The 57,671-nt window shown below is 52.5% G+C and carries 38 protein-coding genes and 1 tRNA gene (1 of these 39 running past the window's edge); 22 read left to right on the top strand and 17 right to left on the bottom strand.

Annotated elements, in window-relative coordinates:
* The 10 genes from ABQ298_00285 to ABQ298_00240 all read left to right on the top strand — a co-directional run.
* Positions 1-1,427 carry the 3' portion of a glycosyltransferase gene (locus tag ABQ298_00285; GenBank protein MEQ9822802.1) on the top strand. It extends 1,285 nt beyond the left edge of the window, so the window shows 1,427 of its 2,712 coding nt (coding positions 1,286-2,712); the start codon falls outside the window, past its left edge; the stop codon is at positions 1,425-1,427.
* A gap of 104 nt (positions 1,428-1,531) precedes the next feature.
* Entirely contained in the window at positions 1,532-3,013 is a 1,482-nt protein-coding gene (locus ABQ298_00280) for an ABC transporter ATP-binding protein (protein MEQ9822801.1), read from the top strand.
* Between the two features lies 1 nt (position 3,014).
* The gene (locus tag ABQ298_00275; GenBank protein ID MEQ9822800.1) at positions 3,015-3,842 is read left to right on the top strand and encodes an alpha-1,2-fucosyltransferase; all 828 of its coding nucleotides are present in this window, start codon (positions 3,015-3,017) and stop codon (positions 3,840-3,842) included.
* 534 nt (positions 3,843-4,376) lie between these two features.
* On the top strand, positions 4,377-6,317 hold the full coding sequence (locus ABQ298_00270) for a glycosyltransferase family A protein (GenBank protein MEQ9822799.1): 1,941 nt from the start codon (positions 4,377-4,379) through the stop codon (positions 6,315-6,317).
* 35 nt (positions 6,318-6,352) lie between these two features.
* Positions 6,353-8,713 carry a glycosyltransferase gene (locus tag ABQ298_00265; protein ID MEQ9822798.1) on the top strand — a complete coding sequence of 787 codons (2,361 nt, stop codon included), beginning with the start codon at positions 6,353-6,355 and terminating at the stop codon, positions 8,711-8,713.
* A gap of 212 nt (positions 8,714-8,925) precedes the next feature.
* The gene (locus ABQ298_00260) at positions 8,926-11,313 is read left to right on the top strand and encodes a hypothetical protein (GenBank protein ID MEQ9822797.1); all 2,388 of its coding nucleotides are present in this window, start codon (positions 8,926-8,928) and stop codon (positions 11,311-11,313) included.
* A gap of 189 nt (positions 11,314-11,502) precedes the next feature.
* Positions 11,503-11,578, top strand: a tRNA-Lys gene (locus tag ABQ298_00255).
* A gap of 198 nt (positions 11,579-11,776) precedes the next feature.
* Positions 11,777-12,277 carry a hypothetical protein gene (locus ABQ298_00250; GenBank protein MEQ9822796.1) on the top strand — a complete coding sequence of 167 codons (501 nt, stop codon included), beginning with the start codon at positions 11,777-11,779 and terminating at the stop codon, positions 12,275-12,277.
* Complete coding sequence (locus ABQ298_00245; GenBank protein MEQ9822795.1) at positions 12,270-12,854, top strand: sigma-70 family RNA polymerase sigma factor; 585 nt, start codon at positions 12,270-12,272, stop codon at positions 12,852-12,854. The genes ABQ298_00250 and ABQ298_00245 overlap by 8 nt, the downstream gene beginning before the upstream one ends.
* Complete coding sequence (locus ABQ298_00240; protein ID MEQ9822794.1) at positions 12,851-13,714, top strand: hypothetical protein; 864 nt, start codon at positions 12,851-12,853, stop codon at positions 13,712-13,714. The genes ABQ298_00245 and ABQ298_00240 overlap by 4 nt, the downstream gene beginning before the upstream one ends.
* A 64-nt stretch (positions 13,715-13,778) precedes the next feature.
* On the opposite strand, the gene ABQ298_00235 is transcribed toward ABQ298_00240, so the two are convergent.
* A complete protein-coding gene (locus ABQ298_00235; GenBank protein MEQ9822793.1) occupies positions 13,779-14,489 on the bottom strand; it encodes an HAD-IA family hydrolase in 711 nt (236 codons plus the stop codon).
* A 126-nt stretch (positions 14,490-14,615) separates the two neighbouring features.
* Positions 14,616-17,339 carry a pyruvate, phosphate dikinase gene (gene ppdK, locus ABQ298_00230; protein MEQ9822792.1) on the bottom strand — a complete coding sequence of 908 codons (2,724 nt, stop codon included), beginning with the start codon at positions 17,337-17,339 and terminating at the stop codon, positions 14,616-14,618.
* Positions 17,340-17,492: 153 nt separating this feature from the next.
* Between ppdK and tatC the strand changes: the two genes are divergently transcribed.
* Entirely contained in the window at positions 17,493-18,305 is an 813-nt protein-coding gene (gene tatC, locus ABQ298_00225; GenBank protein MEQ9822791.1) for a twin-arginine translocase subunit TatC, read from the top strand.
* Between the two features lie 188 nt (positions 18,306-18,493).
* Here tatC and ABQ298_00220 read toward each other — a convergent pair whose 3' ends face one another.
* From ABQ298_00220 to ABQ298_00210, 3 genes are all read right to left on the bottom strand, one after another.
* Positions 18,494-18,757, bottom strand: coding sequence for a hypothetical protein (locus ABQ298_00220; protein MEQ9822790.1), 264 nt, complete (start codon positions 18,755-18,757; stop codon positions 18,494-18,496).
* Between the two features lie 136 nt (positions 18,758-18,893).
* The gene (locus ABQ298_00215) at positions 18,894-19,844 is read right to left on the bottom strand and encodes a hypothetical protein (protein ID MEQ9822789.1); all 951 of its coding nucleotides are present in this window, start codon (positions 19,842-19,844) and stop codon (positions 18,894-18,896) included.
* A gap of 99 nt (positions 19,845-19,943) precedes the next feature.
* Positions 19,944-20,351 (bottom strand): phosphoribosyl-AMP cyclohydrolase, encoded by a 408-nt coding sequence (locus tag ABQ298_00210; GenBank protein ID MEQ9822788.1) that lies wholly within the window; start codon positions 20,349-20,351, stop codon positions 19,944-19,946.
* 182 nt (positions 20,352-20,533) lie between these two features.
* Between ABQ298_00210 and ABQ298_00205 the strand changes: the two genes are divergently transcribed.
* The gene (locus tag ABQ298_00205; protein ID MEQ9822787.1) at positions 20,534-21,544 is read left to right on the top strand and encodes a DUF4114 domain-containing protein; all 1,011 of its coding nucleotides are present in this window, start codon (positions 20,534-20,536) and stop codon (positions 21,542-21,544) included.
* A gap of 6 nt (positions 21,545-21,550) precedes the next feature.
* Positions 21,551-22,891 (top strand): hypothetical protein, encoded by a 1,341-nt coding sequence (locus ABQ298_00200; protein ID MEQ9822786.1) that lies wholly within the window; start codon positions 21,551-21,553, stop codon positions 22,889-22,891.
* A gap of 262 nt (positions 22,892-23,153) precedes the next feature.
* On the opposite strand, the gene ABQ298_00195 is transcribed toward ABQ298_00200, so the two are convergent.
* Positions 23,154-23,510, bottom strand: coding sequence for a hypothetical protein (locus tag ABQ298_00195; GenBank protein ID MEQ9822785.1), 357 nt, complete (start codon positions 23,508-23,510; stop codon positions 23,154-23,156).
* 314 nt (positions 23,511-23,824) lie between these two features.
* Here ABQ298_00195 and ABQ298_00190 point away from each other — a divergent pair, with 314 nt between their 5' ends.
* Positions 23,825-25,732, top strand: coding sequence for a S8 family serine peptidase (locus ABQ298_00190; GenBank protein ID MEQ9822784.1), 1,908 nt, complete (start codon positions 23,825-23,827; stop codon positions 25,730-25,732).
* 123 nt (positions 25,733-25,855) lie between these two features.
* Here the strand turns inward: ABQ298_00190 and ABQ298_00185 are convergent, their stop codons facing one another.
* Both ABQ298_00185 and ABQ298_00180 read right to left on the bottom strand, forming a co-directional pair.
* The gene (locus ABQ298_00185; GenBank protein MEQ9822783.1) at positions 25,856-27,088 is read right to left on the bottom strand and encodes a glycosyl hydrolase family 8; all 1,233 of its coding nucleotides are present in this window, start codon (positions 27,086-27,088) and stop codon (positions 25,856-25,858) included.
* A gap of 226 nt (positions 27,089-27,314) precedes the next feature.
* Positions 27,315-28,820: an MFS transporter gene (locus tag ABQ298_00180; GenBank protein ID MEQ9822782.1), complete on the bottom strand. Its 1,506-nt coding sequence runs from the start codon at positions 28,818-28,820 to the stop codon at positions 27,315-27,317.
* Positions 28,821-29,486: 666 nt separating this feature from the next.
* Here ABQ298_00180 and ABQ298_00175 point away from each other — a divergent pair.
* The 4 genes from ABQ298_00175 to ABQ298_00160 all read left to right on the top strand — a co-directional run bounded on the left by ABQ298_00175 (position 29,487) and on the right by ABQ298_00160 (position 38,024).
* A complete protein-coding gene (locus tag ABQ298_00175) occupies positions 29,487-32,945 on the top strand; it encodes a TonB-dependent receptor plug domain-containing protein (protein MEQ9822781.1) in 3,459 nt (1,152 codons plus the stop codon).
* 240 nt (positions 32,946-33,185) lie between these two features.
* On the top strand, positions 33,186-34,232 hold the full coding sequence (locus tag ABQ298_00170) for a LacI family DNA-binding transcriptional regulator (GenBank protein MEQ9822780.1): 1,047 nt from the start codon (positions 33,186-33,188) through the stop codon (positions 34,230-34,232).
* A gap of 51 nt (positions 34,233-34,283) precedes the next feature.
* A complete protein-coding gene (locus tag ABQ298_00165) occupies positions 34,284-35,867 on the top strand; it encodes a glycoside hydrolase family 43 protein (protein ID MEQ9822779.1) in 1,584 nt (527 codons plus the stop codon).
* A gap of 141 nt (positions 35,868-36,008) precedes the next feature.
* Positions 36,009-38,024 (top strand): sialate O-acetylesterase, encoded by a 2,016-nt coding sequence (locus tag ABQ298_00160; protein MEQ9822778.1) that lies wholly within the window; start codon positions 36,009-36,011, stop codon positions 38,022-38,024.
* 403 nt (positions 38,025-38,427) lie between these two features.
* Here the strand turns inward: ABQ298_00160 and ABQ298_00155 are convergent, their stop codons facing one another.
* Positions 38,428-39,192 (bottom strand): SDR family oxidoreductase, encoded by a 765-nt coding sequence (locus ABQ298_00155; GenBank protein ID MEQ9822777.1) that lies wholly within the window; start codon positions 39,190-39,192, stop codon positions 38,428-38,430.
* Between the two features lie 17 nt (positions 39,193-39,209).
* Complete coding sequence (locus ABQ298_00150; GenBank protein ID MEQ9822776.1) at positions 39,210-40,283, bottom strand: mannonate dehydratase; 1,074 nt, start codon at positions 40,281-40,283, stop codon at positions 39,210-39,212.
* Positions 40,284-40,582: 299 nt separating this feature from the next.
* Here ABQ298_00150 and ABQ298_00145 point away from each other — a divergent pair, with 299 nt between their 5' ends.
* Positions 40,583-41,344: a GDSL-type esterase/lipase family protein gene (locus tag ABQ298_00145; protein MEQ9822775.1), complete on the top strand. Its 762-nt coding sequence runs from the start codon at positions 40,583-40,585 to the stop codon at positions 41,342-41,344.
* A gap of 35 nt (positions 41,345-41,379) precedes the next feature.
* Positions 41,380-42,456 carry a GDSL-type esterase/lipase family protein gene (locus tag ABQ298_00140; GenBank protein ID MEQ9822774.1) on the top strand — a complete coding sequence of 359 codons (1,077 nt, stop codon included), beginning with the start codon at positions 41,380-41,382 and terminating at the stop codon, positions 42,454-42,456.
* A gap of 30 nt (positions 42,457-42,486) precedes the next feature.
* Here ABQ298_00140 and ABQ298_00135 read toward each other — a convergent pair whose 3' ends face one another.
* The 6 genes from ABQ298_00135 to ABQ298_00110 form a co-directional block, all read right to left on the bottom strand.
* Positions 42,487-45,732: an efflux RND transporter permease subunit gene (locus tag ABQ298_00135; GenBank protein ID MEQ9822773.1), complete on the bottom strand. Its 3,246-nt coding sequence runs from the start codon at positions 45,730-45,732 to the stop codon at positions 42,487-42,489.
* Positions 45,733-45,780: 48 nt separating this feature from the next.
* Positions 45,781-47,007, bottom strand: a complete 1,227-nt coding sequence (locus ABQ298_00130; GenBank protein MEQ9822772.1) for an efflux RND transporter periplasmic adaptor subunit — start codon at positions 47,005-47,007, stop codon at positions 45,781-45,783.
* A 49-nt stretch (positions 47,008-47,056) separates the two neighbouring features.
* Positions 47,057-48,493: an efflux transporter outer membrane subunit gene (locus tag ABQ298_00125; protein ID MEQ9822771.1), complete on the bottom strand. Its 1,437-nt coding sequence runs from the start codon at positions 48,491-48,493 to the stop codon at positions 47,057-47,059.
* Positions 48,494-48,950: 457 nt separating this feature from the next.
* Positions 48,951-49,310 (bottom strand): DUF6794 domain-containing protein, encoded by a 360-nt coding sequence (locus ABQ298_00120; GenBank protein MEQ9822770.1) that lies wholly within the window; start codon positions 49,308-49,310, stop codon positions 48,951-48,953.
* On the bottom strand, positions 49,307-49,582 hold the full coding sequence (locus tag ABQ298_00115) for a hypothetical protein (protein MEQ9822769.1): 276 nt from the start codon (positions 49,580-49,582) through the stop codon (positions 49,307-49,309). The genes ABQ298_00120 and ABQ298_00115 overlap by 4 nt, the downstream gene beginning before the upstream one ends.
* Before the next feature lie 357 nt (positions 49,583-49,939).
* Positions 49,940-51,973 (bottom strand): alpha-L-arabinofuranosidase C-terminal domain-containing protein, encoded by a 2,034-nt coding sequence (locus tag ABQ298_00110; protein MEQ9822768.1) that lies wholly within the window; start codon positions 51,971-51,973, stop codon positions 49,940-49,942.
* Positions 51,974-52,615: 642 nt separating this feature from the next.
* Here ABQ298_00110 and raiA point away from each other — a divergent pair.
* Together raiA and hrpA are read left to right on the top strand one after the other, a co-directional pair.
* Positions 52,616-53,023, top strand: a complete 408-nt coding sequence (gene raiA / locus ABQ298_00105) for a ribosome-associated translation inhibitor RaiA (GenBank protein MEQ9822767.1) — start codon at positions 52,616-52,618, stop codon at positions 53,021-53,023.
* 559 nt (positions 53,024-53,582) lie between these two features.
* Positions 53,583-57,365 carry an ATP-dependent RNA helicase HrpA gene (gene hrpA / locus ABQ298_00100; GenBank protein MEQ9822766.1) on the top strand — a complete coding sequence of 1,261 codons (3,783 nt, stop codon included), beginning with the start codon at positions 53,583-53,585 and terminating at the stop codon, positions 57,363-57,365.
* Positions 57,366-57,392: 27 nt separating this feature from the next.
* On the opposite strand, the gene ABQ298_00095 is transcribed toward hrpA, so the two are convergent.
* Positions 57,393-57,671, bottom strand: a 279-nt coding sequence (locus ABQ298_00095; GenBank protein MEQ9822765.1) for an MBL fold metallo-hydrolase, incomplete at its 5' end; no start/stop codon positions are given.

Genomic DNA, 57,671 nt, shown 5'->3' with positions numbered 1-57,671 from the left:
TTCGTGAGAAAAACGGCCACATCTCTGCGGCGACCAACTCGGCACTGGAAGTTGCGGAAGGGGAGTTTTGCGCGCTGCTGGATCATGATGACCTGTTGCCACCACATGCCCTGTATCACGTGGTTTGCACCCTGAACGCGTGCCCGGAAGCAGATCTGCTCTACAGTGATGAGGATAAAGTGGATGCGGAGGGCAAGCGCTTTGATCCCTATTTCAAATCGGACTGGAACCCGGATTTGTTTCTGTCGCACAACTGCATCTCGCACCTCGGAGTTTACCGGACCCGCATCCTGCGCGAGATCGAAGGTTTTCGCGAGGATCTCTATGGTTCGCAGGACTGGGATATGGCACTTCGCTTTCTGCTGAAGACATCGCCAGATCGCATCGTGCACATCCCACGCATACTCTATCACTGGCGCTATCTGGATACCTCGACCTCAAAGACGATTGACAGCAAACCCTATGCAGTGACTGCCGGCAAGCGCGCGATCGAGGCCTACCTTGAGGAACGCGGCGTGCACGGCGAAGTGATGGAGGGCATGTGGCCGGGTGCATACCGGGTGAAGTATGAACTGCCAAAGGCAACCAAAGCATCGATCCTGATCCCGACCCGCAATCAGGCGGAGGTGACGCGTCGCTGTATTGAGAGTCTGTTGCGGCACACCCAGGCCCCTGAGTTCGAAATCCTGTTGGTGGATAACCAGTCGGATGAAGCCGATGCGCTGGAGTGGTTTGCGTCGCTTGCATCGGAGGATCGGGTGCGGGTGTTGCGCTATGATCAGCCCTTCAACTTCTCTGCGATTAACAATCTGGCGGCGACTGAGGCCACAGGCGACGTCCTGGTATTGCTCAACAACGACGTGGAGATTCTAGACGATACCTGGCTGGAAGAACTCTGCTCACAAGCGATGCGCCCTGAGGTCGGTGCAGTGGGCGGCTGGTTGCTCTACCCGGACCATCGCGTGCAGCATGCCGGCATCCTGCTCGGGGTGTGTGGCATTGCGGTGGAGGCCTTCAAATTTCAGCTCGAGTGGAACATCGGGCACATGGGGCGCGCGCACCTCAATCAGAACTACTCTGCTGTAACGGGGGCCTGCCTTGCGACGCGTCGGGAGGTGTGGCAGCAATTGGGAGGCATGAATGCAAATGAACTTGCGGTAGCCTACAACGATGTGGACTACTGTCTGCGTGCTCGGCGCGAGTTGGGACTTGCAACGGTCTGGACCCCTTATGCCAAGCTGATTCATCACGAATCGGTTTCGCGTGGTTATGAAATCACTCCTGAACAACAGAAGCGCATGGATAGCGAAGCGGACTACATGCGCCAACACTGGGGTGAACTTTTGAAAGCGGACCCCTTCTACAATCCCAATCTGTCCAACTTTGATCCCCAATTCAACCTTGCCTGGCCCCCACGAGTGAAGTGATCATCGGTGAATGGACTTGCGGACAAAAGGAATCCAAGTAGGAATGAGCTGGTTGCGATTCTTTCAAAGAATGCAGAAGATGCCTAATTTTTCGAAGTAACGGAATGTCAGAATCAGAAAAAGAAATTGTGGTATCTGCCGCTGGATTAGGGAAATCCTATCGAATTTGGAAAGACCCCTCAGCACGCCTCAAGGCACCATTGGTGCAGGGATTACGGAAATTCCTGGGGCGTGGGAGTGACCTTGTTGGAGGCAAAGGCATATCAGCGCCAATCGGACGAATTTTTAACAAGACGACCTATTATCATGACTTTTGTGCGCTTAAAGGCGTAGATCTCACGTTATATCGAGGTGACAGCATAGGGATTATTGGTCGCAATGGTTCGGGCAAAAGCACCTTGTTGCAGCTCATTGCGGGAACATTGACTCCGTCAGAAGGAAACGTGTCGACAAAAGGGAGACTGGCGGCTCTCTTGGAACTGGGTGCAGGATTCAACGATGAGTTTACAGGTCGCGAAAATGTGTATCTAAACGGTGCGATTCTCGGACTTTCCCGACTTGAGATTGATGAGCGTTTTGATCGCATTTGCGAATTTGCTAACATCGGAGAATTCATCGATCAACCGATCAAAACTTACTCGAGCGGAATGCGGGTGCGGCTTGCATTTGCGGTGCAGGCTGAAGTGGATCCAGATATCCTGATTGTCGATGAGGCACTTGCAGTGGGAGATATTCGCTTTACGATGAAGTGTATTCGGCGAATGAGGCAGTTGATTGAGGAACGGAATACTACGTTGCTTTTTGTATCGCACGATTTGTCCAGCATTGTGAACTTTTGCAAGGAAGTGATTTGGATTCACGATGGTGAAATTATTCGAAGGGGTGATCCGCGGACTATCACTGTGGAATACTCCAATTTTATGCATTATGGTGAATTCGTGCGAAAGAGTTCGGGAAACGGATTGTTGAAGAACGAGTCGGAAGTGGATGAAGCAGGAAGTTCAAATGCCGGAGTTGCCGAATCTCCTCCCGCTGTATCTACGCCTTCACCTGTGATCACGGATTCTATGGAATTGCCTGACTCAATGAACTGGGTTGATCTTTCGGAGATGGTGCATGATGGAAATGGTGATGCAGTGTTCCTTAAAGCAGCCCTGTACTGTCCCGATCACCCTGATAACAACACTCTCTTTCGAGGAGGGGAATCGATTGAAATTTATTTGCTCGTTGAAGTGCTTAAGACTCAGGAATCTCCCATCATCTGTTGTGATATTTACGACATGAAGGGAAATCTCATCTATGGAGTCAATTCTTGTTTTGTGGATGGGAAACTCGAACCCATGCTTGAGGGAAATCATTATGTGTATCGTTTTGAAACCAATTTAAGAAAATTAAGAAATGGAGACTATGTAGTGCTGTTTGGGCTTTCGAATGGCACATATACCGAGCATGTACATGTTTATGGAGTTCCTGAAGCACTGACCTTTGAGGTGAAATCAACGGACCTCAGTCAGCGCCACCACATGGTATCATTCGATGGTGGTGCAATATCGGTTTCTGCTGCAACTCCCCTGACCCCAGCCTGAGATGATCGTTGTTCAGTTAAAGGGTGGAACGGGAAACCAAATGTTTCAATATGCCTGTGGACGCGCTCTGGCGCATCGAACCCAAAGTGAGTTACAGTTTGATCTTAGCTTTCTTGAAAGCAAGGAACACGATGAGCTGCATGTGCGACGGGAGTTTTCGCTGGATATTTTCGGAATTACGGGGCCGATCTATGAGGGTAATATTCATCGGGACCTCACTTGGATTTCGGAACAAAAGTTTACCTACGATCCAGAGATATTGCCGAATCACGGCAATGTGTTATTGGATGGATATTGGCAAAGTGAAAAGTATTTTGCTGCCATTGCAGAGCATATTTGGAAGCAATTTTCGGTTCGAGATCTGTCCCGATTGAACCCAAAACTGGTTCGAACCTTTCGAGACCCGAGTTCCATATGTGTGAATGTGCGTCGTGGTGATTTTGTGAATAACGAGCGGTCTCGTCGTTTTCATGGTGTTCTGGGGTCAGACTACATGGAACAGGGAGTGGAATTCCTTGCTGAATCAGTTAAAAATCCAAAGATATTCGTTTTTTCGGATGATGTTGACTGGTGTAGGGAAGAGCTGCGGTTTCCCTATCCAACCGAAGTGATCGGGCATGAGCATGCAGGGCCAAAGTTTAGGGATTACCTTCACTATATGTCTTTGTTTAATTCTTACGTCATTCCGAACAGTTCGTTTGCGTGGTGGGCCGTCTGGCTGAGTAGCTTTGGTCGAAGGGATTGCAGGGTTGTTGCGCCAAAACGGTGGTTTTTGGATGAGTCGTATTGTTTTGATGACCTGATTCCACCAACTTGGCATCGGATCTGATCGTATTAGATGGAAATGTTCCCAGCAGATTTGTTGAAGCCCAAATGCAGGTTCAGGATTATCCTCTTCGCTGAAAACACGCCAGCGCAGCTTGATCTGTGTTTGCAAAGTCTTCAGCGCTCGCTGGGACAGGATTTTTCAAAAGATTGTTGCGACCTGATGATTCTGCACCGTGTCAGAGGCAACCGTGAGTATGACCAGCTTGCTTGTGTCGTGCAGGATTTTCCGAATGCGAAGTTGCAACGCATTCACTGTTTGGTGAGTGATCTTTGGCAATATTTGCAAGATGTAGAATTTGTTTTGATGCTGTCGGATGCGTGTGTTTTCACCCGGACTTGGTCGATTCGACATGTTCTGAGGCATCTGCAGGAGTATTCGGGGGATACTCTGGGATTCCATTTAGGCCTTGGACTTGGTGCAGCAAATACTGTGTCGTTCGATGAAATCCAACAAGGGAAACAGCAAAATTCTAAAGATGGGATTGTGCGCTCATGCTGGACGACAGCGCATGGTGATGTTGCAGAACCGCTTGACTTGAGTGCATCCATTTTTTCAGCTGCCCGGATTGCGAATCTGCTCAATCGTCAAGATGATGCAATCGATTCGAAGGATCTGCAACGACTGCTTGAGGGACACCTGGAAATACTGAAAGAGGTGTATCCGATGCTGAGCTATTTTGGAGAAGCGGTGGTCCATCTCGAATATCCAAACAGCCTTGAGTTACCCGAAGGAAAGCGGATTCTCGCAAGCCGGCGGGCATTGTTGCAGGGAGTCAGCAATGGATTTCGATTGGATCTTGACCCATTTTGGGTGGGCAGAGGTGCCGGTTCTTCTTCACATAACACATGGTTTTGGAGAGCCTCAGGAATCTGGAAACGAAGCTCGCTTTCCGCATCCGACAGGCAGCGTGTACCGCTAATTAGCGTCATAATTCCATGTTACAACTACGGTAAATATCTACTCGATGCGGTCGAATCTATTCTGAACCAAACGCTTTCGGGGGTTGAACTCATCGTTGTCGATGGAGGATCGAACGATGCGCATACTCGTGAGGTTTTGGAACAACTGTCTGAGGAAGGTGTGCAGGTTTTCATCCGTTCCGAGCGCAGCCTGGTTGGCAGTAATCGGAATTTTGGTATCGAGCGCAGCAATGCACCCTTTGTGTGTTGCCTGGATGCTGATGACGTGCTGGATGAGCACTACCTTGAAAAAACCCTCTTTCGTCTGTTGTGGGACAATGCGGATGTTGCGGGAACGGGTGCGCGATGTTTGGGGGCGTCGAACCAGTTGATGGGAGTCAAACCTGTTCTTGAGAACCGTGAGATTCTGTCCCATAACGGAATCATGTCTGCCTCAGTGTTTCGAAAGGAACTTTGGGAGAAAGTTGGTGGGTATGAGGACTTTGGTCTTGGTGATGCTTACATCTACGAAGATTGGCATTTTTGGTGCAAATGTGCATTAGCTGGAGCTAGATTTCTGAACCTGCCGCGAGAGTTTCTCATCGGGTATCGAGTCCACAGTAGCTCGAGTCTGAGCCGACAACAAGGTAGAGTACGTTCGCACGATGAACAATCTGGGGTGATACAACAGTCACTCCAACACCGTTCGTTCGACTACGTTCAATGCCCGGATGTGTTGGGTTCAGAGGAAAGTTTGGCAACATGGGTCGCTCGTCAGGTGCGGAGTTCGCATGCTCCCGGTTCTGTATCCCCGTTGGTTGTGCTGATCGAGCAATGGAAACCGGAGATGATAGAACGTATTCGAAAGATACTGAAACCTTACCGTCGCTGTGGACATGAACTGATTTGGGTGCAGACAGGAAACGGGATGCAATCGGATTCACTGGAAATCCATGGATTGCATGCGCATGAGCAATTCTGGGAGTTGTCCCGCTTTCTCGAAGATTTGGACCAGAAGTTGGGATTCTTGTGTTACCTGATCGAATCGCGTTCCATTCCGCTCGTATGGAGTGTGGATTCCTCATTCAAGTGTGCTTTGGTGAAGGAGTGTGAAGCACGCGATTGGAACACGGTTGTCGTGGATTCACCGATTGAAGACGCATCCGACATCGAAGTTGCGAAGCAAACCGTGGAGACCAAGGAAGAACGATATCGATTGCAGTTGATGGGATCGCGACATCCCGAATCAGAGGGAAATGAAGTTTGGATTCTTGATCTTCTGACACATGAGATGAACAGTCTTTTGGCACGGTCCCTTGAGGTATTGTTACCTTCAGGATGGAAAATGGTAGAAAGTGAAGGATCACCACGAGGATTTGCACTCGTAGGAACCGGTGCGACCCCACTCGATATTTGTCTGCCTCATGGCACAGCCATTCGGTTTTTGGAACACCGCTTCAGTGGTCAGGTGACAATTTCGAACCTGGAAACGGGCGAGAATCTCATGTTAGACCTTTACGCTGGACAACCCGACATTCGTAACGTGAGGTTGTCCCAAAATGACGGAAATCGCTGATCTGGAACTCGGCGATTGTCAATGATTTTGAACAAATGAATATTGTCTACGTTAGCCGTGAGTTTGGACCCATTACGGGTGGCGGAATTGGAACCTACGTCGCAAATGCTTGTCGAGCGATGCTGGAAAGGGGGCACAAGGTATTCCTCCTTACGGATTGTGTGAATGCTTCCAATCACCACAAACTTCCAGAAAATCTCCATGTTGTTGAGACGCTTCCAATGCCCGCCGAAAAACAAGGGGGTTGTTTTTCGGCGAACCACGAATACAGCCATCGGGTGTTTTTCACACTTCAGGAACTCTGCAGAAACGAAACGATTAATGTGGTAGAGTTTCCTGAGTATTGTGGCGAGGGATTCGTGTGCATCCGCAGTAAACGGTTGATGAGGACGTTTGCAGATCAACACCTGGTCGTGAAGTGTCACACACCGCTCTCCTTGCTTGAAACCATCAATGAAGACAGAGAGTTTGCGGCTTGGGTGGTGTGTGATATGGAGATGGAGGACTATTGCGTTCGAAATGCAGATAAAGTGACCTCTCCCTCTCAGTCATTGGCGGACTATTTTTCGGATCGGGTAGGGAGGAATGATATTTCTATTTGTCCGTATCCACTCTACCTCGATTTTTCGGAACCGACTCTTCCGATGGCGAAACGGGATCTGAAAACGATTCGTTTTTTCGGTTCGATTCAGGTTCGAAAGGGTGTTGACGTTTTTGTCAGAGCTGCTGTGGAGGTGCTGGAAAAGCGTCCTGATCTGCAGTTTGAGCTGGTTGGCGTGGAACGAAATGCGCATTTTTTTAACCGAACCTATACAGAAGTGCTGCAAAGCACGATCCCCGAAAAGATGTTGAATCGAATTCAGTTTCGAGGGGGAGTTCCCTATGATCAGGTTGATCGCTTGTTATCGGAAACAGGCATTATTGTATTGCCATCTCGTTGGGAGAATTGGGCAAATGCATGTCTTGAGTCGATGTCAAAAGGATGTGTTGTGCTTGCGTCACGCTCTGGAGGAATGTCGGAGATGATTGAGACAGATCACAGCGGTATGGTCATTGACCCAAAGAATGCAAGTGCACTTGCTGGACTCTTGCTTGAGCTGTTGGAAGACGAATCGCGTTTGCAGCGCATATCAAATGCAGCAGTGGCTCGTGCTCGAGAACTTACACATCCAACGACTACTGCCCTTCGAATGGAAGCAAACTACACTGCAGTGAAAGAGAGATCGTTTTCAGATCAAAATGATAAGCCTCTTGTTTCTGTGGTCATTCCATTTTTCAACCAAGCAACTACGTTGAGTGAAACACTCGAAAGTGTTCGTTCGAGCAACTATCCAGAATTGGAAATTGTTGTTGTCAACGATGGATCAACGAGTCCTGCCGCAAAGCGTTGCTTTGATTCTCTTGAAGGGGTGGTGAAGGTCGAGCAATGCAACAGGGGGTTGAGTGCTGCCCGGAATGCGGGCATTCGCGCGAGCAAAGGGAAATATGTATTACCGCTGGATTCGGATGATCTGCTTCATCCCGAATATTTGAATAAGGCGGTTACGGCTCTTGAGAGTTGCCCGGACCTGGGCTATGTGAGTTGTTACACGAGAAACTTTGGAGCCTTCGATACTCCTTACTATCCGATTGGATATGTGAGCAAGCTGATGCCGTATCTGAATACAAGTGGAAAGTGCACAAATCTATATCGTCGAGAGCTGTTTAATATTACGGAAGGTTACGACGAGTGTATGAATTCATACGAAGATTGGGATTTTTTGTTAACGCTTGAAGATGCTGGAGTTGAGGGTGATATCCTGCCAGAAGAACTATTTTATTACCGGCGAAATTTTGCATCCATGGTATTTTCGACGGCGAATCCGATTCGTGCGAATTTGATTCAGTACATGATGTTGAAACATCGAAAAAGTTGGGCTTCTCACAGCGAGATGATCGCACTGTTGCTGGTTCGATTGTGGAAGGAAGCTGAGATGCGCGAAGAATCTTCGAATACAGAGGAATTCCGTGTTTATTTTGGCGGAGATGACGGTCTCTCTGAAAAGGGTTCGAAAGAGATGCATTACATAAAATTTGGACGAGTTCAAATCGAGTGTACGTTGCCGTTCGACCCCAAAACGCACACGGTTCGATTCGATTTTGCTGTCAGCGAGATGCGCATCCTGATTCATCGAGTGTGGATCAAAGATCTGCTTTCTGAGCGCTTGCTGCTTGAATTCGATTCAGAAAAAAGTTGGGAAGGCCTGGATGTTGCAGGAACGGCAATGATCGAAAGTGGTGATGATGCTGGTTCTCTTTGCATTCGATCAACAGGGGTGGATCCTCAGGTTATCGTGCAAAGTAACTTGCTGTTGGGAGCAGAATTGCAGGTTGGATTCGAATTTGAAATCGTGTAGCTCGTGAAATCCACTCAAGCTGAGGATGGTTGAAATCTACGCGCGAACGCTTCGGGTGTTCGTGTGAACGAAGAACATTAGTTCCAACATTACCTGCAATTGTAAAAAGGGGTTGTTGCGGATGGGATTTCCACTAGGGTTGATACTGTTGCGTTAACGTCATGATGGGTTATTTGAGTTATTGATGCCCGAAACCCTTTGCCACCCTCGTTATGAAGCTTGCATTTGTTGCTCCCGATTCACCCCGATTCCTGGATCAGGCCTACCTTCACCATCTCCAATGGGTGTGGGAGCAGTTGCTCGAAGAAGGGCATGAAATTACAGTATTTTCGATCGTGATGCAGGGGGAAAGCACCATTGCACCGAGTCTTGGGATTGATGTGGTGCAAGTGCCTATGCCCGAGCAAGAAGTGCAGTGTGCCTATCTGTGCCATGGTCAGGTCTGGTCCGATGCACTTGCGCAAAGGGTGCTTCAGTATCTGGAGAATGAATCGCTCGATGCAATTGAAATTCCTCTGTTCGGGGGGCTGGCGTTCAGTCTGGTACGCATCAAGCGCTTATTGGGATTGGTGAGCGAATGTAAATTGGTGCTCAATGCCATGGACGTGCCGCAGCATGAAGCGGAGATCGTTGATCTGGAATCGCTGATGCTCCATGAAATGGAGGCTTACTGCCTGCGACACGCAGACCTGCGTTGCACCCCATGTGTGTCGGTTGCGGAGGATTTGAGAAAAGGTTTTGGTCCTTTACAGGTTACTGTGATCGATGCACCTGCATTGGGTGAATTTGTCGATACATGCGCAGCGTCAGAATCCGGAGGATCGGCTGCCCGACTGCGCGAACGCCTTGAACAGGGAAGGGAAAATGAGTCTCCAATGCAGCCTGGGGCGTTGTTTGAGCTTCAACCGCCCAAGTGCTATGAGCGCATGCTCAAGCCCGCGAGCCTCAGCGTATTGGCGTGGGATTCTGATTCGCGCGACCTCGAAGGTTTCAGGGCATCGATGGCATCCGTTTCGGGAGTCGAAATCCGATGGATTTCACTGGGCAACCGCAGTGAAGCCGAGTTGGAAGATTCAAGCTCGAATGCAGGATTGAAATCGGCATGGGAACATTGGGAGAGTTCTGAAAATCCACTGACACTGGGGGCAGTGTTGGCAAAGGTGGATACTGATTTCCTCATCATTATTCGGAACGGGATCCGTCCTGAGTCCGGTTTTGTTGAGCAAGCCATTTCGTGCATGCAGCTGCATGGTGAGCTGGCTGCTGTGGGAGCTTATGCGAAGGGCAGTCTGTCGAGTTATCCGATCATTGCGATTCCGGGCATGATGGCCTTGCACAATACCTGTTCACTTTGGGGCAATCTCTTCAGGGTAGATGTCCTGCGTCGGCTGCAGATGGAAGACCTTTACCTGAAAGCAGAGGATTCGGATACCTCCTTATTGTTGGCATTGATGGAGCGATATCAGCTCGTGGATGTGCTTCCCTTCACGGGACTGGACTACAGTCAGGTGGCGGAAGTAAACTATGAATCGCAACATGATGCTGCGGGCATGTTGGAGCGAATGGAACGCTATTCGAGGCTGTGGAAAACACATGCTGTTCGATTGCTCAAAGTATGGATATCCGACCATGCGCGTATCCAGTCTTCGTTCAAACTGCAGCGCACACCCGAGTTCGCATGGCTTGAGACTCAGCTGAAAGCGCGAGTGGCGATCACCACATCAAAGCCAGAAGAGCACTCGATGCAGCAGTCTGAAAGCCCAGAGTTTTTGGAGACTCCGGAACCCGATTTGGCAGTGACGCCGTGTGATGCAATTGCGATGGATGAGTCGAGTGCTGATTCCTGGGTCGTTGAGGGAGAAACACTGCAGGAATCAGGCGATTCCGAAAGGACAGACAACCGCATTCAGTCGCTTGAGGATGCTGTGGAATCGCGTGATTGGAATGAACCGGAAGAGAGTTCTCCCTGGGATTCTTCACATTTGGATGTGGACCGTCTGGAATCGATCCCCATGCCTGGGGAATCGGAGCATTCCGGTGGGATGGATGCAGGGCTGCGACTGGATGAAGAATCTGAGCAGAGCTTCCTGAGTGCGCAGGAATCTATCGCTGGTGTTGAATCAGAAAATCCACCACTGCGACTGAAAAAGCCGCCACTGGACTCCTCCGCATCTGTTGATGCAACGACGCTGCAGGATCGCTTTCAGGTTTTTTGGAGTGATTCGAAAGCCTTTTCTGAAGAACGTTCACTCGTTCAGTCCTATGATGCTGGCACTACCTCCTCATTGGAATTTCAGGTGGATGCCGATTGTCCGGTTTCGCATCTTCGTGTGGATCCCAGTGATCGTTCGGGACGACTGTGTCTGCGTCGCATTGAAATCTGGAACCGCAGCACACAGCAGCTGATATTTGAAACAAGCGAAGAGAATGCATTTGAAGACCTGGTTCCCATGGGAGATTTGGAAGTGGAGGGCATCGAGAGGGATACCTTATGGATGAGCGCAACTGCTCGGGATCCTCAGTTGCTCATGGAGTTGGGCGGGGCATTCACGAATCCGTTCAGTGTGCGGATAGAGTTTGAATTTTCACCAGATTCCTAACCCCATTTTTCCGACGCAAAACGACAGGTTTGAAGCGGTAAAATCGATTGCAGCGAAAGCAGGAATCGGCTGTGCTGCCGACTATCCAAAAAGTGAGCTCGGTGATAAAAAAGGGGTTGCATTTCCATGCGATTTCTAGATTTTGGAACCTTCTTCATTTGAAGAACGTGGTTATTTCCACGATGTTGGGCCGGATTAGCTCAGTTGGTAGAGCAGTTGACTCTTAATCAATTGGTCCGGGGTTCGAGTCCCCGATCCGGTACCAATCTTGCCAAAATACTGACCTGTCTACAGTCGCTTGCGGCATGCGAATGACAAGTTTTGGCAATTGACAAATCGCTGAATCCAGCTGACTGCATTTGGCATAGTCTTGCTCGGAGAATTCGAAACAATTGACTGTGATATGGTATCCTTTGCCCCATCCCTGTGGACGAGATGTTTGCTGCTAGGCGTCGGTTTGCTGATGCAAACGATCATAAACGCTTCGGAAGCAGAGAAGACGGTTCCCACTGTGCAACTGGAGATTGTCAGGCAGATGCAGGGTGGAGCTTTGGATTCCCGTGCGTATCACTCAGCACAGGAAGAGTTTGCTCAATTAGCGGGTGTGTTGGAGCAATGCGCTGGAGAGATGGAAATTGATGCGCATCTCGACATTCGCCGGTTTCCCGGGCGATTCTCTTCCGAGCTGCCCCGCATCACGCTTTATGTTCACGAGTGGCGAGCAGATCGTAGAACGGAAGTGCGTGCGGTGATCGCAGCCAGGTACCGGTGGGACGAAACGCGTGAGGACCTGGGCACTTTTCTGGGACGTGAGTCGATGCCGGTGACGCCGATTCGAAACCTTCGGGACCAAGCCTATCACAATGCGATGAAGCAGGCATGCGAACATTTCCTGAGACGTGTGAGCGAGTTGATTGAGCAAGGCTTCTTCGATTCGGGAAAGGAAGGTGGGTTGCGTGAGTGAGGTTCCGGAAAATCGGGATGTTGAGCTTCATCGGGAGCTGCTCGTTCGCATCGGAAAAGGTGAGGAGAGTGCCCTTTCCCAGCTCTACGACTTGTTGGCAGCTCCACTGGCTTCGCTCGCGTATCGCATTCTGGGAAATCGGGAAGAAGTGCAGGAGGTGCTGCAGGATGTGTTTGTGGCGATCTGGAACCATGCGGGCAACTACGATCCGAAACTGTCACGTCCATTCAGCTGGATGATTGTGATCACACGAAGACTGTGTTGGAACCGCTTGCGCTCCAGGGGACGTCACCAGCGCAAGCTGAAGGCACTCGAGGAATCCGGAAGAGGGCCGGTGATTCCGCTTTCCGAGAAGGTGCCGAGTGAACAGGTGGAAGGAACTGAATTGAGTGAATCCGTTCAGCATCGCCTGAAATCCCTGCCCGAGGCACAGGAGCGGGTGCTACACATGGCATTGTTTGACGGATTCACACATGAAGAGATTGCTGGAATTCTGGATTTACCGCTCGGCACGGTAAAAACGTGGATTCGGAGAGGATTGATGAAAGTGAAGGAACAATTGGAGGTTGAGTCATGAATGAGCAAGTATCAGATCAGGTGCTGATGGACTACTTGTCCGGATCGCTCGAAAAAGCGGAAGCTGATAAGGTTGAAATCGCCTTGCGTGAGGATGAAGGCGTGCGGAATCGATATTTTGAGCTGCAGCACAGCTTTGAGATCGCGATTTGCCACGGCTCGCATGAGCACCGCATGAGTCATGAGGAGTTGGCGCGAGTACGCTCGCAGGTGTTGGCTTCTTTGGCTTCCCAAGTGAATGCAACAAAAGGTAATGAGGAGACGCCTCGACGCCGCAAGCAACGCACTTGGGATTGGAGCGGCTGGAGAATGGCACCAGGCACGCTGGCAGCAGCGGCAGCAGTATGGTTGTTGACCTTCTCGGTAGGGGTGTTTCGCAGTGGTCCTGCTGGACCGGAAGAGGCATTGGAAGGACCTTCACTGGTCGTGTATGAAATCACTGAAGACGGAATGATCGACCTTGAGTCCATTGAGTCGGGGGCGAACATCCGGGAGCTTGTCTTCATTCAGGATAAGGCATATGACGGACTTGCGCGTGCAGAGGGCTATGCAGAGCAGTTGTGGTCAGAGTATCTGGACAAGCGGCAGCACGAACCGGAGGCCCTTCGTGGGCGGGGATTTGTCGTCCTGGATTTGCATGGGAAACAGGGCTTTGCCGGGTTTTACGAACATGCAGAACCTGCTTCAAGACCCCATGAGTCACTCTGGTTTGCGGGAGGACAGTCCCGTGATGTGCCTGTGGGATTGATTGATCCGGAACCCGGAGTATTTTATTTCAAACTCGATAAGGACCGCATGAAACTAGCGACGCTCAACGAGTTTGTTCCGGTCGCGCGAAGCCGGGCAGCGAACGAAATGTAGGTGTAGCCAAGCTGTGATGCATGAGGATCGTTACGGGCTGTTCTCAATTTTGGTGTGTGAGGACTTAGCGAGTCGCTGACTTGTCAGCTGTTGATTTTTCATGCAGCTCAGCTTTTGAATGGGAAACCTGGCGCGGGGCCTGGTGCAGGTCTGCCACAATGCGTTGCAAATCTTCTGGATGATCGGCAATGAAATCGGGCCGGTGCGCCTTCAGTGCTTCGCGTGAATTGTAGCCCCAGGTCACAGAGATGACTTTGATACCCGATTCACGTGCGGCGTCGACATCACGGCTCTCATCACCGATGTAGATCACTTCATCCTTTGCAATGCGCCGTTTTTTGAGGATGCGGTGGAACTCACGCGGCTTACCCATCAGGCGGGATGATGAGCGAACAAAATGGATGTTGGGCAATTGATGAACGGAAACAAAGCGTTCGACATTTTTTTTGGAGTTGGAAGTGACCACTCCACAAATGATCTGGTGTTCTTCAGCCCAGCTGAGAATCTCATGAATACCCTCAAATACCGCGATGCGGTCGAGATTGCGGTAGAGCATGGAACGCCCCTTTCGCAGGAGAAAAGGAACCTTGCGCTTGGGAATCTTCACAAAGTTGAGCAGCTGCCAAGCGTTCATGTGCCGCGCTTTTTCAATCTCATGCTCCTCAATCCGGTTGTAACGGTACTTCGCAGCGAACCGGTTGAAAATCTCAACGGTTTCGGAAAATGTGTCGGCAATCGTGCCGTCAAAATCAAAGAGGATGATGCGAAGATTCATCTGGTTTGGAGGTTAGTGCAAGGGTGGGCAATGCCAAGTCGAAAGACAGCCAGTTTCTCAAATAAAAAAAATGCCCCCGACGGCTTGGTCGAGGGCAAATGAGAGATATTTCTGATATCGTCGGCGTTACGCGTTGCGCAATGCTGCCTGTGCAGCGGCAAGGCGGGCAACGGGTACGCGCGGTGGTGAGCAACTCACGTAGTTCAGCCCCACACTGTGGAAGAAATTGATGGAGGACGGATCGCCTCCATGCTCTCCACAGATCCCGAGTTTGATGTCGTGGCGAGTGCTGCGACCCCGCTGAACAGCGATGTCCACCAACTGCCCGACACCATCGACATCAATTGATGCGAAGGGGTTCTGGGTGACAATTTCCATATCCTTGTAGATCGGAAGATAACTGCCCGAGTCATCACGGCTCATGCCCAGTGTGGTCTGGGTGAGGTCATTGGTTCCGAAGCTGAAGAACTGCGCCTCATTGGCAATTTTATCAGCATTGAGGGCAGCGCGCGGAATTTCTACCATGGTTCCGACCATGTAGTTGATCGTTACGCCCATGGAGTTGCAGACCTCGTCTGCCACGCGATGGATGATAGACGTCTGGTGTTTGAGTTCGGCCTCAAACCCGATGAGCGGTACCATGACCTCGACGTTGACCTCGTCACCTTCCTTTATCACTTCGGCTGCAGCCTCAAAGATGGCACGAGCCTGCATTTCGGTAATTTCCGGGTAGGAAATACCGAGACGACAACCACGGTGACCGAGCATTGGATTGGCTTCGTGCAGTGCGTTGACGCGTTCCGCAATGGTCTCCTGGGGAATGCCAAGCTTTTCCGAAAGGGCATGGCGTGCGCCACCCTCGTGAGGCAGGAATTCGTGCAGCGGCGGATCGAGCAGACGAATGGTAACGGGCAAGCCCTTCATCGCTTCGTAGATGCCCTTGAAGTCCTCCTTCTGATAGGGAAGCAACTTGTCGAGTGCTCTCCGGCGCTCTTCGGTGGAATAGGCCAGGATCATCTGGCGCATTGCATCAATGCGATCTCCTTCGAAGAACATGTGTTCGGTGCGACAGAGACCGATACCCTCGGCACCGAGTGCGATGGCGTTTTCGGCCTGCTTCGGATTGTCGGCATTGGTGCGAATGTTCAGGCGACGGTATTTGTCGGCCCAATCCATGATGGTCGCGAACATCTTGAAGGTGTAGCTCTCCTCGGCAGTTTTCTGCCCGGACAGCACCTGATTGACCTCACTCGGAGCGGTTCCGACGTGACCGGCAAAGATTTCACCAGTGGTGCCGTCGATGGAGATGAAATCACCTGCTTTGAGAACGGTTTCTCCGACCGTGAGTGTGCGCTTTTCGTAGTCGATGACCACATCGTGTGCACCACAGACGCAGACCTTACCCATTTGGCGGGCAACCAGCGCCGCGTGGGAGCTGACACCTCCGCGAGAGGTGAGAATGCCCTCACTGGCAATCATGCCACGCAGGTCTTCGGGAGTGGTTTCAACGCGGCAAAGGATGGCCTTGTCTCCGTGTTTCGCCATGTACTCGCAGCCACCGGCAGTGAAGGAGATGCGTCCAGTTGCGGCACCGGGTCCTGCTGGAAGTCCTGTGGCAAGCACATCTGTGGACTTGCGGGCCTTTTCGTCGAAGATGGGAACCAACAAGCTGGAAATCGACTCAGCCGGGATGCGAAGCACTGCGGTTTTTTCATCGATGAGTCCTTCTTTCACCATTTCATAGGCAATGCGAACGGCGGAGAGACCCGTGCGCTTACCGTTACGGGTCTGAAGCATGTAGAGTTTGCCTTCCTGGATGGTGAACTCGAAGTCCTGCATGTCCTTGAAGTGTTGCTCCAAGGTTTGGCGAACGGCTTCCAGCTCATCGTAGGAAGCAGGCATTTCATCCTTGAGAAGCGCAATGGGTTTGGGAGTGCGAATGCCTGCGACTACGTCCTCGCCCTGAGCGTTGATGAGGTATTCGCCGTAGAAGACCTTCTCACCGTTGGCGGGGTCGCGGGTGAATGCCACGCCGGTACCGGAGGTGTTTCCAGTATTTCCAAAGACCATGGTCTGCACGTTGACAGCCGTTCCCCATTCGACGGGGATGTTGTACTTGGCACGGTAGACCTTGGCGCGTTCGTTGTTCCAGGAGCTGAAGACCGCACCCACTGCACCCCAGAGCTGTTCGTAAGGATCTTCAGGGAAAGGTTGGCCCACTCGCTCGAGAATCAGTTTCTTGTAGCGTGAGATGAGTTCCTTGAGGTTGTCGGCGCTCAGGTCGTTATCCAGTTCTACTCCCAGTTCCTTTTTGAGGTCGGAGAGCACCACTTCGAACGGTTCGTGCTCGTTCTCATGACGGGGCTGCACTCCCATGACGACATCACCGTACATCTGAATGAAGCGACGGTAACAGTCGTAGGAGAAACGGGCGTTGCCAGTCTTGGTAGCAAGACCTTCGGCAGCGGCGTCATTCATACCGAGGTTGAGAATGGTGTCCATCATGCCCGGCATCGACTCACGTGCTCCGGAACGAACCGAGAACAGGAGTGGGTTGGATGCATCGCCGAACTTCTTTCCCTCCTGCTTTTCGACGACTTCGACAGCCTTGCGAAGCTCGGCATCGAGACTGGCAGGGTAGGTCAGGTTATTCTTGTAATAGTACGTGCAGACTTCGGTGGTGATGGTAAACCCCGGAGGTACCGGAAGGCCGATGCGAGCCATTTCCGCCAGGTTGGCACCCTTGCCACCCAGAAGATTCTTCATCTTTGCATTTCCGTCAGTTGTTTGACCGTATGCGTAGATGTATTTGGTCTCGGGGGTTGTGTTCGATTCAGGACAAGCTGTCATGATATTTTTTTGAGTTTTTCATCCTCGCAGTATTGCAGAGGATTCTGTCTTTTGTTTAGAGAAAAGCCTCGCGCTCTTGTTGTGTAATGGAAAAATCCCCTAGTCGAGGTTTGTCAATTCATACTCCGCAATTGCGGGCTATCAAATCAAAATATGTTTAAATCCCGCAGATCTGAGAAAAACGAAAACGCTGAGATGCATTTTCTTGACCATCTCGAGGAGTTTCGCTGGGTGCTCATCCGGAGCTTGCTGGCATTTCTAATCGGGTGTGGGGTGATCGTAGGTTTTCTCCCTTTTGTTTCGGGATTTCTTGCCCAACCGCTGGATACTGCATTGGAACGCATGGGAACCAGCATGGGTAGCCTGGTGACGATCAGCCCGATGGGAGCGTTTACAGTGCTGCTGCAGGTCGCCTTTCTGGGAGGATTGTCTCTGGCTCTTCCGTTTGTCCTGTATTTTGTCGCGGGTTTTCTGGCACCGGGCCTCACCAAGCGCGAACGCCGGGTATTGTTGCCGGGCTGTGTTGCGAGTTTGTTCCTTTTCCTGTTGGGGGGAGCGTTTGCTTACTACTTCATTTTGCCATTATCGATTTATGTGTCCCTGCAGTTCAATCAGATGCTGGGCTATGAAATCGTATGGACCGCTACGGAATACTACAACTTTGTGGTCTGGATGATCCTGGCGGTGGGTGGAGCGTTCGAATTCCCATTGCTGCTTCTGCTCTTGCAGTATGTGGAGATCGTTTCACCCGAGCGGTTGCGCAAAATCCGGTCCACCGTGCTGGTGGTGATCATGGTGATCTCTGCGATCATCACGCCCAGTGACCCGATTTCAATGGTCATTCTGGCAGCACCGCTCTACCTGCTCTACGAACTGTCAATTCTGCTGGGTTCGGTCTTTCTGAAAAAGAAACGTATCGCCGAGGCGAAAGAACGGGAGCAGTGGGAGCAAGACCTTGAGGATTGAGGATGCTTTGCGCTGGAATCCGGTAATTTTCGGTTTCCGGTGCGTGTTGCATGATCAATGCAATTCGAGAAATTTCGAACGCATGTGGTATGCTGATCGCGGAAGAATCCTTTTGCCTGGTTTGCGATCAGCTGCGTTGACCGGAATGCGGGAACACCGACCTTATCAGCCAGGGCAAGGATCCATTATCAGTCCTGAGCAGACTCTGCACGGATACGGCGGGCACGCAACTGATCAACCAAAGTGACCCGAAACATCTGCACCACAATCCAGAAGACACCTGCCATTGGCAGAGCGGTGAAGGCAGCCCAGAATTCCACAACACCCTTGCCCTGCATTGGAACAAACGGGCGCATGGCAAAGGCCATGAGAATGAAGAACAGAAGGGTCAACCCCAGATCTATTACATTTGCTACTTTGCCAACCAGTTTTGTGTTTTCCTGAGTTTCCATGATGAATGTGTGTTGCAGTAAATGAAGGGCTTTCCGCTTTTCAAGAGCATTGTGTTCAGAAATCCGAAAATCAATCCGGGGTTTACGGAGGTGGAGCGACCCGAAAATCTATAGAAACGGATGTTGCAGCTCTCTGTTAAAAGCGAATGCCTCCTTCCACTCCGAAAGAAAGGCGCTGGTCATCGGTAGAAGGGAGTTCCACTGAATCCACACCATCACTCAGACTGGGGGCACGCAGATCGCGGCTGCCAACAAATTCAGCGAAAGCGCGAATACTGAATACGTCCTTCCAGTTGTGACGCACCCCAAAGGTTCCCACGAGGGAAGATTCTTCCAGCAGCAATGGTTGATCCATGCGCATGAAGACAGTGCCCTGCAGGTTTTCTACTGCAAAGCTGTCGTCAAAATACTGCAGACTGAGGTCAATTTCCGTTGAGCGATTCAACTCATAAGAGAGGAATGCACCGTTGAGGGTTCGAAGGGTCAGCCGGTCCGTGATATCCCAGTCGAGTCCGATGATCGGCATACTGCGAACGGAACCGAGAAAGTGTTTGTTGGTCAGCATGCCAATGGAAAATTTCAGTTTGGGACTGACCGCAATGCTGGCACCTGTCGTTGCGATGAGGCTGTGACCATTCGTGAGCGTGGCAGTAGTGCCCGACTGAAGGCTGAGTCCGGCTTCCGAAAATGCAGATATGGAATCCGAGAGAGGCGTCTCATAGCGTCCCCTGAGTTCGAAGGTATCAGTCTTGTGGTATGGGGAATGTGCCAGATCATGCAGGTTGCGGATGTTGGCAAGGGAGCGATCCCAATCCGCACTGATTTTCCATTGTGAAGGCAGTTCTGAATCGGACCCCAGCCAGACCCGGGAGCTTTGTGCCATGGGCATGGAGGTGGAGCGCTCAGGTGCATCGGACTGTACTTCTGGCGGGGATAAAATCTCAACGGCAGCGGATTCCCCTTTGTCAGAAGCATCGGGGAAGGTAAAACGCACGGTGGAGGTCTGCGTCTCGGCAGATAGTATCCATCCCGCACTGATCCCGAGTGCCAGCAAGAAGGTTCGCGAACGTGTTCCCCAGAATTTCACTTGGACACAATTTGAACGAAGTTGTTCACAATTTCAATCGCAAAGCGACCTTTGCGAGCATTCTATGCCTCGCATGAAGTAGTGATTTGGGGGATGGCATCAGACAAATTCCAGGCTCATGTCCTCGCGCAGGCGACGGTAGTAGCAGCCATGGCGTGCCACGCCGTTGGCATCTTTGGTATGGCACGAACCCTTGCCCTTGAGGCGCACGCGATAGACGATGGAGTTCTGTTCGCAGTTTACACGCGTTTCGATCAACTCCAGGTAGTCTCCGGAGGTTTTACCCTTGATCCAGAGTTCGTTGCGAGAGGTGCTCCAGAAGGTCGCCATTTTTTCCTTCATTGCGGTTTGCAGTGCCAGTGGATTGACGTAGCCGATGATGAGAACTTCACCCGTATCGACATCCTGTGCTACGGCGGGGATCACATCTTCGCTTCCGGAGGCGATTTTCCTCAGTTTCTTAAAATCGAGATTGAGTTCGGTTCCTTCCTCTAGTTTGTCATTCATGGCTAGTATGGATGAAAGTGGTGAATGGTTGCGGGGCAACCGAAAAGAAGCTGATGAACGTCGACAGGAGGCGATCTGTAAAAATTATTGAAATTTTTTGCAGATTGTCCGATAGTAGCATCATGATGTGCTTTTTTCTTTCTGAGCTAGCCCGCTTACTTAAAGTAGCGAGTGTGACTTGCGTGTCTGGATTTATCCTGACGCTGTCTGCGGACCCCGTGATTCCTACCAGTGTTCTTTACAGTGACGATCCGGGTGCCCCCCGCTATGAAACCCTTCGCGGGATCCTTGGCGATGTATTTGGGGACGACGACCCCAATGCAGGAGCGTTTACGGAAACGGAAGCCCAATACAACCTGGTTTCGGGGAGTGGCCCTCAGGAAGTGACCTTTACTTTTCTCTATGACGGGGGAGGGTATTTGTTTGAATTCGGATTTTTTCACATCACAGACGAGTTGCTGGCGATGCCGACGGATACGGTTGAACAAAAGCAGGCGTGGGCAGTTGAAGCGCTGTCCACTGCTGAAGTTGTGATCGTGGACAAGGATGCAGCTTCGGTTCCGAGTGGTGCAATTCGAGCGCAGCCTGCTGCCAACAACCCCTATTCGAATGAAAGCTGGGAGTACAGTGCACAGCCGACCACTGCGAATACAGCGACCCGGATTCTGGAGGGTGGGAGTCGGCTCGGATTTTTTATCATTCCCGACAATACCTTGTCCAATTTTCTCTATGACTCACAGGATGGGCACTTCAGTCAGTTTGCGATTAACGGAAGTTATTCGGAAAACGATGGAAAAAACTGGCCCCTGTTTTCATTCACCGATGCGAATCCGGGCCTGCAGGCAGGCAATACCGGGAATGTGGGGAATCCACTTGCCGGGGATATTGGAACCAACCCCGATCAAGTGCTGACGTTTGATGGGACGGCCCAGGAGGGCTGGTTTGGCCCGGGAAGTGAGGCAACTCCGGGCACATTGGTCAGTTTTGAAGATCTGTGGCGGCGTCCAAACCCGAGTAACAGTTCGTGGTGGAAAAGCTCAGACAATGACTTTGAAGACCTTGTGTTTTACATTGGAAACGTTCATGGAACACCGGTACCCGAACCTGGCACCGTGGCTGCGGGTGTGTTGTTGACGCTTTCAGTGGGATTGCACCTCTGGCGCCGTCGACGTTCGGTCAATCTGAAATCCTGAGATTCAATGGCTCGACGGTTTTGGGTTCGCCTGGCATGGATCGCCACTTTTGTTGGACTGGTGGTGATTGCCATAGCGTGGTTTGCGGAACCGACCTATGAGCGCATCAAGCGCTATCGTGCACGCAGCATGGTTGCGGACATTGCATCCTACTACGAGAGTGGGGATTGGATGGGATTTGAATCGCGCCTGCTTGCCGCAACGCAACTTGCGCCAGATGATGAGGGGGTGATGTTGGCTCAAGCGCGCTACTTGTCTGCGAGGCAACACCCGCTTGCCATGGATTATTGGATGAAGGTAGTCCAGCGTTTTCCACGTAACGCTGAGGTTTGGGAGGGGATGTTTCTCACCTCGATCCAGAGCAAGGATCACCAGACTGCAGCAGTTGCTTTGGAGGGATTTCGCAGAGCTGCTCCCGACCGCATTGATGAAGTCCGCGAGCACGAAGTGCAGTGGCTCGCTGCGCTTGGCAGAATCCATGAGGCTATCGTGACTGCCCGTGCACATCTGCAAAAAGCACAACCTGGGGATGCCTTTAAGATTGCGGCCTATCTGATGATGCTGGAAGGCAGTGAAGCTGACCGCACCGAGGCGTTGAATTGGTTGTGGAGCCAGGCGGAGGGAAAGAATTCAACATCCCTTGCAGCGCTCGTTGCATTGGCCAAGCTGCGAACTCTCAAACCTGAGGAAAGCCGCAAGCTCGTGCAGCTTTTACAGACCCATCCTGAGGCGCTTCTCGAGCATGGTCATCTGGCGGCGGCGTTGGAGTCGCGCCAGTTGGCAGCGATGGGGGCTGATGCGGACGAACCCTGGCGAACTTTTATCACGGGTAAACCGTTGGAGGCCCGGGTGCAGATTGCCCGTTGGTTGGTTTCGGTGGAAGCGTATGATCAGGCTTCCTTTGCGGTTGCTCCAGAGGAGGCGCTGCTGCAGCGGGATGCGGCTGTGGTGTACCTGGATATCCTTGCCGCCCGGAATCAATGGAACGAGATGGAGGAATTGCTGAGTCACAAGGAACTTCCATTGCTTGCGGTGGTGAGGGAGGCAATGCGTGCCCGTGTTGTAAGAGAACAGGGAGATGTTGCTCAGTTTGAGTTGAGTTGGCGCCGTGCACGCCGAGAAGCTTCCGGGGATCTGAAGGGATTGAGTTTTCTTGCAAACTATGCGGATCAACAAGGATGGAAAGACGAAGCAGAGCAGGTTTGTCGTTCCCTCACGGAAGAGCTAAATGGGGATCTGCGTGGATGGATGGGACTTTACAATCTTGCCGTAAAGCATGGTGACACTGAACTTCAGCTTGAGGCAAAGCGGTCACTGGATTCCCTCTTCAGCATCAACACTGAATAGAGGTCAGCGCGTTTTTAGATCGATGCGCGGTTGTTTGGGCAGTAGATCCTGTGATCCTTCTGTCTTCCAGTATGGAGCATATCTGCTCATTTGCAGAACTGCTGCGGCTTTGGGATATACTTGTTTCTGCAAAAAAATGAGCCGCTGCCGGAGGGCAGCGACTCAAAACATAGTATGGATGGAAATGATAACAGTAGAAATCGTATTTGGTTTTTCGAATAAAACAAGCAAAACTATTTCTTTTGCAGGAACTTGCGTTGGGTCATGAATCCAGATGGATGCGCATTCGGCTGGAATTCACTTCGAACAGGGTATCCGGATCGAGTGTTACGCGTTCAGGAAAGCGAAGGGCGTAATACGCGCGAAAGCGCCGGGAGTCATCCGTGTTCAATATCTGGTTTGCGATTTCGCCAGCATTCGGACGGCGATGCAGTTCTGTATGGAGCAAGTCGATGCAGTGTTCCAGCCAGGTTTTTTGCTGTTGGGCGTAATGACTCAGGTCGTTTGGAAGGTAGGCACTGAAATTCAGCAACTCCTGATGGCTCAGTTCACTGACCCAATGGAGCAGTGATTGGGAATCGTCATGACCGATGCGGACCGGGTTCGGTTTCGGGAGCATGGTTGTAGGGGTTGCATTCATGGGTGAATCTGTGGGTTCCTCTACATCGACGTCGGCTGGCAATGGTTTATTCGATGAGCCAGAATGGAAATGGAATTGACGCCATTTTTACCGATCTGGACTTTGAGAAGCTTTCGGGGTTTTTACGCCATTCTACATTTCGTGGAAATGAAGCACTGAGTGTGAAGTGCCATTGCAATTTCTCATGTAGATTGTAGGATTGAGGAAAAATTTCGGTTGCAGCACAGGTTTGCAGGGGTTGCGGTGTGCTGTGTCCGAAGCAACAACATCAGTCCGTGACCCTGCGAATTGCCATGAAACCAAATGATTTATGGGTTTGCCTGACACTCATTGCGGGTTGCCTGCAACTTCATGCCGAATCGGAAAATTCCCGGATTCCGGTACAGCGTGCTGATGATCTGCCTCGCATTACTTTTCGCAGCGAGCTGATTCCCTCAGAACGACTTGAGGACTCCGACGCGATGTTGGAGTTGGCGCAGGATTTGAAGGTTAAAATCGAATCGATCTTCGAAACCTACGACATTCAAGACAAGACGACACTGAAAGGGTACTGGGCAGACCTTCGCAACGTGGCGGTGCTACAGGGGAATTTCGAGCAGGCACTGCAAATCAATCAGCAAATTCGGGAGATGCAGGAGAAGCCTGCAGAGCGGTTGACCAGTGGTTTGTCAACCGATTCATTGTTTCGGGTGCTGCTGGCGGGTCATGAGCTGGGCACAGCGGCGTTTTCTGAGGCCTATCAGAAGGATTATGAGGCTTCGATTCGGGAACTTCCATGGGAGGTGGTGCAGGATAACATCGAGTCGAGCAAGGGCAGTATGGAAATGTACAGTGCGAACCTCGTTCGCGGACTCGTGAAGGCGCAGATGGATCCGGGAGTAGCCGCGAGTGGTCAGCTGGATTTGAATGCAGCGGCGGCTCTGGTGAATTTAAAATTCATGTTGGATTTCCTGATGCCAGTGAAAAACGACATTGTGCGTGTACTGTCGGACTACATTGCGGATCACCGGGTTGAAAAGCCCAATATTTGGCCCGAACGCAATGTTGATCTGAGTGGAGTCTCAAATTTGCATGAGGTGATTGTGGCGATTTGGGACAGCGGAGTGGATGTGGATATCTTTGAACCACTTGGGCAGGTATGGAAGAATGCAGCTGAAATCCCGGGAGATGGTATTGATAATGACGGCAATGGATGGGTGGATGATGTCCATGGTTTTGCCCATGATCTCAAGAACAAGCGCACCCAGGGTGTGTTGTTTGACCTGCCTGCAGCGGTGCAGGAGCGCTATGGAGATCTGATTCGCATGTCAAAGGGACTCTCTGACGTTCAGGCATCAATCGACAGTGAAGAAGCGAGTGAATTCAAGCAGTACATGTCGACGCTGGAACCGGATGCGATTGAAGCCTTTCTGCTCGACCTTGGCTATTTTGGGAATTTCACACACGGAACACATGTTGCGGGCATTGCAGCAGAAGGAAATCCGGGGATTCGTCTGCTGACAGCACGCATCACCTTTGACCACAAAGTAATCCCCGATGTGCCCACGCTTGAGGATGGGGTGAGGGCGGCACGTGCGATGAAAGAAGCTGTTGCATACATGAAGGAAGCGGGAGTGCGTGTGGTGAACATGAGTTGGGGAGGAACCCAGGCAGGCATTGAATCCGCCTACGAGGCCAATGGGGTGGGCGACGATGGTGAGATGCGAGCGCAGATGGCGCGCATCCTCTATGAAATCTCCTATGATGCGCTGGTCGAAGCAATGGCTTCAGCACCTGGGATTCTGTTTATTCCCGCAGCGGGAAACAGCGACGAAGATGTTGAGTTCAACAAGGTGATTCCGTCGAGCATCGACTTGGATAATGTACTGGTGGTCGGAGCGGTGGACCAGGCTGGTGAGGAAACATCGTTCACCAGCTACGGGAAAAATGTGCGCGTTCATGCCAACGGATTTGAGGTGGACAGTTACCTTCCCGGAGGGCATCGACAGGAGTTTTCGGGAACATCCATGAGTGCACCCAACGTGGCGAATCTTGCGGCAAAGTTGCTGGCTTTGGATCCCTCACTGAGTCCTGCGCAAGTGATTTCCCTGATCACGCTTGGGGCTGAAACCACCGAGGACGGACGTCGTCACCTGATTCACCCCCGCAGGACGATCGAGTTGCTTGCGTTGCGAAACGGGCTTTCCATTGACGGGATTTGAACCCCAGAAGAGGAAAAGTCGCCTTTTCCCCACACTCCGGCAGCGCATGATGTTGCCGGAGTGTGGCGTTGGAATGAATGAATCGACGATCTGCCGTAGCTCTGGAATGCCCGCAGGATGCGGTCAGTGCTGTGGAGGAGTCACTTGAAATCGTCCGCTCACCTGTAGCAAACCCAGAAATGTGATCAACCCGTCGTAGTAGCGCCATTTGCCTTCGGGGAAGGGGGCATCCCAGAGGTATTGTACGAAAGGTTGAGCGAGTTCTGGATCGGATGTGGCAAGTGCGCCTGTAGCGGCCATGGCATAGAGACCCGGAGATGACTCATCGGAAAGTGGGGTTCCATCGAGTGCAAACTGGTTGGGCAGATGGTCGAAGTGCTGCAGAAGGAAAGAGAGCACCCGATCCGTTTGTTTCACCTGCCAGGGATCGGCCTGAAACCATGCCCAGTCGAGGGCGACGTTGGAGAGGGTGCGCCAGGCGTCAAAGCGGAAATCCTTGTGGTTATCGTCGATGCGCGGGGAACCGTCAAAATGGGCATAGTCGGGCATGAGTCCGGTTTCAGGGTGTGCTGCTTTGTGGAAAAACGCACGGCTGACGGCTGCGCACCGCTCCCATATTTCACGATCTGTTGGCGCCCACTGTGCCCAGAGCGTGTAGAATGCAGGAAGGTGATAGGATGGGTCGGTGAACTCTGCGTATTTGCCATGGGGGACGAACACCGGCTGGAGTTCGTCCTTGTGAATGATGCTCTTCAGATAGCCGTCGGGACTCTGTTTGTGCAGCATGTCGTGCAGCAACTGGTCGGCCTGTGACTGATAGTCGAAAATACCCTTGTCATTGCCCCATCGCCCTGCGGCCAGGTAGAGCGCCATGGCAAACCATTCCTCCCCATCCGAGGCGGAGGCTTCGGAGAGCTGATTTCCGTCAAAATCACAATGCCAGGCAAAGTATCCCGCACGTCCACCTTCTCGGTGGTACATGTAGGTTTTTGCCCATTTCCAAAGTGCGTTGAAGGCCTCACGACGGTCCATCATTACCGCGATCATCATGCCATACGACATGCCTTCTGAGCGCACATCCTGGTTTCCAATGTCAGCGATATAGGCCATGTCGTCACCCACTTCAAAATAGAGGCGTTGGGTGTCGGCATCGCCCTCAAAAAAATGCTGCCATGCCGCCTCCAGTTTTTGCTCTACTTCAACTTCGCTGACGCGGAGCATTTGTTGAAAGTAGTCTGGAGTGGGAGGAGGTTGGGTCGCATGGATGTGCAGGTGTAATGCAACGAAAATCAGAGCGCGTGTGGCGATGGTGCGCACGCGCAGCGTACGCAGGGTATGTGGAGCAGGGAAGGGCATGATGGATTTGGTTTAGGGTTTGATCAGTCGTGCGGTGTCGGAATTTGGGCGATCCGGATGCCGCAGAAATCGGTTTGGGCTGGCGAGTTGCAGGGCCTTTTTCGCAGCGAGTCAGTTCCTGTAGAGCATACAAAAAAGGTTTCCCCTGTCAGGTGCATGTTTTTGCATGAACAGGGGAAACCAGTGAAAGATGGTAAACGGGTGTAGAGTATTGCCCGAAGCAGCGTCAACTGGTGACTTCGTCTCCGGTCTTGAAATGTTTTCTCCGTTCAGCCAGCTCGTTGGCAATGCGATAGTTGAACTCCTTGGTGATGGGATAGAAGATCATGATCACAACGGCGAAGAGGATGAACAGGGCTGGGTAGGCGGTTGATGTGTGGAGGAATCCACGAATCGCGGATTCGGAAATCTGGCTACCACCTTCGTAGCCGTAGAACGACAGCAGCATGCCCTGAACGAATCCACCCACGCCCAGTCCAAATTTGAGTGCGAAGACTACGCCGGCAAAGGCAAATGCGGTTGAGCGACGTCCCGTCTGCCACTCCGAATAGTCAGCGGTATCGGCAATCATGGACCAGAGTAGTGGAATAGAGGGTCCGTAGCAGGCACCCCAAAGCAGGCCCTGGAAGAAGATCATGCCACTGTTGTCAGCGGGGATGAACATGAGCCAGAACGTGCACAGCGAAGTGGCGATCAAGCTTGTGATGAACACCGCTTTTTTACCAAAGCGGATGGAGAGCGGTTTTGAGAGCATGACGCCGATGAGCATGGTGCCTGTACCAACCATGTTGATGAAGGCGTAGGTGACGGATGGCACATTGCTGTGGTCCTGCTGAACAAGAAGTCCAAACGTATCGAGGACCTTTTGACCCAGGGTCAGAGAGGTTCCCTCGAGCGGCATGACCAGATTGAATTGCTGGAGGAAGCTGAACATCGCAGCCTGGTCGACGCAGTATTCCATGAAAAAAGCGAGCGAACCACCGCGCACGACCAGCATGATGAAAATGCTCAGGGTGGCCGCAAAAAGAATGACCCAGGGGCGGTTTTTGAAGAGGTCCTTGATGTCCTGCTTGACGGAGTTGACCTGCTCAGGGTCTGGCTCCACGCGCTCACGGGTGGAGAGGAAGGTGACAATGAACAATCCTATCATCAGCAGGGCATAGATCCCCATCGTCATGGACCATCCCTTGACATCGTCACCCTGACCCAGTTTGTCGACCAACGGAAGCGTGAAACCCGTTACCACGAAGGTGGCAGCGGTGGTTGCTACGAAGCGATAGGTATTCAGACTGGTGCGTTCGTCCACATCTCCGGTCATTACCCCACCCAGTGCACAATAGGGCACATTGTTGATCGTGTAGAGCAACATGAGAAGGAAATACATGACATAGGCATAGAGCGTCTGCATGCCGGGTTCGAATCCGGGAGAGGTGAACGTCATCCAGAAAATGCCGGCAAACGGAAGAACGGACCAGACCAGCCAGGGGCGAAAGCGTCCCCATCGCGTCTTGGTGCGATCAGCGAGCACTCCCATCATGGGGTCGGTGATCGCATCAAAAAAGCGTCCGACCAGAAAGAGGGTACCAGCAGCTGCGGGCGTGATGCCCATGATTTTGGTGAAAAAGAAAAACTGGTAGGCCATGAGCACCTGGAAGACCAGATTGGCTCCGGCATCACCGAGGCTGTAGCCAGCTTTTTCGCCGAAGGATAGTTTTTGGGTGTAGCGTGCCATAGATTTATGAGTTCAGGGATTGGTTCATCAGGATCTGAAATCGAATCCGGGAAATCTGCCGAAAACGGCTGAAATTCTGAGCGGAAACACCGGAGTGGTGCTTCGGGATGGATTTCAAATGTACAGGTCTCAGGGGCAGTATGACTGTCTCATCAATGTGTGGAGCTGGATTTTCTGTCAATTTAATTAATCGTTTTATTTTTCGCTTGAAAAACAACGCGAAGGGGTTAGCTGTTATGTCAGATCCCAGGCATTTTCTTAACCCGATTGTACCCTAATTGAACCAAACCCTGATGCCATTTTGTTTGCGCTGATCACCTAAATTTCCCTGTATACCCAGTTGCCCTTTGGGTTTAAGACCCGATGGATGGGAATGCAGAAAGGTGTGAGCAGCAAAATGAATTCTGATTGTTTTGAATTTTAACCAGACAACCCTATGTATAACCCTTGATGGTGGTGCAGTGTTTTTGGCGCTGCCCAGGCATCGGGATTTTTTTCGCAATGCCACTTCTCCCTCTGGGACAGGGGGCTTGCATGAAACCCTAGAAAACTAACCCACAAACCTGAAAACGGCTGTGGGTCCGGATTTGCGACAGTCGATGCTGTGTAAATACGAACCTTGGGCATTTTGCCCTACAGCGGCTTTCGGGAGGGGTGTGTAACCCAATGAAAAAAAATAAACTGAAACTACACAGATGGCCTTATGGCTTCCTGATCTGTACCCTGGCAACAGGGGTGGTAGCACAGTCGACGGATGAGTTGGACGAAGATGTCTATACGCTCACTCCGTTCGAAGTGACAACTGACGAAAACGTTGGCTATCTCGCAACCACCTCACTGGCAGGTACACGACTGAAAACAGAACTTCGCGATGTGGGATCTGCCATATCGGTGGTGACTGCAGAGTTTCTCCAGGACACTGGAGCCGTAAACAATGAATCCCTCCTGATGTACACCACCAGTGGTGAAGTCGGCGGTATCATTGGTAACTATGCTGGTGTCGGTGATGGACAGACCCTGTCCGAGGACAGTCGTTTTACGAATCCTTCCACCAACACCCGTGTGCGTGGTCTCGCTGCTGCAGATAATACCCGCAACTACTTCCTGACCAACATTCCCTGGGATGGATACAATGTGGAACGTGTGGATATGCAGCGCGGCCCCAACTCGATCCTCTTTGGATTGGGCAGTCCTGCCGGTATCATCAACAATACACTCGACAGCGCCAACTTCATCAACAGTGGCAAGGTTGAGGCTCGCATTGGTCAGCATGGTTCCGGACGTCTCTCGTTCAACATCAACCGCAGCGTGATTGATGATGAACTGGGTGTTCGCATTGCAGGTCTGACCGAGCGTGAGAAATACCAGCAGGATGGCGCGTTTGAGGACGATGACCGTCTCTTTCTTGCCCTGCGCTACGAGCCAGCCTTCCTCAAGAAGGATGGCATGTTGACGTCGATTCGCTTTAACATTGAGCGAGGTGATATCACACGCAACAACCCGCGCATGCTGCCTCCGATCGACAAGATCACTCCCTGGTTTACGCACATGAACAAGGAGACGTTCAATCCGATCTATACGCAGGATAACTATACGATGCTTCCCGGACGTGGTGCACGTCGTCCGACCTATGAGAACGGTGACATCAATCCTTACTACAACCCGTGGGTAGGCAACTTCGCTCAGGTGTTTGGCGGTGCTCTGGCGATCTTCTCCGAGCGCAACCAGACTGAACCTACGCGTTACTACCAGACGGAAATCCGCACCCAGGGTGGTACGGGACCGAACGGTGCTCCGGATCCGGCAATCTCGCTGCCCTATCAGCGTCCGAACGGTATCAAGGGATACAAGGACTATGCGAAGGATGCAGGACTCGTGTTCAGTGAATTCGGTCAGTACAAGGACATTCACCTTACCGATCCGACGATCTTCAACTTCTATGACAAGCTGATTGATGGTCCGAATAAGGAAGCTTACCAGGAATGGGATGCCTACAATGTCAGCCTGACTCAGACCTTCTTCAACAACAAGTTGGGTGTCGAAGCCGTATTTGACAGCCAAAGCTATGAGGACGGGCAGTTCAGCATGCTCGCCGGTGAGCGTTATTCGATCTACCTCGATATTGACGAAATCTATGCGAACGGTGAACCCAATCCGAATGTGGGGCGTCCCTTCGTGAGTGATTCCGCTCAGTTCGGTAACGGTATGAGCAAGACGGATCGCGAATCCTTCCGTGTGACGGCATTTGCCGACATCGATGTTCGGGATTTCATTCAGGAGCAAAACCTTCTGACCCGTATCCTCGGACGTCACGTGCTGACGGCCTTCGCAAATCGCGACACGATTGAGCGTGAGAACCGTGGATGGCAGCGCTATGGTACCGATGAGGCCTACGGGCAGCGCATTGGTGTCAGCAACATTGACGACAACTGGCGTGCCGTGAACACGGTGACGTATTTGGGACCTTCTCTTGCAGACCGCTCGTCTGCATCGGGAGCGAACATTCCGGCGATCACCGCTCGCCAGATTCCGACTGACGGCATGATTCTGCGTTTTGATCCGACCTGGAATGCTCCGGACGTGGATCCCACTGCCGAGTACATTCCGACTTATCGTGAGAGCGATCCAACGACTCAGGCTTCCAACCCTTCCAACTATGTGGGCTGGGTACAGCAGCCGCTCGGCATTGTGCGTGCAGCGGACAGCCAGGCGGCACGTGACTCGCTGACCACCAGTGCGGATCTGACCAAGGATGAAATTGAGTCCACCGCATTTGTCATGCAGTCCTACTTCTGGGATGGTGCGATCGTGGGAACCTACGGTTACCGTGAGGACACTGCCAAGGCCTGGAGCTATCAGGCACCGCGCGTCAATGGACGTAGTGTGCTGACCGATTTTGCCCTTCCCTCGGAAGCGCAGAACGAAGTCAAGGGCAACACAACCAGCTGGAGTGCCGTTGTTCACGTGGATGAGCTGCTTCCGGAAGGCATGCTGCCCTTTGGCCTGAGCTTTTTCTACAATGAATCGGAAAACTTCCAGCCTGCGGCAGGACGCTCTGACATTTATGGCACACCGCTGCCAGCACCAAACGGAACCACTGAAGACCTCGGTATTTTGCTTTCCACCAAGGACGGCAAGTATTCGATGAAGATCAACTGGTATGAGACACGCGTGAACCTCGCATCGAGCAATGCGATTGCTGCGTATTCCTGGTTCCTCGGAACGGGTGTGGCCTGGGGTTACAACTGGGCGACCATCTACCAGTATGAAGAAGGTGAAGACTGGCGCATCAACTATCAGCCCTGGACCGGACAGACTCCGGAAGAAGCGGCTGCTCTGGAAGCTGAGGCTATTGCGGCCTGGTACGCCAATCAACCCGTACAGAAGTTCCTGGATGCCTGGAACTTCCAGTTCGATGGTGAAAACACCACGCAACGTGCACCGTCCGGTTTCACTGCGACGGAAGATACCCTCTCCAAGGGTATTGAAATCGAGTTCACTGCGAATCCGACTTCCAACTGGCGCATCACCGCCAACATTGCGAAGCAGGAGTCCAGCCGCTCGAACGTGGGTGGAGACACGCTCAACGAGTTCATCCAAGAGCGCACCAATACCTACGCGAACACGGCTGCCGGTGACTTGCGCATCTGGTGGGGTGGTTCAACCGAAACCACCGAGTGGCAGTGGAATGCCAACTTCATGTCCAACTACGCACTGGTTCAGCTGCTCGAAGGCACTGCTGTTCCCGAACTGCGTGAGTGGCGTGCAAACATCATCACCAACTACAACTTCTCGGACGGCGTATTGGCTGGTCTGAATGTGGGTGGTGCGTATCGCTGGCAGGACAAGGTGGTCATCGGTTACCCGCTCATCGAAGTCGGTGGTGCAACGACCTATGACCTGGCCAACCCGGTTTATGGTCCGGAAGAAGGCGACATCGACCTCTGGGTCGGTTACAGTCGTCCGATCACGGACAAGATCGACTGGCGCATCCAGCTCAACGTTCGCAACGTTGGTAATGGAGACGATCTGATCCCCATCACCACGCAGCCCGATGGCAGCTGGGCAGGGGTTCGCATCGCTCCCGCACAGCTCTGGACCCTCACCAATACCTTCACCTTCTAAGGTTGGTGTGAGAGACATTTGGATCACACAGCGTGTGGTCTTGCAAAAAAGGGAAGCCGAGTGGCTTCCCTTTTTTGCATTTTGTTGCTCATTGTCGGAGAGAAGAGTGAAGGATTCGTGAAATGTAACTTGTTCGATTTCAGTAATTAATCGTTCTATATTTTGCTTGAAAAGGGGGTCTTGAGACTTCAATGATAGCGATGCTATTTGCCCTGTTCTGCCTGAATTATCTCTTCTATTGTGCATCTCCCCCAGAAAAGAGCGACGATCAAAGACATTGCCAGGGTGGCAGGTGTGAGCACTGCCACGGTATCCCAGGCACTTCGACCCAGTGCCAACTCAAACATCAAACTGCAGGATGAGACCATCGAACGCGTCAAGGCAGTGGCGCAGGAGTTGAACTATCGTCCACATTCGGGTGCTCGATCCATTCGTTCCAAGCAGTTTGGCACGCTTGGGTATTTTGTGGCAAAAAACGGGCTTTTTACCCACACTCCGGCAGGCTATATGGCTGGTGTGCACGATGCAGCAGAGGAGAATCACTACCGCATCACCCTGATTCGCCTGCCTCACAATGTGGATGACCTTTCGCTTTCCCTGCCTTCGGTATTTAATGAACACAATCTGGATGCTCTGGTGATCGAAAGTTACAGCGAACTGTCGGATCGCATCCACGGAGCGTTGCAGAATTCTGATTTTCCGGTGGTCTACCTGAACGACAAGCACGAAAACAATTCGGTGTATGTCGACGATGTGGAGGGGGCGCGTATGCTGGTGCGCTACCTGACTGGAAAAGGGTATCGCAAGATTGCGTTTGTCCTGCGGCGCAACGAGGGCTTTACGGGAGACATTGCTCAGATGCACCACAGTGCGCTGGACCGCATGGTGGGGTTTCAGGAAGAAATGAAGGCTCAGGGGCTGGAACCCGATGTGGTGGAACTGGAAAAGGATGTAGTGGGGCTTGATGTTGATCTGCGGGATGATGAATGGACGTTGCTGGAACCCTATGAGGCGATCATCGTCTACGATGATGATCTCGCCAACCTGATCGGGCGATATGCATATCGAAAGGGGATTCGCATGCCGGAGGACATTGCGCTTGCAAGTTTTAACGGAGATTATGGTTCACTCTGTGCATGGCAGCGACTGACCACTGTGAAATTGCCGAGTTATGAAATGGGCCGCAAAGCGACGGAGATGGCATTGGAGCTGTTGCTTCGCGGCAAGCCGGATGCGGTACCATCGGTTGTTTTTCAACCTGAACTTTTACAGGGAGAAACTGCGTGACATTGTTCCTGAAATCAATTAAACGTTTTATTCAATCTCGTTATTACCGGCATGAACATGATTCAAAACCCCGTCTTGAGAGGGTTCAACCCTGACCCATCCATCCTGCGGGTGGGTGACGACTATTATATTGCCTGTTCGACCTTTGAGTGGTTTCCAGGTGTTCAAATTCATCACTCCCGTGATCTGGTGAACTGGGAGCTGATCAAACGCCCGCTCGAGCGCAGGAGTCAACTGGACATGCTGGGCAACCCGGATTCGGGGGGCATCTGGGCACCGTGCCTGACATACCATGACGGTCTGTTCTACCTGATTTATACGGACACCAAATACTGGCTGCGCGAACCCTACAAAATTGCCTACAACTATCTGGTAACCGCACCCGATATCATGGGACCGTGGTCAGAACCCGTGTATTTGAACTCCAGTGGGTTTGACCCTTCGCTCTACCACGATGATGACGGACGCAAGTGGTTGCTCAACATGGTTTGGGACCACCGGCACCAGAACAATCGCTTCTCGGGAATCCTGCTTCAGGAATACGATGCGAAGCAGCAGAAACTGGTCGGCCCAGTTAAGAACATTTTCAAAGGGACGGATCGTGCCCTCGTGGAAGGACCTCACATTTACAAGCGCAACGGATATTACTATCTGGTGACTGCTGAAGGCGGTACGCAGTATGAGCACGCGGTTACGGTCGCGCGTTCGCGCAACATTGACGGACCCTATGAGGTTCATCCTGACAAGCATCTGGTAACCTCCTGGGGACACCGGGATATTGCCTTGCAGAAGGCTGGACATGGCTCGCTGGTGGAGACCCAGCAGGGTGAATGGTATTTGGCCCACCTGTGTGGACGCCCGGTGGACGGCGTGCACTGCATACGCGGACGCGAAACGGCGCTGCAGAAGTGCGAGTGGCGCGAGGATGACTGGATTTACCTCAGCCACGGCACGAACCAGCCCATCGTCGAGGTGGAAAGACCAGCGGGCATCAAGCTTCAACCTTCTGGCAAGCAGCCTTGGAATGGGCTGTTTGATTCCCCGGATCTGGACATTCACTTTCAAAGTCTGCGGCAGCCGATTACGCAGGAGTGGCTCAGCCTGACGGAACGTCCCGGATATCTGCGCTTGAAGGGTGCGGAACCCACCGTGAGTCTGTTTCGTCAAAGCTTGATTGCAAGGCGCGTACAGTCACTCGATATCGAAGTGAAAACCGTGGTGGAATTCCAACCGGAGAGTTTTCAGCAGATGGCGGGATTGATTGCATATTACGATACCGAAAATCACTATTACCTGCGCATCAGTCATGATGAAAAACTGGGACGCAATCTGAACATCCTGCGAACGGATGCTGCGAAGAGCGGTGAATTGCTGCCTGAGGATGTCAGTATCGCAGATGAGGGAGCGGTCGAGCTGAAGTTGACGCTCAAGGGCGCTGACCTTCAGTTTTATTACCGTGTAGCGGGGAGTGACTGGAAAGGCATCGGACCTGTGCTCAACGCTGCAATCCTTTCCGACGACTACCACAATCTTGGGTTCACGGGTGCCTTTGTGGGCCTGTGTTGCCAGGATATTACGGGTTGTCGTAAACCCGCTGATTTTGCATCCTTTCATTACGTGCAGCATCAGGACTGATTCCTTGGGTTTGTTCCTTGTTGCTTGAGCCTGGTGCTGATGCCTGAGGACGCAAACCTTGACCGATTTGGCCCTTGTCCATAAGTGGATAGGGGCTTTCCGGTTTCATACATCACTATTCAATTACCCACAATTATTCGGATGAAAGCCCTTCGTTTACTCCTGACCCTATCCCTACTTTCGATTGCCTTCACCTTGCAGGCATCGTTGCAGCTTCCCCGCCTTTTTCAGGACGGCATGGTGCTTCAGCGCGGAGATCATACCCAGATTTGGGGATGGAGTGATGCAGGGGAGCGGATTGAGGTTTTGTTTCTCGGCACAACCTATTTCGCCACTGCGGATGCCCAGGGCAACTGGTCGTTGCAGTTTGCAACGCTCGAAGCAGGAGGCCCTCACCAACTGGTCATTCGTACACAGGATGAAGAGCGTGTGATGGAGGATGTGTATGTGGGGGACGTGTGGTTGGCTTCGGGGCAATCGAACATGGAACTGACAATGGAGCGCGTCAAATACCGTTTTCCCGAGATTGTAGCAGATAGCGACTTGCCCCTGATTCGTCAGTTTGAGGTTCCAGATCGCTACGATTTTAAGAGTCCGAAAAGCGATCTTGAAAATGGCTCTTGGGTTGCGGCCGATCCGCAGTCCGTGCTTCGGTTTTCGGCAGTTGGGTATTTTTTCGCACGTGAGATTCATCATTCCGAAGGAGTTCCGATTGGATTGATCAATGCCGCACTCGGAGGGTCTCCGGTTCAGAGCTGGATGAGTGAGGATGCGTTACAGGCGTTTCCGGAGGAATTGGCTGAAGGAAAGCGCTGGGCGGATGATGGACTTATTGAAGAAACCGAGCAGCGGGAGCGTGCAGCAAGCAATGCTTGGTATGCTGAGCTGTTTGACCGGGATCCCGGGGTTGTCAATGGCAACGAGTTTCTTTGGGCTGATCCTGCAACGGATACGTCGGATTGGACACTCATTGAGTTGCCGGGAAGTTTTACCCAGGCAGGGCTGGAGGCAGGACCGGGTGTGATCTGGTTGAAAAAAACCTTTGAGTTGACCAGCGCTCAGGCTGCGATGCCCGCGCAACTCTGGATCGGTCGCATCGTTGATGCGGACAAGGCCTTTCTGAACGGAAGTTTTGTAGGTGAGGTGACGTATCAGTATCCACCGCGAATTTATGATGTTCCCGATGGCTTGTTGCGCGAGGGAACCAATACCCTGATCGTGCGCGTGGTTGTCAACGGACGTGAGGGCAAGTTTTTCACGGATAAACCGTATCACCTCAAGCTGAATGGAGAGCCAGCGATTTCGCTCGAGGGAGAGTGGTTGGCAAAGCAGATTCGCATGGATGAAACTGCACCGGGAACAACTTTTGTTCGTTGGAAACCGATGGGATTGTTCAATGGCAAAATTGCACCGCTCACCCGTTTTGCCATTAAGGGGGCCATTTGGTATCAAGGGGAGTCCAACACAAGCCGTCCTGAAAAGTATCAGCAGATGTTTGAAACCATGGTGATGGACTGGCGAAGCAAATGGGTCGGCAATGTTGAGTTTCCCTTTCTCTCTGTGCAATTGGCAAATTTGGGAGAACCGGACATACAGCCAGGAGGAAGTGATTCTACTCTGATTGACCGAGGGCTTCACACGGAACGGGTGTCCCATGCGCAGCAGGGCGAAAACGGATGGTCACTGGTTCGTGAGCAGCAGTCGGCTGCGACACGGCTGCCCAATTCCGCGATCGCGGTGATTTACGATGTCGGTGAATGGAATGACATTCATCCGCTCGACAAGCAGACAGTGGGACACCGTCTGGCACTTGCGGCGAAAGCCATCGCCTACGGACACGATGAAGTAATCTACAAGGGGCCGCAATTTGTGGAGGCTGCTGTTTCCGGTGACGAAGTTCGCGTTCACTTTTCAGATGTGGGTGAGGGACTGCGAACTCGTGACGATGCTGTGTTGGGAGGGTTTGTGATTGCCGGTGCCGACAAAGTGTTCCACTGGGCAGAAGCAGAAATTGAAGGAAAATCGACCGTGGTTCTGCGAAGTGAAGCCGTCGAAATGCCAGTCTACGTGCGTTACGCCTGGTCGCAGAATCCAGCCAGTGCAAACCTTGTGAACAGCGAAGGACTGCCAGCAGATGCCTTCCGCACCGACCGCTAATCGGGTGGGCCAGTATTGCGACGCTGCCTTAGTTGAACGACTGCAGTGCGCTGATCCCGCAACGTGATTCAGGGCAATGGGGCTTTTCGCCATGAAATGCAGCGCTGTGCGATGCTGAGCATCGCTGAAGCATTGCAACGCATTTGAGAAAAAGAGAAGCGGGCATTTCAAGACCCCATAATGAAATGCCCGCTTTTGGGTGACACCTCTGCTGATTGAGGTGCAAAAGATGCGCAATGGATGTAGGAAGAAAGGATGGAACGAGAAGCGGATAGCCCCGGGTTCCAAAGAACAGATTTATTGATAGCAGAAAATCCTAGAAAATAAAACGTTTAATTAATCGAGAAACTCAACTTTTTTCATTAAGTATCTGATGGATTTCAGATTTGTGAATGCGACAGGATCAAAATCCGATGCTGATTCCACCATCCACGGGAAGGGTCACGCCCGTGAGAAAGGAAGCTGCTTCGGAGCAAAGGTAGACGGCTGCCCAGCCGATGTCATCGGGTTTTCCAAATGCAGCCATTGGGGTGCGAGAGAGGATTTTTTGTTTTCGTGCGGGATCCCCGTCCATCGCCTTTTTCGACATTTCGGTTTCGATCCACCCGGGAGCGATTGCGTTGACGCGAATACCATGGGGTGAGAGTTCAGTGGCGAGTGTGCGCACGACACCGATCATTCCGGATTTGGCAGCACTGTAGGCAATCACTTGAGGAATTCCAAAAAGAGAAGCCATCGAAGCGGTGAAAAGGATGGAACCGGTGCCGCGTTCCATCATTCTGGGCGCCAGTGCCTTGACCAGGGCGTGTGCACCGAGAATGTGGGTATTGAGCACCGCCTGAAATTCTTCAATGCTCGTGTCCACAGCAAATTTCTTCACGTGGATGCCCGCGTTGTTGACCAGGCAGGTGAGGGGACCTGCCTCCTGTTCGGCCTTTTCGATCAGATCCTCGGCCTGGTCGAGTTGGGTGATGTCGTGAACGATGAAATGGCTGCCCGCTCCGAGTGCTTTGCATTGTTCCTGCAGCTGTGCTTCCCGCCTTCCGACAAGGATGACCTGGGCACCCGCCTGGTGCATGCATCGCGCCATGGCGGCTCCGATGCCTGAACCGCCACCCGTGATGAGTGCGGTTTGTCCGGAAAGGGAAAAGACGTTGGGTGCAGTCATGATAGGGGTAAGTTGAATCAGGATGGAATATCGAGTGCTTTGAAAGCGGCTTTCATGAAACCCATGGCATAGGCCATGCCCGCATGCCAGGGGGCATCGCAGGAGAGTTGAGGGGTGTGGTCTGGAATCAGCACGCCCTGGTAGTTGTGTTTTTTCAGAATCTGCAGTACCCGGAGCATGTCAACATCACCATCATCGACAAAGGTTTCCTTGTAGGTGGGCACCTTTCCGCGCACATTGCGAAAGTGTACATAGCCCAATGCATTCTGGGCAGCATAGGTATCAACCACGTCATAGATGTCCCCCTCAGTCATTTCTGCGAGCGAACCAATGCAAAATTCCAGCTTGTTGGAAGGGCTGGGTTTGAGATCGAGCAGTTTCTGGTAGAGACGCGGTTGATAGACCAGACGGGGTTGACCGCGCATGAATGGGGTAGGTGGATCATCGGGGTGAGCCGCGAGCACTACTCCATTGGCTTCGGCAACTGGCAGTATCTCATCGAGAAACCGCTGAAGCCGGTCCCACAGTTGTTCATGAGTTGCGGGCGGAATCGGAGCATCGGGAACATCCGGTTCGACAACCATGTTCCATGCCATGCCTTGGGTCATGGGAAGATCATAATTTCCTTCCATGCCCACTGATACCGCACCTCCACGTGCATATGCACCACTCACGCGACCGGCGACTCCTGCGATGCTGAAATTGTAACCGAATACAGGAATACCTGCAGCTCCGACATTGGCGATGAGGGTTTTGACATTTTGGATGTGCTGGTCGCGTTTGGGGCCGTCGAGCAAGATATCATACCAGTGAGCCGGATCGAAATTTTCAATGGCTTCGAGTGTGAGTCCATGTTTCTCGACGGACTGTCGCAGAGCGCGCAGTTCATCGATGGACCAGAGCTGGTGTGGATCCCCTGCCAATCCCCAACCTCGATCAGTTCCAGTGGGTTGATCATCCTTACCGCTGTGCTGACCTCCGCGGAAGTAGTCGACAAGATGGGCGACGATATGAGTGGCGCCTGCCTGGCGAGCGAAGCTGAAATTCGCGTCGTTGAGCATGTGCCGATAGAGTCCTAAGCCTAATTTCATACGAAGTTGGGAACAGCCATTACAGGGTCAAAATGCAGCACCAGGCAAGGGTTTTACGATCTGGTAAGCGTGCTTTTCGAAAGCAGATGATCATGGGTGCGATAAAACGTTTAATCAAGTGTGAATACAACTCATCGATGCAGGAAACCTGCTGATACAGACGACGGCTAGGAACGTATGCTGTGGGGACCACATTCACCTGCGACGACCCTTTCTTTTCCATTGCCTCTCTGTCAATGGATGAGAACATAAGACCAGAGACGGGATGCATGCCGTCTGCAACACACATGTTTCATTTTATGAAGAATCCACCGCGCTTGTTTGCATGTGCAGTTCTCGGACTGCTGGCCCCCGTATTAACCCTTCTGGCTTCACCGCTTGAGCAACCACTGGCAGTTACGCCTGCGCCGCGACTGGTTTCCCACAGTTGGATGTCCTTGGCAACTTGGTATCGTATGCACGCGGATCAGGTTGAGCAGGCGGAAAAAGGTGACGCTAAAGTTGTGTTTGTCGGGGATTCCATCACCGAAGGTTGGCATTGGGGGGAAGGTGCGCTCTGGAAAGAGCACTTTGAACCGATGCAGAGTCTGAACCTGGGCATTGGTGGGGACATGACGCAAAACGTGCTTTGGCGTTTGCAGCATGGCGCAGCGACGAATCTGGATCCGGACTATGTCATTTGCCTCATCGGCACGAATAATTTTGGACACACGGACGAAGGCCCTGAAGCGGTAGCTGAAGGGGTATTTGAAGTGGTGCGTCTGCTGCAGGAGAAATTCTCGAACGCGCAGATTGCGTGCTACGGGGTGTTTCCCCGTTCGGAATTTTCGGATCACCCGGACCGGGCGAAAATCCGCGAACTCAATGCCCGTGTTTCGGAAGTGGACAACTGGGAACGCGTCACTTTTCTGGACATCGGAGAGCAATTCCTGGATGCTCAGGGAAGCATTCCGTCATCACTGATGCCGGATTTTTTGCACCTCAGTCCTGAAGGATACGCTATCTGGGCGGAATCCATTCTGGACTGGATGGCCTCGTTCGACACGCTGCCCCGTCGTTGAAGGCAGTCGAATCTCTGAATTACAACTGTTTTAAGATGAAACCCCATCGAATTTTCGAAGTATTTTCACTGGTGATCGGGTTATTGCCCCATGTGCTGATTGCCGAAACAACATCACTCGTACTGACTTCAGATCTGGTTCAGATTGAAGGGCGGGTTCAACGGGAAGCGGATGGATCTGTCATTGCTTCATTCCCGGGAGTGACGATTGACATCGCCTTTGAAGGCGAAGGATTGGATTTGATTGTGGAGGCCCTTCAGTCCGATCTTTTTCTGGATGTTAGCGTGGATGAGGGACCTTTTCGCTGGATTCCGCTGGAAGAAGGTACACAAACGGTGCGGCTGGCAGAGGGTGGATCGGGGATACACCGGGTACGCATCGTTCGTCGCAATGAAACCTGGCAGGGCATGCTGCGCTTCAAGTCCCTGAGCCTGGAACAGGGAGAATGGAACCCCGCACCCGAACGTCCTGAACGTCGCTTACTGTTCATCGGGGATTCGATTACCTGTGGTTCTGCCTGCGACATTCGTGAAGGGGGACCGACAGAAGGTGGATTCACGCACAACGCACGGCTTTCATACGGATATCGCATTGCTCGCATGTTGGATGCGCAGGTGCATCTCGTGAGCTATGGTGGACGCGGAGTCATTCGGGACTGGCAGGGGAATCGGGCCACCAACAATGCACCACAATTCTATGAGCGCACATTGGCCGATGATCCAGAGTCGCGCTGGGATCATACTGTCTATGTTCCGGATGTGGTCGGTATTTGCCTGGGAACCAATGATTTCAGCCGTGGCATTCCCGATCAGAATGAATTTGTGAATGCCTACGTGGAGTTGGTGCGGAAAGTCATGCGTGATGCGCCCGAAGCGACTGTGTTCTTGATCGAATCCCCGATGTTTGGGCTTGAAGGGGCTGATGGAGTCAAGCGTTCGGCACTCAATCACTATCTGAAACAGGTTGTGGAATTTGTAGGAAGTGAGCGTGTGCAGTTCCTGAAATTGGGTCACTTCCCCGGGCGACCGGAGGATGCACACCCGGTCGCATCAGAACATGAAGAAATCGCACGACAACTGGCTCCGAGCTTTCGGGAAGCGTTGGAGCGTTGAGTCGCTGCGGGGAGCAGAGAGTGTCCTGTTTCAGGCTTGAGACAGGAACGCCCGACGGTTTCGAAGCCTCCTCCCCATCGTGCCAGGAAAGCGGACCAGTCGTCCTAGCAGTGCAACGCAATCATCTACGATCAGGTAGATTGATGGAACCAGGATCAGGGTGATCACAGTTGCGAAAAGAATGCCAAAGGCGAGGGAGGTTGCCATGGGTTTGAGAAACGCTGCCTGCAGGCTGGGTTCCCAAAGCATGGGAAGCAATCCGAAGAAGGTTGTGAACGAGGTCAGTAGGATCGCGCGAAAACGGGCTGGACCCGCTTCGAGGATGGCTTCCATTCGATCCATGCCCCGCTGCTCGCGTTTGTTGATGAAATCGACCATGAGCAGACTGTCGTTCACCACAACCCCGGAAAGTGCCATCATGCCACAGATTGAAAGAACACTCAGAGGCATGCCCATGAGCCAGTGTCCGAAGATAGCACCGACGATTCCGAATGGGATCACGGACATGATGATTAAAGGTTTGATGTAGGAACTCAGAGGGATCGCCATCAGGGCAAAGATTAGAAACAGCGAGATCAGCATGCCCCTGCTGAGCGCACCCATCGCTTCATTCTGTTCCCGGCTTTCGCCCTCGATTTCGTATTTGACGCCAGGATAGCGACGCAACAGATCGGGAATGAACTCCTCTTGCAGTTCCTTGATGATGCGGTTGGCATCGACCGATGCCTTGTCCACATCGGCGGTCACATTGACCACGCGCTTGCGATCCACATGTCGGATGGTGGAGTAACCCTTGTCCAGAACCGCTACGGCGACGGATTCGAAAGGAACAGTTCCTCCGTCGGGAGTCCGGATTCGCATGGTTTCGAGCGTGTTGAGGTTGCGGCGGTCTGTTTCGGGATAGCGAACCATCACCCTGACCTCGTCCTTGCCGCGCTGAATGCGCTGGGCTTCAGCGCCGTAAAATGCGTAGCGGGTCTGCCGTGCGAGGTCGCCGAGATTCAATCCCAATGCCTCAGCCTCGGGTTTGATCTCGAGGCGAAGTTCCTGTTTGCCGGTGCTGAAAGAATCCTTGATATCAAAGACACCAGTGTAAGTTCCCAGTTGTTCCTTGATGCGGTCTGCCACAGTATCGAGCTGCTCAAAATCATTACCCACCAACTGGAAGTTGATCGGTTGTCCACCACTGTTGGTGCTGCCTTGAAACTCAAGTTCATTGAGGCCGGGTATTTGCCCGACCTTTTCCCGCCAGCGATTGATGAAGTCGAAGGTATCGGTGTGGCGGTCCTCACCGGGCATGAGGGTGACGATGATGCGGGCACTGTTTTCATCAAAGGATAGCACCATTGTGTGATCAATGATGCCGTTGGTGTCCTGGGTTGTGCTTTTGATCTCTTCGTTGACCTGTTCAGCGAGGTCGCGAAGATAGAATGCCGTCTGATGGGTGACGCGTGAGGGTGTTCCTTCGGCCATGACGACCCTCACATTGACATCATCGAGCGGCACGTTGGGGAAAAACTGCCAGGGAACCTGAGTGGATTGAACGAGCGCGATGGAGAGCGCAATCAAGGCGGTGAAGCCTGTGAGTGTGACCCAGCGGTAGGCAATCGCAAAACGCAGCCACGGACGATAGAGTCGCTCGATGATCCATTGCAGGGCACTGCCCACTTTGCGTTGTACCCAGAGGATGGGTCCCACGTGGGAATCGCGATGGTAGTTCACCTTCATGCGTGCCAGATGGGCAGGAAGGATCAGCTTGGATTCCACGAGTGAGAAGAGAAGGCAGAGGATGATGACGATTCCGATTTGCGCCCATATCTTTCCATTCACTCCCGGGATCATGAGCATGGGCATGAAGGCCACGATAGTGGTCAACACTCCAAAAGTTGCAGCTGTAGCGACTTCGCGGGCACCCTTGATCACGTTTTCGGTACTGTGCCCCTCGGCGCGAGTCACCGTGAAGACATTTTCGCCGATCACGATGGCATCGTCCACGACGATTCCGAGCACCACAATGAAGCCGAAGAGCGTGATCATGTTGATCGATACATCGAAGAACGGCAGGGTCATGACCCAGAGTGCACCGAGGAAACAGACGGGGAGTCCCATCATGACCCAGAAGGCCAGTTTCAGTCGCAGGAATAGAGCCAGTGCAAGAAAGACCAGTGCTCCTCCGACGAGTGCGTTTCGTAGCATGAGGCTCAGTCGGCCTTTGAGCAATGTGGAAGAGTCGAACCAGATATTGAGTTCCACTCCAGGGGGCAGGGTATCACTGCGGACCTCAATGAATCGCCGCACGGTGCGCGAGATATCGAGGGCATTCTGATCCCCCACACGAAAGACCTGAATTGCCAGCGCGGGTTCGTGATCAAACTCGAGCAGTGCCTGATAGTCCTGAAAACCATCTACGACGTTGGCAACCTCACCCAGCAGCAAACGTGTGCCATCTTCATGGGTGAGCAGCACAATGTTTTCGAACTCGGGTCCACGGTAGGCCTTCCCTTTGGTGCGCAGCAGGATTTCTCCGCCTTCGGTCTTGATGGAACCTGCGGGCAGGTCGAGAGAGGAGTTGCGCACGGCCTGAACGACATCATCAAAGGTCAACGCATATTCCCTCAGCGCGGTTTCACTGATTTCAATCGAGATTTCATAACCCCGGTCACCGCGCACCTGTGCCTGCGTCACCCGGGAATAGGGGAAGAGCAACTTCTCCCAAAAGGAGCGATCTGACTCCAGGCTTGCGGGGTTGAGCGTGATCAGTTCTTCCCGGATTTGTTTGCTCAATTCCTTCAGGCTGCGTTCATCCATGTCGCCACTGACCGTCATCCAGAGCACTTCCTGCTCGATCTTCTGTTCGTAAATGACGGGATTCTCTGTTTCCGCAGGAAAGGTAGAAATCGCATCGACACGATTTTTGATTTCGTCGAGCTTGCGACCGACATCGTAGTCGGGTTCGATCTCCACGACGACGGTGCCATAGCCCTCGGAGGCCCAGGACTGGATGCGTTTGATGCCTTCAATATCTTGAATAGCCTCCTCAATCTTGACGCACACGCCCTCTTCTACCTCCTGCGGTGCAGCACCGAGATAGGGAACGCCGATGCGAATCGAATCGAGCGCTACCTGTGGAAAAAACTCTTTGCGGATATGGAGTGCACTCGTGATTCCGATGAAGAGAATCGCCAGCATGAGCAGATTGGCGGCGATGTGGTTGCGTGCGAACCAGCTGATGATGCCTCGGTCGGAAGCGGGTTCAGGGTCGGGATGGTGTTGCATAACGGGAAAACGAAGAAGGGATGAAGGGGGATGTTGATCAACATGGACCTATTTCAGGCTGAATTGATCGTGGTGATTGCTGTAGTAGCTAAGGTTGACATCGGTGTTTTCGACGGCCTCGACTGGCATGCCCTCGACCACAAACTCCAGGGCGGTCAGGCAAATGCGTTCCCCAGGTTGAATACCGCTCTGAAGGTAGGCCCATTTGTCGTCAGTGCGCAGCACTCCTACGTTTCGGCGGTGGATCGAATCTTCCGCATTGACGACAAGGACCTGATCGGAACCCCGCAGCGCGTGGCGTGGAATCACCACGAGTGGATCGTAGACTCGTCCCTGCAGAGAAGCCTGCACGAACATGCCAATGCTGAGTGGTACGGATTGCGAGGGATTGTACCTTCCATAGGGATCCTCGACTCTGGCGACGGCATACATGACGCGGGATTTCGGATCAATGGTTCCCTCAGTTCGTACAATATGCCCGACCCACTGGTGTTGCATGCCGCCAAAACGTGAAACCAGTATCACTTTGGGAGCTGGTGCAGTATCTTCGACGCTGCGAAAGGCGAAGGGTAGATCGATGAAAAGCAAGTCTTCAGCGGTAAGGGGAAGGCGGATTTCGACAAAATCGGTTGCAAAGATCTGTGCGAGTTGCGTGCCCGGATTGACAACCTGACCGAGATCGGCGTACCGCTCCCGCACCATGCCCTCGTAAGGGGCTACGATGGTGGTGCGCTGGAGGTTGCGCCTGGCCCGGGCCAACGCAGCTTCAGCAGAACGGATATTCGCTTGCGCTTCCTTCAACTGGGGTTCCCGCAGGGCAAGTGATGGAGCTTCTTCGGCAGTTTTTCCGAGGGCAACCCAATCCTTGAGCGCTTGTTCTGAAAGTGCTTTCTCGCGAAGATAATCCACTTCGGCTCGTGCCAGCTGTGCTTCAGCTGAAATAACTGCGGCTTCGTAGTCAGCTGAATCAATTTGAAGCAGCACTTCGCCTTTTTCGAAGGTCCCACCTGCGTAGAGGGAGGGTGCAACGTGGGTGATCAATCCTGATACTTCAGGGAAGAGAGTGGTTTCGGTCCGGGGTGAAACCGTTCCCTGGCTTTGCACGTGAAAATACACGGGCTGAGGTTTGGCGCGCACGATTTCAACGAGGGTGCGTTGCACCTCGATTTCGCGTTTTTCAGGCTCGGTTTTAGTGGCCATCAGGCCAGCGAACGCCATGCCAGTGAGCACGATGATTCCTGCGATGGAGGCAATCGTTATCAGAAACTTTTTCATAGATGTGAGCAGATGGATGTTGTTGAAAAGAGATTTTGACGCTTGGGGTTCAGGCATCACCCCCAAGGGCGAGGAAAAGCTGAATACGGTTTTGAAGGCGAGCGTTGCGGGCCTCAATGAGGCTTTGCCTTGCGTTCAACGCAAAGCGCTGAGACTCGAGCACCGTAACGATATTGATGAGTCCGGAGGTGTACTGTTGCCAGGCGAGTTGTTCGGCCTCGGCTGACTGACTGGCAGCCTCCTGTGCTGAGCGCTCCAGCGCGGCAAAGGTGAGATCCGCATCGAGTGCCTGTTCGATCTCAAAAAAAGCCTGCAAGACGACCTGCTCGTAGCGGGCCTGTGCCTGCTCGAAAAGGGCGCGGGAACGCTGCACGTTGGCATCAAGACGACCACCAGTGAACACGGGTTGGTTTACGGTGAGTGCCACGTTCCAGGATTCGGTATCGCTATCGAGCAGATCTCGAAAGGCTTCGCTCTGCAGGCCGGCACTTCCGGTGAGCAGGATCGACGGCAGGCGAACCCGGGAGGAGGCCTTGATCGCGTGGGATGCCGCTGCGATGCGGTGGATCGCAGCGCGAACATCCGGACGTCTCTCGATCACTTGTGCGGGAATTCCAGCAGGTGCGTTGTCGAGCAAGTCCGGCAGTTGGGTGGGCACTTCAAGTTCTGCATCCGGGTAGCGTCCGATGAGGATCTGCAGTGCACGTAAGCTGCGTTTAAACGCCTCCTCACGTCGCGCCAATGTGCTTTCAGCAGTGGCCGCGTTGGCCGCAGCAAGCCGGTAATCGAGTGCAGAGTCAATGCCCCGCTCAAAGCGGTTCTGAATCAAGGCCGTGGTCGAGCGATAGTTTTCGAGCGTTTCATGAGCCAATTGCAGTTGCTCTGCAGCTGCGATGGTTTGGTACCAAGTGCTGCCGACACCTGCAATCAGGGCATGGCGCGCCTGGAGTAAATCGAACCCAGTCGCATCCTGTTCTGCAACAGCTGCGGAGGCGTCGTTGCGAATGCGTCCCCAGAGGTCCAGTTCCCAGGACGCTCCCAACCCCAGGCTATACACATCAGTCGTGCGGGTCGGTGCTCCCTGTGGGCGAGATTCCGTGCGACTGCCGCTACCCTCAATGCCCAGAGATGGGTAGAGGTCCGCTCGTGTTGAACGCAGAATCTGTCGAGCACTTTCGAGTCGGGCGGCCGCCACCTTGAGATCCGGATTGTGGCGAAGCGCTTCGGAAATCAGTGCGTCCAGTGTGCTGTCCTTGAAGCGCCGGATCCAGTCGTGCGGATTCTCGGTGGAAATCATGGTGAATCGGGTTTCTGGTGCATTTTCGGTTGCTGCCCAGGAGTCTGGCTGCAGTGAGGTGATGCGTTCAGGTGGGTTGATGGGCTGCACGGAGGTTGTGCAGCTGCTCAAGAGCAGGACTCCAGTGGCAAAAGCCGGAAATGGAAGCCAGAGGCAGCGGACGGGAACAAAGATACGTTGGAGCGACATGGTGAATTGGGAAAAGGGTGGGAGCAATTTTTGAATGAATTCAGTTCTCCTATCGGAATCTATGCCAATTTGATTGTTATTCATGATTACGTTGAGGAGTTTGAATTGTTTCAGAGATTCTTGAATGGATGGAGAATCGTCGAAACCTGCTTAAAAATAGCTCCTGGAAGGCAGTATTGATGGCTTTGCAGTGAAGTATGGAAGTACCCTGCAGTGAACTTTTTGCACATGAAATCGAGGTGGATTTCTGTTGAGCAGCTAAGGGTGATGGGTCGCAACCGCACTTCAGCCCGTTGGGTGTGCATCTGTCAGCGCCTATACTTCTGTCCCTTTGTCGAAACTGTTAAGTTTCAAAAATGGGACGGAATCATTTGCGCAGCAAGGTGGCGAAATTTACCAATTCGAGGCGGATATGGTGTTTGGAAATGAGCTAAGCAGAATGCTCCTGAACTGCAGGTCAGGGAGCTTGTTCACTGCGCAGGTAAGCCACGTAATGATTGAAGATGACAGCCACCATCTGATCGGGGTGTTCGATGTCTCGCTTTCGCAGGTAAGTGGCAATTTTGGAATCTTTCCAAAGTCCCCAGTATTCTTTGAGCTGCATTCCGAAAGTCAGCACGAGGTCCTTGACCTCGGTATCGCCTGAACGCAGGGCCTGTTTTTGCTGATCGGTGAGCATGCGGTCGAGTTCAACGCAGGCTTCCTCAAGGTTGCGGGGAACTGTTACTCCTTCAATCGGACGAAATTCCGTCGCGCATCCCGACGACAGGATCAGAAACAAGACTGTGAATAGGGAATGCCAGCAGATTCGCTTCATGCACATGCATCGGGAGAGGATTTGCGGGTGTGCGGACCGTAGTTAAAAAGATCGGCAAGGGTGAACGGACCGTGTCCGGTGGCATTGAGTGCGTCAAGGATGCGGTGCTGGGAATGGGGAGTCAGCTGACGCCCCTTGCAGGCTCTTGCGACCATCTTGTGCGAGATGGGGTGGGGCGAAGCGGCCACGAGGTCATGGTTCTTGAGCTGGTGCTTTGCCATGACTTGTTCGATGGGCTGGGGTCCCCGGTTGTGTTCGGATGATGCTTGCATGCTGTGAATGCATCTTGTCAGAGCTTTTGGGGGATTCAAGCGCGTTTGTGGATGCGCGACTGATACTGTCAGGAAAGTACTTTTAAAGGTGTTGCCGTGTGCTCGGTACGGTGCATCAGCCACCAGAGCAGGGGTAAATTCAGGAGCGAAGCGCCGTGTATGGGTAAAGGGTATGGTGTCACACGATAGGTGCGGATTTGCATTGAAGCGTGATCTGGCAATCGGAATGTGAGCTTCAAGCAAAGCGGCCAGTGGCAATACGCAGATACTGCCACTGGCCCATTTAATTCATTCGTGATCGGGTTTCGATCCGAAGTGGAAACCTGCAGAACAGGCGGACTAAGGAACCCGTTTGCGCTAGCGCGCTGCAGTTGCAAGGGGTAAAACAAAAATCGCAGCGCTGAGAGCGGGAACTTCCAGACCTTGGGAAAGGTCAAGCCCTACAGCGTGCTTGATGTCAACAGAGCGCTCCTGTCCCGGTGCATTATAGGCAAACTCATCTTCACCGGAAAAATGCCAGCGGCTGGCGCTTCCAGTAACCTGCACGCCTGCGATCTCGGGATTCAAAAGTGCCATTTCAGTAGTGAGATTAATCACCCCGATGGTGAGATACTGTCCATCCTCAGTCATCGCAGCCGAAACATCGAAAGGACCTTCCACCCCTTCAACTTTCAGGGGGAACTTGCCGAAGTGCTTACGATACATGCTCAAAGCCAGGCCAGTCGTCTCAATCTCAGCAGAAATTCGGGTCGTTTTAATTGCCCCGATCACATTCACCGTTTGGGCGTATAGTGCCATTTCGATGATGTCTGTATGTCGGAAATACTCATGCAAGCCAGCAGCAGTCCCCAGGCCGTCAGCAAGGTCATAGATGCAACCCAGCTCACCATAAGCATAGTCACGGTGCCAGTAATTCCACTCGGTCATTGCGATCGGGATAATCCGGTCATCGAGATGCTCCAACTGTGTCTGCAAGACCCGGTGGCCTTCCGCCTTGGTGCGAATGCTGTTTTGCATGCTCGCGATATGCTGGGTTAAAGCAACTCTACCAGTTTCGCTCCAAGGTGTTCTTCCTGCATAAAAGTGCTCAGAAATCATGTCCATGTAGTTGGAGCTGTCCAAGAGCATTCCCTCTGTCCACGGGATCCCTCTGCGGGATTGCACGGGATCGGTGCCATGGTTGATCCGTTCCAAATCACCGGAGGCAATCAGCACAAGATTGGAATCGGCATCCAGCATAGCCTCTGCAAATTCGTTGTGTTTCAGCACGTAATGATGGAGCTGCATGTGTCCAAGCTGCCAGTTGCCCCACATTTCGTTGCCTACGCACCAATAGCGTACGCCATAGGGTTCCTTGTGTCCGTTCTGGGCACGCCAGCTTCCCCCAATCGTGGAAGTATCGCCGTTGGTATATTCCACCCACTGGGCAGCGGAATAGGAATCGCCAAACCCGGTATTGGCGGCGATCATGGGTTCCGCACCGATCAGGCGGCAAAAGAGCAGGAATTCATCGGTGCCAAAATCATTATGCTCGACGCCAGTCCAGGCAGGATTGCGGCGTGGAGGACGACGATCACGATCTCCGATGCCATCACGCCAGTTGTATCCACTGACAAAATTTCCACCTGGCCAACGGTAAAGCGGGGAGTCCAACTCACGCAAGAGATCCAAGGTGTCGCTGCGCATCCCGTGGACATTGTCCCCTGGCATCAGAGAAAGGGTGCCGAGAAGAACTTCTCCCTTTACAACGGAAACCGTTAAAGTGGCACCCATGGCAACCGTGTTCTTTGCGACAAATTCAAAGCTTTTCTTAACATAGTCGGAGTTGTTGCCATCTACATGAATACGGGTGGAGGCAGCATCTGTTTGGGGCTGACCCCAAGTGAGAGTCACTTCAAGCTCAGCATCCCCGCCCAAGGGCTTGACCCAGAGATATCCAGGATAGTTCATGCCTTCGACGACACCGAGGTCATGCTGGCGAATTGCGGTGCCAGCCTTGATTCTTGGGGTATGTCTCCCCACAAAGCTGCCCTGAGTGACCATTTTCAGGCCATCGACATTGCCAATGATTTCCCAAGGGGAACCCGATACAACCGGAAACTCGGTCGCGTCAATGACTCCAGGAAAATCGGGGTCTGCCAGAATTTGATCACCGTAAGGATCATAATCAGGACTCACAGGATGATAAAACTTACGGTCTTCGAGCATTTCCGCCCAGATACCGCCATAAATACAGCGGCCAAGGTGTTCAATGAACTGTCCGTAAATGTAGGGATTAATCGGAGCAATCTCGTCAGTCGATAAACGCGGATTGATCTCAGTCTGTGCTCCCAGAAAGGGAGAAGCCGCCGTGCTGAAGGCTAAGGCGGTTTTAAGTAGTATTTTTTTCATAGGCTGATTTATTGAAATTGAATTCTGCGCGCATGCATCATCAATCTGAGAACCCGTTGGGATCAAGTAAAGCCGCTCTCAGAGTAGGGATTTCGCAATCTTCTCTTTTACAATTACTTGGATTACAAAGGCCTGTTGTCTTAACTGTAAAGTAAAAATCGAACCTATCCGCTCAACGAAAGAAGGGCTTCTTGCGGAAGTAATGGATAAACGGATTGGAAACCGCTTTTCGGGGCGTCAGCCATGAAGGGGGTAAATATTAGAACGGTATCTTGCGAAATAACCATATTCGACTATCGGTTTCATCGTACGAATGCCCTTGACAATGTCTGGGGGTTGACCTAAATTCTTGGCAGAATGAGTCAGGATATTAATAGTTTGTTTCGACTTGTTGGAGGAGCATATAGTCTGATCTTCCTCGCTTAACGCCGATGATCCTTTGAAAAGGATTCCTCCTTCATTTTAGGAGGCTGAGATTTTCACGGATCATCGGGTTTCATTTGTCCTGTATTCCAGGTAGTGCCTGGGATTCCGCTGCATGTTTTGCAGCATCCACACCTGATTTCCCTGGAGTTTAATGACTTAGGGGGGGAGTGCGTATGTACGCGTAAATCAACGTGTAAACGAAGTATAAATGAAATAATGAATACTAACGATATTATTCTGTGCGGAAACGGCTTGGAATTGAGCCAGGCAAACAAAGAATTCATTGAGCATAAGGTCGATAAACTCCTGCGACAGGATCGACATATCATAAGAGTGCGTGTTGAACTTGAGTTGGAAACTCAAAAGGTTCGTGGACGGGTGTTTGTTGCCCGCGGGATTGTGGAGCTTAATGGCCCAGACCTCGTGGCTTCCGTCAAATCGAAGAACGCTTACGCTGCTATCGACGAGATGGTGGACAAGTTGGCGCGGAAACTTCGGCACAGACACCGTCGCCGCTTGTTCCGGCGGGTTCAACTGAGTCCCATTGATCTGCCAGTTTCCCTTCCAAAGGTCCCGCAGATGCGAAAGGCGAGACAAGGAAAGCCGGGTTCAAGGGCAGCTTGAGTGGAGCTGGCAGGAAGAGCGGACTCTTTTTGGCGGAACGGCTGCGGTTGAAGCGGTTTCTGGAGTTCCTGAAATCGCTGAATCCTGTTCGTTTTCTACGATTGAGCAAGGCAGACGGGGCGTAACCCGTGGGCGAAGAACATGCTGCGGGGCAGCTTCGTCATGGATAGGGATTTAATGGAAAAGTGATTCAAGGCAGTGGAGCGGAAAATTTACCGAACTTCGGTAATTGGAACCAGAAGAACAACAAGAAAGGAGAATGATCATGGGCGATAAGTCCCCGAAGGCTATCAAAAAGAAGACTGCGCACGAGCAGTCCAAGACCAAGAGAATCAAGAAGAAGGAGAAACACCTGGCTCTTACTCAGCGATCTGAAATGGCAATGAAGAGGAAGTAGTGGGCGGGGCCATTCATCCATGAGGGTGAATGGCCCTTTCGCTTTCCGGCACTGGCGGAGCAGGTGCAATGACTTCAAGGCCGACAATGGAGATGGGCGGGATTGCAGATTTGTAGGGTTGCCAACGTGCGAGCGAGCCGTTGCATGGAGGGTTTGCAATTCATGTTTGATCCAGCCCAGATCCGATTACCCGAAGAGCTTCCGATTTCGCAACAGGAAGAAGTGATACTGCGGAAGCTGCGCGAACACCAGGTTGTCATCATTCGCGGGGAAACGGGTTCCGGGAAAACCACCCAGATCCCAAAGCTCTGTCTCAAGGCCGGACTGGGTAAGCGTGGCGTGATTGGTTGCACCCAACCGCGACGGGTGGCAGCGTTTGCGGTTGCCAATCGCATTGCCGAAGAGCTGGGGCCTTCGGGAGGAAGTCTGGTGGGAACCAAGATCCGGTTTACCGATCAGACGAATCGGCGCACCCGGATCAAGGTCATGACCGATGGCATCTTGCTCAATGAAATGCAGCGAGATCCCCTGCTGCGGGCTTATTCTGTGGTTGTGGTGGACGAAGCCCACGAGCGCAGCCTGAACATCGATTTTATTTTAGGACACCTGATTCAGATTCGCGAGCGCCGACCGGATCTTAAAATCATTGTGACTTCTGCAACGATTGATACGCAGCAGTTTTCGGAGGCGTTTGGCGGGGCACCCGTGATTGAGGTGACGGGGCGCATTTACCCGGTTGAAGTTCGCTATCAACCCTTTGATGAGCGGGAGGAGAATTTCACCTATATTGAAGCCTGCGATGAGGCAGTGCAGCAGATTCTGTCGGGTTCGAGGCAAGGGGACATCCTGGTGTTTTTGCCCGCTGAGAAGGACATTCGTGAGCTGTGTGACCGGCTGGATGGGGCGTATGGGGCGCGTCTGGAGGTTGTGCCGCTGTTTGTACGCTTGAGCCAGTCGGATCAACAGCGCATTTTCCGCACCGGTGGGCGCCGCAAGGTAGTGGTGGCCACGAATATTGCAGAAACATCCATCACGGTACCGGGGATTCGCTATGTGGTGGACTCGGGTTTGGCGCGCATCAGTCGCTACAGTTCGCACTCGAGGACACAGCGACTGCCGATTGAACCCATTTCCCAGAGCAGTGCCAACCAGCGGAAAGGCAGGTGTGGTCGTGTATCGGAGGGGGTGTGCATCCGACTCTACAGCGAAGAAGACTTTGCCAGTCGACCGGAGTTTACTCCGCCTGAAATTTTCCGTTCAAATCTCGCTGCAGTCATTCTGCGCTTAAAGGCATTCAAGTTTGGAACCATCGAGCAGTTTCCCTTTCTGGATCGACCGGAGTCGCGTGCGATTCAGGGAGGCATGATTTTACTGAAGGAACTGCGCGCGATCGATGAGAACGAAGTCCTGACAGAAATTGGCCGCAAGCTCGCGAGACTGCCGATTGACCCGACGATCGGACGTATGCTGATCGAGGCCAGAGAGCGCAACGTGCTGCGCAGTGTGCTCATCATCGCTTCGGGTTTGTCGATTCAGGATCCGCGTGAACGCCCCTTGGAAAAAGAGGCAAAGGCGGATCAGGAACACCAGAAATTCAAAGTAAAAGGGTCTGATTTTCTCAGTTTGCTGCAAATCTGGAAAGATTTTGATGAAAAATATGAAAAATGGTCGCAGAGTAAGATGAGAATTTTCTGTCGCGATCATTTCATCTCTTACCAGCGTCTTCGGGAGTGGCGTGAAATTCATCAGCAGATTCGCGCGGTTCTGGAGGATATGGATCGCTTTGATCTGGGGGATGGGACTGACGACGTGGATGCGATTCATTGTAGCATCTTGACGGGACTGATTGGCAATGTCGCGTTTCGGGAGCAGGGCAACTGGTTTCAGGCAACTCGAGGGCGCAAGGTGATGGTGTTTCCGGGGTCGGTGATGTTTCAGAAGCAGCTGCGCCATGCCCGTGAAGCCTCCAAGTCGCGAAAACCCGAACGCGCTTCGGGTCCAAAGGAATGGGTGATGGCAGCTGAATTTGTGGAGACCTCACGCTTGTTTGCGAGGACTCTGGCGGTGGTGGACCCACAGTGGATTCGCAAGGCGGGAGCGCATTTGATGAAAGTTTCGTATCAGGAGCCACACTGGTCGGTTCGTTCCCAGCGCGTCCTGGCGTGGAAGAAGGAATTTTTGTATGGTCTTCTGATTGATAAGAGCCGGGCGGGTTATGGGCGAGTGGATGCGGCGCAGTCCAAGGAAATTCTGATTCGAAGTGGCATTCTCGAAAAGGGAATCCGGGATCACTTTGCATTTCTTGATCACAATGCGAAGGTGGCGGAGGAAGTTGTGGAGCTGCAGACGCGGTTTCGCCGCACGCTTTCGTATGATCTCGATTATCGATTGTATCAATTCTACGACGAGCGCCTGCCGGAAATCAGCTCGGTAGCAGAACTGCACCGGTGGTGGCGAGGTTTGAGTCCGGAGCAACAGGAAGGCATGCTGCTGAAACCTGCGGACCTGTTGGACAGAGAGGTTCTGGACTCGGAAAAAGGCGCATTTCCGGATCAATTGGATCTTGGAGGAATCACGGTTCGCGTCGATTACCGCTATCGACCGGGTGAGGTGAATGATGGGGCAACACTTCGCATGCCGATAACTCATTTCGTGAGCGTGCAGGAGGGGAGCCTGGACTGGATGATTCCGGGATTGGTGGAACCGAAAGTGGAACATCTGCTGCGAACACTGCCGAAGGATTACCGTCGCTTTCTGAGTCCGGTGCGCGAAAAGTGTACGGCGATCCTGTCACAGCTTCGTCCGAGTCCGAAATCGCTGGTTGAGGAGCTTACGGCTATGGTTGCCACATTATTTGACCTGCGCATTCCCATGAGTGCATGGGATCTGAACAGCTTGCCAGAGCACTTGAGACTCAAGATTGAACTCACTGAGGCGGAAACGGAAGAAGTCGTCGCTTGCAGTTCGGACTGGAACGAATTGCAAAGCCGTGCGGAAGCCTGGATTCGCAAGCAAGGTGGCACGCATTCCTCGCACACTCAGGTTGAGGCCTGGAAACAGGCGTGTGTTGAGTGGGAACGGGCCAATGTCACAAGCTGGAGTTTTCCTGATTTACCCGAATCCATTGAAGTGACAAGCATCCAGGGTGTTCCCCTGATGGCGTATCCATCACTGGTGCAGGACACCCAGGCACAGGTTTCGGTGCGCTTGCTCAAGCACCGGGAGCAGGCGTTGTTGCATACACCAGCAGCCTACCGGAGGCTCTGTGAAATGGCTGTTGGCAGGGAAATGGGTTGGTTTTTGAGGGATCTCAAGCAACTGAAACCTGTGTGTTTGTCTTTCAGTGATGTGTATGTTTGGGAGGATTTTGCAGCGGATGTGGAGCAGCTCGTGCGCGGCAGTCTGTTTTCTCCATCCATGGAGTGGCCACTGCGCAAGCTGGAGTTTGAATCACGCGTGCAGCAAGCCATCCTTCGACTGCGAGGGATGCGCTATGAACTTGGCGAGCTGCTGGAGCGCATTGGGAAGGGCAGGCTTGAGTTGTTGAATGGGCCATATGCTTCTCATTCACTGACAAAGCAGCTGTTGCAGCGTCTGCTTCCGAAGCGATTCATGCGCATCTATCACCTTGAGCGCCTGGAGCAAGTGCCGCGCTATTTGCAAGCGCATGTGCTTCGGCTACAGCGTGCGGCACATCATCCAGCAAAGGATGTGGAGAAGGCCGAGCGACTTCAGCCCTTGTTGCAGCGCTATGTGCGATTGTCGCAAAAGCTTCCCGGGGCAAATGCGAGGGTAGTTGCCCAGGTGAGGGATCTGTTTTTTGCACTCGAAGAATTCCGGGTTTCTGTGTTTGCGCAGGAACTGGGAACCCATGGAAAGGTGTCACAGAAAAGCATTGAACAGCAAATGTCGGCCATCGAAGAGCTGATTGATAATCAACGGTGAGTGGAACATGTTCCTCTGGATGTGGTTTCAACCTGCAAAAAAGGGGTTGCACTCGCGTTCGGTCCGGATGGTAGTGACGGGACCATGACCGGGCAACAGCAGGGTGTCGGGAGAACCTGAGAGAAGCTTGTGCCGCAGCAGTTCGAGGGAATACCGATAGTCTTGTGGAATTTTTCCGGCGGAGCGCGCGTATACCGTATCACCCGCAGCAATGGCAACGGGGGTGCCGTGTGCATGTCGAAACTCATAACAGAGACTGTCTGGTGCGTGCCCAGGGATGTGCAGAACGCGAATCTGCACCCCGTC

This window comes from Puniceicoccaceae bacterium (assembly GCA_040224245.1).
In the GTDB taxonomy this organism is placed as follows: domain Bacteria; phylum Verrucomicrobiota; class Verrucomicrobiia; order Opitutales; family JAFGAQ01; genus JAKSBQ01.
This window is presented reverse-complemented; position numbering and strand designations above follow the sequence as displayed.

Bases quoted from the DNA above. Each gene is read 5' to 3' on its own strand.
- ABQ298_00140 (MEQ9822774.1), top strand. From the start codon at position 41,380: ATGAAACCCCATCGAATTTTCGAAGTATTTTCACTGGTGATCGGGTTA.
- ABQ298_00220 (MEQ9822790.1), bottom strand. From the start codon at position 18,757: ATGGAAACTCAGGAAAACACAAAACTGGTTGGCAAAGTAGCAAATGTA.
- ABQ298_00210 (MEQ9822788.1), bottom strand. From the start codon at position 20,351: ATGAATGACAAACTAGAGGAAGGAACCGAACTCAATCTCGATTTTAAG.
- ABQ298_00280 (MEQ9822801.1), top strand. From the start codon at position 1,532: ATGTCAGAATCAGAAAAAGAAATTGTGGTATCTGCCGCTGGATTAGGG.
- hrpA (MEQ9822766.1), top strand. From the start codon at position 53,583: ATGTTTGATCCAGCCCAGATCCGATTACCCGAAGAGCTTCCGATTTCG.
- ABQ298_00235 (MEQ9822793.1), bottom strand. From the start codon at position 14,489: ATGAATCTTCGCATCATCCTCTTTGATTTTGACGGCACGATTGCCGAC.
- ABQ298_00190 (MEQ9822784.1), top strand. From the start codon at position 23,825: ATGAAACCAAATGATTTATGGGTTTGCCTGACACTCATTGCGGGTTGC.
- ABQ298_00200 (MEQ9822786.1), top strand. From the start codon at position 21,551: ATGGCTCGACGGTTTTGGGTTCGCCTGGCATGGATCGCCACTTTTGTT.
- ABQ298_00120 (MEQ9822770.1), bottom strand. From the start codon at position 49,310: ATGAAGCGAATCTGCTGGCATTCCCTATTCACAGTCTTGTTTCTGATC.
- ABQ298_00275 (MEQ9822800.1), top strand. From the start codon at position 3,015: ATGATCGTTGTTCAGTTAAAGGGTGGAACGGGAAACCAAATGTTTCAA.
- ABQ298_00150 (MEQ9822776.1), bottom strand. From the start codon at position 40,283: ATGAAATTAGGCTTAGGACTCTATCGGCACATGCTCAACGACGCGAAT.
- ABQ298_00125 (MEQ9822771.1), bottom strand. From the start codon at position 48,493: ATGTCGCTCCAACGTATCTTTGTTCCCGTCCGCTGCCTCTGGCTTCCA.
- ABQ298_00180 (MEQ9822782.1), bottom strand. From the start codon at position 28,820: ATGGCACGCTACACCCAAAAACTATCCTTCGGCGAAAAAGCTGGCTAC.
- ABQ298_00165 (MEQ9822779.1), top strand. From the start codon at position 34,284: ATGAACATGATTCAAAACCCCGTCTTGAGAGGGTTCAACCCTGACCCA.
- raiA (MEQ9822767.1), top strand. From the start codon at position 52,616: ATGAATACTAACGATATTATTCTGTGCGGAAACGGCTTGGAATTGAGC.
- ABQ298_00130 (MEQ9822772.1), bottom strand. From the start codon at position 47,007: ATGAAAAAGTTTCTGATAACGATTGCCTCCATCGCAGGAATCATCGTG.
- ABQ298_00250 (MEQ9822796.1), top strand. From the start codon at position 11,777: ATGCAAACGATCATAAACGCTTCGGAAGCAGAGAAGACGGTTCCCACT.
- tatC (MEQ9822791.1), top strand. From the start codon at position 17,493: ATGTTTAAATCCCGCAGATCTGAGAAAAACGAAAACGCTGAGATGCAT.
- ABQ298_00115 (MEQ9822769.1), bottom strand. From the start codon at position 49,582: ATGCAAGCATCATCCGAACACAACCGGGGACCCCAGCCCATCGAACAA.
- ABQ298_00160 (MEQ9822778.1), top strand. From the start codon at position 36,009: ATGAAAGCCCTTCGTTTACTCCTGACCCTATCCCTACTTTCGATTGCC.
- ABQ298_00260 (MEQ9822797.1), top strand. From the start codon at position 8,926: ATGAAGCTTGCATTTGTTGCTCCCGATTCACCCCGATTCCTGGATCAG.
- ABQ298_00185 (MEQ9822783.1), bottom strand. From the start codon at position 27,088: ATGCCCTTCCCTGCTCCACATACCCTGCGTACGCTGCGCGTGCGCACC.
- ABQ298_00135 (MEQ9822773.1), bottom strand. From the start codon at position 45,732: ATGCAACACCATCCCGACCCTGAACCCGCTTCCGACCGAGGCATCATC.
- ABQ298_00265 (MEQ9822798.1), top strand. From the start codon at position 6,353: ATGAATATTGTCTACGTTAGCCGTGAGTTTGGACCCATTACGGGTGGC.
- ABQ298_00175 (MEQ9822781.1), top strand. From the start codon at position 29,487: ATGAAAAAAAATAAACTGAAACTACACAGATGGCCTTATGGCTTCCTG.
- ABQ298_00145 (MEQ9822775.1), top strand. From the start codon at position 40,583: ATGAAGAATCCACCGCGCTTGTTTGCATGTGCAGTTCTCGGACTGCTG.
- ppdK (MEQ9822792.1), bottom strand. From the start codon at position 17,339: ATGACAGCTTGTCCTGAATCGAACACAACCCCCGAGACCAAATACATC.
- ABQ298_00195 (MEQ9822785.1), bottom strand. From the start codon at position 23,510: ATGCTCCCGAAACCGAACCCGGTCCGCATCGGTCATGACGATTCCCAA.
- ABQ298_00240 (MEQ9822794.1), top strand. From the start codon at position 12,851: ATGAATGAGCAAGTATCAGATCAGGTGCTGATGGACTACTTGTCCGGA.
- ABQ298_00155 (MEQ9822777.1), bottom strand. From the start codon at position 39,192: ATGACTGCACCCAACGTCTTTTCCCTTTCCGGACAAACCGCACTCATC.
- ABQ298_00110 (MEQ9822768.1), bottom strand. From the start codon at position 51,973: ATGAAAAAAATACTACTTAAAACCGCCTTAGCCTTCAGCACGGCGGCT.